This is a genomic window from Rhodococcus sp. 2H158 (assembly GCF_053764755.1).
Genome location: NZ_JBSNCE010000014.1, coordinates 56,481 through 111,303, shown reverse-complemented (window position 1 = coordinate 111,303; position 54,823 = coordinate 56,481). Strand labels below are relative to the sequence as shown.

The window sequence follows — 54,823 nt, the reverse complement described above, 5'->3', positions numbered from 1 at the left end:
GGACGTTCCGACGCGGTGCGGCAGACCCTCGAGCGGGTCGGGAACCGGCTCGACGGTGCGGTCCTCGCCGCGGGCCTCGGTCCGGTGCCCGGCAAGGAACAGGCCATTGCCCAGGTCAACGTCCGGGGCGTGATCGAGCTGCTCGAGGGGTGGCGGCCGGCGCTCGCCGCGACCGGCAACAGCAAGGTCGTCGTGTTCGGGTCGAATTCGACGACCACCACCCCGGCCGTCCCGATGTCGGCGGTGCGGGCGTTTCTCGCGGGTGACCTGGAGAAGGGCGTGCGGCGGGCGGGCCGGATCCGGCCGGCGGCCGCCCCGTTCACCTACGCCGCGTCGAAGATCGCCGTCACCCACTGGGCACGCCGGAACGCGGTGACCCCGGACTGGGCGGGGTCGGGGATCCGGCTGAACGTCCTCGCGCCGGGCGCGGTGGCGACTCCGTTGCTCGAGACTCAGCTCGCGAGCCCGGAAGGTAAGCGGGTCAGGAGTTTTCCGGTTCCGATCGGCGGGTTCGGTGATCCGGACCGGATCGCCGAGTGGGTGGAGTTCATGCTCTCGCCGGCCGCGGACTTCCTCGTGGGCTCCGTCGTGGTGGTCGACGGCGGCAGCGAGGCGTGGTTCCGTGCCGTCGACTGGCCGCGGCCGGTGCCGGTGCGGAAGGTGCTGCGGTACGTGCAGCGGATGCGGAGCTTCCGCCGCTGAGTCAGCGCTGCGCCCGAGGGGGCGGTTGTCGCGGGCGGCTCTCGATGTTCGTCGCGGCAGTGTCCCCCTCGCCGCGGCAGCGTCCTCTTGGCCGCGGTGATCCCCCGCTCGACGCCGTGCGCCTGCCCGATTCGTGCCGCATGTCGGGGCTACCGGCAAGTAACCGGACCATCCGCAGACACGCCGGAGCGGCAGGTCTACCCTGTTTGTTCGTGACCTCACACTATGACGTCGTTGTCCTCGGAGCCGGTCCCGGTGGGTACGTCGCTGCTATCCGCGCGGCACAGCTGGGACTGAGTACCGCCATCATCGAGAAGAAGTACTGGGGTGGTGTCTGCCTGAACGTGGGCTGCATTCCCTCCAAGGCGCTTCTCCGCAATGCCGAACTGGCGCATCTCTTCACGAAAGAGGCCAAGACGTTCGGCATGTCCGGGGACGTGTCCTTCGACTTCGGCGCCGCCGTGGACCGCAGCCGCAAGGTCGCGGACGGCCGCGTCAAGGGCGTGCACTTCCTGATGAAGAAGAACAAGATCACCGAATACGACGGTGCGGGTTCCTTCGTCGATGCCAACACCATCTCGGTCGAGCTCAATAAGGGCGGAACCGAGACGGTGACGTTCGACAACGCGATCATCGCGACCGGTTCGGTCACCAAGCTGCTGCCCGGCACCGAGCTGAGCAAGAACGTCGTCACCTACGAGGAGCAGATCCTCACCCGTGAGCTGCCGGGCTCGATCCTCATCGTCGGTGCCGGCGCCATCGGTATGGAATTCGGCTACGTGCTGGCCAACTACGGCGTGGACGTCACCGTCGTCGAGTTCCTCGACCGTGCGCTGCCCAACGAGGACGCCGACATCTCCAAGGAGATCGCGAAGGCGTACAAGAAGCTCGGCGTGAAGATCATGACCGGTGCCGCGGTGCAGTCGATCGACGACGACGGCAACAAGGTGACCGTCGCGATCAAGGACAACAAGTCCGGCAACGTCGAGTCCGTCGTCGTCGACAAGGTCATGCAGTCGGTCGGGTTCGCCCCGCGCGTGGAGGGCTTCGGCCTCGAGAACACCGGTGTCGCCCTCACCGACCGCGGCGCCATCGCCATCGACGACGTGATGCGCACGAACGTGCCGCACATCTACGCCATCGGTGACGTCACCGCCAAGCTCATGCTGGCGCACGTCGCCGAGGCGATGGGCGTGGTCGCGGCCGAGACCATCGGCGGCGCCGAGACCCTCACCTTCGACGACTACCGGATGATGCCGCGCGCGACGTTCTGCCAGCCGCAGGTCGCCAGCTTCGGCCTGACCGAGCAGCAGGCGCGCGACGAGGGTTACGACGTCAAGGTCGCGACCTTCCCCTTCACCGCGAACGGCAAGGCCCACGGCCTCGGCGACCCCAACGGCTTCGTCAAGCTGATCGCCGACAACAAGCACGGGGAACTGCTCGGCGGCCACCTGATCGGCCCCGACGTCTCCGAACTTCTGCCCGAGCTGACCCTCGCGCAGAAGTGGGACCTGACGGTCAACGAACTGGCCCGCAACGTCCACACCCACCCGACGCTGAGCGAGGCGCTGCAGGAGGCCATCCACGGCCTCGCAGGGCACATGATCAACTTCTGATCTCAGCGCGTCGAAGAGCCTCCGCACGGGCAGATCCCCGTTCGGATGTACCGGCTTCAGCCCGTGGCGACCGAAACGTCGCCGCGGGCTGTCGTCGTCTTCGGAGACGAAACCTGATTCGATACCCGTGACGCGGGGTACCTTCCCCCCATGGCGGAACGTGGCGCGCGACCCGAGGTGCATCCGGTGCGCAGGATGATGTTGCGCGCCGTGCGACACCTGTTCACCCCCCTTCGTCCCGACGACTACCTCGAGATGATCAATCCCCTGTGGACCACCAGGGAGCTGCGGGGCCGGGTGGAGCGGGTGGTGCCCGAAGGTTCCCGTGCGGCGTCCGTGCTGATCCGTCCCGCGTACGAGTGGCGGGGGCACCGTCCCGGCCAGTACGTGCGGCTGGGGGTGATCATCGACGGCGTCTACCACTGGCGCGCCTACTCGCTGACCTCCGATCCCGAGCCCGAGGACGGGCTGATCAGCGTCACCCCGAAGGTCGTCGAGAGCGGCGTGGTCTCGCCGCACCTGGTGCGCCGGATCCGGCCCGGCGACGTGGTGCGGCTCGGCGAGGTCGAGGGTGTGTTCACCCTGCCCGACCCGCTGCCGGGGAAGATGCTGTTCGTCAGTGCCGGTAGCGGTATCACGCCGATCATGAGCATGCTGCGCAGCCTGGACCACCGCGACGCCCTCGACGACGTCGTCCTGGTCCATTCGGCCCGTACCGCCGACGAGGTCATCTTCGCGTCCGTGCTGCGCGACCTCGACGCGCGTCGTCCCGGGTTCCGCCTGGTGCTGCGGCTCACCGCGGAGCAGGGCCGCATGACGCCGGCCGATCTGGACGAGCTGTGCCCCGACTGGCGGGAGCGGGAGGCGTTCTGCTCCGGGCCCGGCGAGATGCTCGATGCGTGCGTCGAGCACTGGAACGACCACGGTGATCCGAAAAAACTCCACATGGAGCGTTTCCAGCCGATCATCGGCGGGAATGCGGGATCGGGTGAGGGCGGCACGGTTCACTTCCTCGACAGCGAGGCCGACGTCGAATGCGACGGCGGCACGCCGATCCTGGTAGCGGGCGAGAAGGCCGGCCTGCAGCTTCCGTACGGATGCCGGATCGGGATCTGCCATACCTGCGTGGGCACGCTGCGGTCCGGCAAGGTGCGGGACCTGCGCACGGACGAGGTCGCCGAACCCGTCGGCGCCGCGGTCCGCACATGCATCCACACCGCCGAAGGCGACATCGAAATCGAGCTGTGAACGAAAGGAACGCGAGATGACGACGGAGATCGAAAGTCCGCTCGCGCATCTGAGCGAGGAAACGCTCGAGGCATTGGCGAAGGAGTTCGACGCCATCCACGACCGGGTCTACGCCGACCTGGGGGAGCGCGACCGCCGCTACATCAAGACGGTGATCGCGACGCAGCGACAGCTCGCCGTCGCCGGCCGTGCCCTGCTGCTCGGCTCGGCGTCCAAGCCGGCGTGGGTCGCGGGCACCGCATGCCTCGGCATGGCCAAGATCCTCGAGAACATGGAGATCGGCCACAACGTGATGCACGGGCAGTGGGACTGGATGAACGATCCGGACATCCACTCGTCGGTGTGGGACTGGGACACCGCGTCGACCGCGGCAGGCTGGAAGCACTCCCACAACTACATTCACCACACCTTCACCAACATCCGCGGCAAGGACAAGGATCTCGGGTACGAGATCATGCGGATAGACCCGCACCAGAAGTGGCATCCGGTCTACCTGGCGCAGCCGTTCTACAACGTGCTGCTCATGGCGTTCTTCGAGTGGGGCGTGGCGCTGCACGACCTCGATCTCGATGCGTTGTGGGCGGGGGAGAAGACCCCGGCGCAGGTGCTCGAGGAACTGAAGGGCATCGCAGGCAAGGCGCGGCGGCAGTTCGTCAAGGACTACGTGGGCTGGCCCCTGGTCTCCGCCGGCGCGTTCGCCGCCGCGGCGCTGCTGTCGGGCGGCCGGATGCCGCAGCCGGCCACCTCCCGGATCGCGCGCCGGCTGCGCGGACTCGGCCGCCTCGGGCGTGGCCGCGCGGCCGGCCGCCGGGCGGACCTCGTCGCAGACGTGCTCGACAAGGTCCTGCCGGGCGTGGAGAAGACGTTCCTCGCCACCCTGGCGGCGGACTTCACCGCCAACATCATCCGCAACGTGTGGTCGCACGCGATCATCTTCTGCGGCCACTTCCCGGACCAGACGTACACCTTCAGCCGGAAGGAGGTCGAGAACGAGAGCCGCGGCGGATGGTACGTCCGCCAGCTGGTCGGTGCGGCCAACATCGAGGGCAGTCCGCTGTTCCACGTGATCAGCGGGAACCTCGGCTACCAGGTCGAACACCACCTCTACCCCGACATGCCGAGCACCCGGTACTCCGAGGTGGCGCCCGAGGTGAAGGACATCTGCGAGCGCTACGGACTGCCGTACAACACCGGGCCCCTGTCCAGGCAGTGGGGCACCGTGCACCGGACGATCCTGCGCCTCGCGCTCCCCGGCGGCAAGCCGCGGCCGAAGCCCGGTCCGTACCGCAGCGCGGACGATCCGTCGTCACGGAAGCCGGCGACGAGCGAGGCCGCCCGGTTCCGCAGCCGACTGCCCGCGGACCACCCCGCAGCGGGCCCGGAGCACGAGCACGGTGGTGTGGAGGTCGAACCGCCGCCGCGCTGACGATCGTTGCTACGGCCGATGGGTCCGGTCGTACTCCGCTTGTGCCGCAAGCACTTCCGTCATACTCGACTCGAGTACCCCGATGAGGGCACGCAGGTGCTCGGCGACCTGCGCGCCGAGTGGCGTGAGGCTGTACTCGACCTTGGGCGGAATGGTCGTTTCCACCCGCCGGTGGACGAGGCCGTCGCGCTCGAGCTGCTGCAGCGTCTGGGACAGCATGCGCTCGCTCACCCCGTCGACGTGTCGGCGCAGTTCACCGAACCGGTGCGGGCCCTCGCTCAGGGCGGCCAGGGCGAGCACGCCCCAGCGGCCGGTCGCGTTCTGCAGGACCTGCCGGGACGTGCACGCCCGGGCGAACACGTTCGCTTCGAGTGCGGGATCCGTCGTCACGCCTCCCAGCGTACATGCACGAACACTACGTGATGTACTTACTGAAGTGGTTGCACTTACGATTAGTAAGTGATTTGATGGCGGTGTTCCCGACTTCCGTTCTCGAGGAGATCTCATGACCATCGCCGTCACCGGTGCCACCGGCCACCTCGGCCACCACGTCGTCACCGCCCTGCTCGACCGCGGTGCCGAGCCGTCCGACGTCGTCGCGATCGTCCGCGACGCCGCGAAGGCTGCCGACCTCATCGCCCGGGGCGTGCAGGTGCGCGTCGCCGACTACGCCGACCGGGACGCACTCGTCGCCGCCCTGGCCGGCGTCGACAAGCTCCTGCTGATCTCCGGTAGCGAGGTCGGTCGGCGGATTGCGCAGCACACCAACGTCATCGAGGCCGCGAAGGCTGCAGGGGTCGGCCTCGTGGCCTACACCAGCGTCCTCGACGCGCAGCGCAGCCCCCTGGCCCTGGCCGCCGAGCACAAGGCCACCGAGGACCTGCTCGCCGCCTCCGGGCTGGACGTCGTGCTGCTGCGCAACGGCTGGTACTGGGAGAACTATGCCGCGGTCGTCGACACGGCGAAGGCGACCGGCGCCCTGTTCGGCGCCGCCGGCACCGGCCGCGTCGCCGGTGCCGCCCGCAAGGATTATGCGGAGGCCGCCGCCGCTGTGCTGCTCGCCGGCGACCACGCCGGCCGGATCTACGAACTCGGCGGCGACGAGCGCCTCACCTACGTGGAACTCGCCGACGTCCTGTCCGGGATCGTCGGCGCGCCCGTCGCCTACAAGGACCTGCCCCGGGACGAGTACACGAAGGTCCTCGAGAGCGCCGGGGTGCCCGCTCCGATGGCCGCTATCCTCGCAGACTCCGACGCGGGCATCGCCGTCGGCGCCCTCGACACCGACAGCAGCGACCTGCAGCGGCTCATCGGACGCCCGAGCACGCCGGTGGCCACGGTGCTGAGCCGGTAATCCACACGGTGAACCGGAATCCGCCCACGACACAGCATGGGCAGATTCCGGCTCCGCGAGCGGATCCAGGTTGTCCACAGGCGGCCGCTTCATCCCCAGATGTGCCGGTGCGTCCCGATCTGCGCCGGCTCGACGCGGCGCATGCGCCACGCTCGGTCCATGACCGATCCCACAGCCCTGACCAGACGGGATCTGCTGGCGCAGGGTGTCACCGACGACCGGCTCCGGGCCGCGCTGCGGACAGGCGACCTCGTCGCGCTGAAACGGGGCGTGTATCTGCGGCGGGCGGACGACGGCCCGCTCGACGACACCGGCCGGCACCGGGTCCTGGCACGGCACGTCGGGTCGGGTCTCCGCCCGGGGGATGCGCTCAGCCACGTGTCCGCCGCCGTCCTGCTGGGCCTGGACGTGTGGAACGCGGATCTGCGCCGCGTACACGTCTCGCGGACGTCCGCGAGTGGGCGCAGGGTCACGTACCTCCACGTCCATGCAACCGACTGGTGCGACGGCGATGTCGTCACGCTCGACGGTGTCCGCGTCACCTCGGTGGCGCGCACCATCGTCGACCTCGGCCGGTCGCTGCCACTCGAGGAGGCGGTCGTCGCCGGGGACTCCGGACTGCGTGCCGATGCGGCCGCCCGCGACCGGTTGCCCGCAGTTCTCGCCGCGGCCCGTCACCGCACCGGGGTGTCCCGGGCCGCCGCCGTCGTGGACCTGCTCGACGGACGGAGCGAGAGTGTCGGGGAGTCGGTGTCGCGCCTGCGCATGGCGCGATTCGGCCTGCCGGTACCTGCCCTTCAACACGAGGTCGCGGCTCGGGACGGGCGCCGGTACCGCGTCGACTTCTTCTGGGAATCGCAGGGCGTCGTCGGCGAATTCGACGGTGCCGGGAAGTACGCCGACCGCCGCGACCTCGTCGCCGAGAAGCACCGCGAGGACGCTCTGCGTGACCTCGGCTTCGAGGTCGTGCGGTGGACATGGGCCGACCTGGAGCGGTTCGAGGTCGTCGCCCGGAGGTTCGCCCGGGCCGTCGCTCGAAGATCCACGCGGGAATTCAGCGAGTCCGGTAGGCCACCCAGCCGCCGAACTCGGTGATGTCGACGGCGTCCGCCGCGGCGTCGTGCGTGCAACCGAATCCGACGACCCACCGCCCGTCCGAGAGTTCGACGCTGGTCAGCGTCATCGGCGCGGGCAGCGCGGCCAGGAACCGGCCCAGGCCGGCCTCCGAGACCCGGAACACCTCGCCGGCGATCGGCGCGCCCCGGCCGGCGCCGTGGCGGACGAGACCGGGCTTCGGGGGAGTGGTGTTCAGCGCCGTCAGGCGGTACGCGTCGGACGTGCGGACCTCCTCGACGAACCGGGCACCGATCTCCTCGAGCTGGAAGTGCAATGGCTGGTCGCGCAGGTGCGCCCCGAACACCGCCAGCTCGACCCCGCCGGAGGCGAATCCCGGCGCGGCGACGCCCGTCAACCGCGCCGCGAGATCCACGGCGACCTGGTCGGCGAAGGCCGGCACCACGAACATCACCCCGAAGGGGTGGCCCTCGGCGGTCGGTGCACCCGGTACCGCGACCGCGGCCATGTCGAGCAGATTGCAGAAGTTCGTGAACGTGCCCATCCGCCGGTTGATCCCGATCGGGTCGGACTGTACCGCCGCGATCGTGGGATGCTCGGTGGTGGTGGGCAGCAGCAGCCCGGCGAATCCGTCGAGGAGGTCCGCCGCGAACGCCTTGGCGTGGGTCAGGGTGTCGAGATCGGCCACCAGTTCGTGCGCCGCGGGGCGCTCCGCGGCCGCGACGATCGCCGCGACCGTCGGATCCGCCCCGGCGGGGCTCGTCGCCAGGAACTCCCCGACGGCCGCGTACCGCTGCGCGACGACGGCACCGTCGTAGAGCAGTGTCGCCGCGTCCAGCAGCGGCGAGACGTCGACCTCGGTCACCTCGAGTCCCGCCGCACGCCCTGCGGCGACGGTGCGCGCGAACGCCTCTCGATACTCGTCGCACAACTCGACGAGGTTCTCCGCGCGCGGCACCGCCACACGCGGCGTGGACGGCGCGGCGAACGGCACATCCGACGGCCACCTCCGGCTGCGCGGGTCGCGCGGTTCCGGCCCGGCCATCACCTTCGCCGCCGTCACGGCCAGGTCGAGCGACGTGGCGAACACGGTGAGGCAGTCGTAGTCCACGCACGCCGGCACCACGCCGTGGGCCGGGATCACGCCGAGCGTGGCCTTGATGCCCACCAGTCCCTGCAGCGCGGCCGGGACCCGGCCGGAACCCGCGGTGTCCGTGCCGATCCCGATGTCCGCGATGCCCAGCGCGACCGCGGTCGCCGAGCCCGAACTCGATCCGCCCGATATGCGTTCGGGATCCCAGGAACAGCGCACCGCCCCGTACGGGCTGCGGGTGCCGACGAGGCCGGTGGCGAACTGGTCGAGGTTGGTCTTGCCCAGGATCACCGCACCGGCATCGACGAGGCGCGCGACGCCCGACGCGGTGTCCGTGGGGGTGTAGGCGAACTCGGGGCAGCCGGCCGTGGTGGGTATGCCGGCGACGTCCACGTTGTCTTTCACCGCCACGATCAGGCCCGCGAGCGGCAGGTCCTCGCCCGCCGCGACGCGCGCGTCCACGGCGTCGGCGTCGGCGAGCACATCCGCGGCCGGCCGCAGCGCGATCCACACCTCGGGCCGGTCCACCTCGCCGAGGCGGCGCAGCGCCGCCTCCGCTCGGGCCCTGCTCGACGACGGCGCAGCCGAAAGTCCATTTTCCACAACGATGCTCATGCTGCTCCGATCACGAGAAGGGGGGTGCCGGGGGCGACTTTCGCGCCCGGCCCGACGAGGACCTTCAGGACGGTCCCTTCGACGGCTGCCGGCACGGGCATTTCCAGCTTCATGGCCTCGAGGATGACGGCGGTGTCGTCGGCGGCGACCCGTTCGCCCTCTGCCACCTCGACCCGCCAGACGTTGCCGACCATGGGGGCCTCGACGACGACCGATCCCGCCGGCATTCCGGCGAGCGGGTCGACGGGCTCGACCACCTCGATCGGCGCCGGCTCGGTCCGGTCGAACTCACCGGCCGCGTGCCACGCCTGCTTCTCGGTTTCGAACGCCGCGGACTGACGCTCGTGGAACGCGTCGATGGACTCGGCGTTCTCCGCCAGGAACCGCAGGTGGTCGGCGAGGGCGAACGTGCCCTCGGAGACCTCGGCGTCGAACCGGCCCGCCAGGGACGCGGCGCGGTACTCGAGCAGCTGCTCCGGGCTCACCGGTTCCCACACGATCCGGTCGAAGAAGCGGAACAGCCACGGCTTGCCGTCCTCGAACGGGCCGGCCTGCCGGTACCCGGACCAGATCGGCACCGTCCGGCCGATCAGCTGGTAGCCGCCGGGGGACTCCATGCCGTAGACGCACAGGTACTTCCCGCCGATGCCCACGGCGTCCGACGGGGTCCACGTACGCGCCGGGTTGTACTTCGTCGTCACGAGCCGGTGCCGGGGATCGAGCGGAACGGCCAGGGGCGCACCGAGATATACGTCGCCGAGGCCGAGGACGAGGTACTCGGCGTCGAACACCGTGTCCCGGACCTGCTCGACCGAGTCGAGTCCGTTGATGCGCCGGATGAACTCGGTGTTCGACGGCAGCCACGGCGCCGAGTCGCGCACACCGCTGTGGTAGCGGGAGATCGCCTCGGAGATCGACGGGTCGTCGAACGAGAGCGGCAGCCGGACGGTGCGGCTGGGCACCACCAGATCGTGGGTGGCCGGCAGTTCCGTCTCGAGGTCCTGCAGCGTCCCGAGCAGGCGGTGCTGGGGCAGCACCTCCGGGTCGAAGTGCACGTGCAGCGACCGCACCCCCGGCGTGACGTCGACGATCCCCGGCAGACGCACGGCCGCGAGCGCCTCGGACAGGGCGTGCACCCGCATCCGCAACCCCAGGTCGAGCACCATGTCGCCGTACTCGACGAGGATGTTGTCGTCGCCGCCGCGCAGGTACACCACCTCGGGACGGTCCAGGAACGCCGGGGTACCGGCCAGCCGGCCGCCGTCGAGCGCGGCGGGCCGCGCCACGGGCGGGACGTCGCGGGCGCGGGCGGCCGCGCCGCGCAGCTCGACCGCCGCCTCGTCGGTCACGGGGACGAACCGCACCGAATCCCCGGGCCGGATCTGCCCCATCTTCCAGCGGTGACCGGAGACGACCGTGAGCGGGCAGGCGAACCCGCCCAGGCTCGGGCCGTCCGGACCGAGCAGGATCGGGGTGTCGCCGGAAACGTTGAGCGCGCCCACCGAGTAGGGGTTGTCGTGCAGGTTCGACGGGTGCAGCCCGGCCTCGCCGCCGTCCGTCCGCGACCAGGTGGGCTTCGGGCCGTCCAGGCGGATGCCGGTGCGGTTCGCGTGGGACTGCACCGTCCACGTGGTGTCGTAGAACTGGGCCAGGTCGTCCTCGGTGAAGTAGGCCGGTGCGGGCTGCGGACCCTCGGTGACGGCGAGATGCCACGTGTGGGTGAACTCCGGGCGACGGTCCACGGGTACGGGTAAGGGTACGGGTGCGGGGCCGGCAGGGGCGGGGGACTCCGCCACGCCGAGCACATCACCCGTGGCCACGGCTCTACCGGTGACGCCGCCGAAGCCGCCGAGGGTGAACGTCGAGGCGCTGCCGTGGTAGAGCGGGGCGTCGAGCCCGCCCCGCACCGCGACGTAGGTGCGCAGGCCCTGCTCGGCCGGGGCGCCGACGTCGAGCACGCCGCCGGCCGGCACCTCCACGGGCTCCCACATCGGCACGGGCACCCCGTCGACGGTGGCGACGACCGGGGCGCCGGTGACGCACACGAGTGTCGGATCGGAGAACTTCAGGCGCGGGCCCTGCAGCGTGCATTCCAGCGCCGGTGCCCCCTCCGGGTTGCCGACGGCGCCGTTGGCCGCGCGCATCGACAGGTCGTCCATCGGGCCCGACGGCGGAATGCCGACCTCCCACAGACCGATCCGGCCGGGGAAGTCCTGCACCGTGGTCATGGTGCCCGCGCGCAGCACGTCGATGCGGTGGCCCGTCGCCCGCACGTCCCGCAGCGTCGCGGTGGTGTGTGCGGCCTCGAGCACCGGCTCGGCGGTGCAGATGCGCCGCAGCTGCGGCAGGTTCGTCTGCACGCCGTACAGGTGGGTGTCGTCGAGCGCCTCGGTGAGCGCCGCGAACGCGGTGCGCCGGGACTCGCCGCGCACGATGATCTTGGCGAGCATCGGATCGTAGAACGAGCTCACCTCGGTGCCGGTGTCCACCCACGTCTCGACGCGGGTGTGGGCCGGGAACTCGACGGCGGTGAGCAGTCCGGCGCTGGGCCGGTAATCGTGCCCCGGGTCCTCCGCGTACACGCGCGCCTCCACGGCGTGACCGGTGATCCGCGGGCCGCCGTCGGGCAGCGCGTCGAGCATCTCGGTCTCGCCCCGGCCGAGCCGCAGCATCCACTCGACCAGGTCCACACCGGTGACCTCCTCGGTGACCGGATGCTCGACCTGCAGGCGGGTGTTCATCTCGAGGAACGATGCCTCGCCGCGTTCGACGTCGTAGACGAATTCGACGGTGCCGGCGGAGCGGTAGCTCACCGACGAGGCGAGCCGGCGCGACGACGCGAGCAGTTCCTCGACGACCGCGTCGGGCAGGTTCGGGGCGGGCGCCTCCTCGACGACCTTCTGGTTGCGTCGCTGCAGCGAGCAGTCGCGCGTGCCGAGGCTGATCGTGCGGCCGCGGCCGTCGCCGAACACCTGCACCTCGATGTGGCGGGCGTGTGCGACGAACCGTTCGAGGAACACGCCCGACGAGGAGAAGTTCGCGGACGCGAGGCGCTGCACCCGCTCGTACGCGTCCCGCAGCTCGTCGGGGGTGTGACAGGCCTGCATGCCGATGCCACCACCGCCGCCGACGGCCTTGAGCATCACGGGGTATCCCACGGATTCGGCCGCGGCGAGGGCGGCGTCGACGGACCCGAGCAGGCCGCTGCCCTCGACGAGCGGGACGCCGACGGCGCGCGCCGCCTCGCGAGCGGTGTGCTTGTCGCCGAAGACCCGCAGCTGCTCGGGCGTGGGCCCGATGAACGCGATGCCCGCCGCCTCGCAGGCAGCCGCGAATTCCGCGTTCTCCGAGAGGAACCCGTACCCGGGGTGGACTGCGCCGGCACCGGTCGAGAGGGCCGCCTCGATCACCAGATCTGCCCGCAGGTACGACTCCGCGGCCGGGGCGGGACCGAGGCGCACGGCCATGTCCGCCATTTCGACGTGCGCGGCGGACGCGTCCGCATCCGAGTACACGGCGACGGTCTTCAGCCCCAGTGTGTGCGCCGAACGCATGATCCGGCAGGCGATCTCGCCGCGGTTGGCGACGAGCAGGGTGTCGAAAGCGAACGTCACGACAGGCTCCTTCGGTGACGGAGAAGAGGAAGGTATGGGGGCGGAACCGGATGTCAGTGAGCGAACGACATCGCGGTGACGGCGCGGGTCACCCGGTCGAGCACCACTGCGAGGGATTCGCCGATGTGCCGGTGCAGCAACCGGTGGGCACGCTCGAGCTCGTCGCCGAGCACGGCGTCGACGATGGTGAGGTGCTCGGCGATCGACGTCTCGATCCGGCTGTTGACCATGAAGTCGTACATCCGCACGTGCCGGATCCGGGAGTTGACCGACTCGAGCGAGCCGGCCAGTTCCGCGTTGCCCGATGCGGCGAGCAGTGCGACGTGGAACTCCTCGTCGAGCACCACGAAGCCCGGTTCCTGCTGGGGCGGGTCGGCGGACAGGCGCACCCACCGTTCGCGTTCGGCGGTGAGGGCGGCGCGGTCGTGCCGCACATCGGGATTGTCGATCGCCCGCGCAATGCCCTGCAGTTCCAGGGTGATCCGCAGCTCGTAGAGGTCGCGGATGCGGGGGATGCTCGGCGGCACCGGAGAGAATCCGTACTCCTCGCGGCGCAGCAGGCCGTCCGCGCACAGCATCGCGAGGGCCTCCCGGACCGGGGTGCGGGAGATGCCGAAGCGCGCGGACAGTTTCGGCTCGGTCAGCCGCTCACCGACCGGGATCGAGCCGTTCATCAGCTCGGTGCGCAGTTCCCGGTACACCCGCGTCCGGAGCGGTTGCGCCGTGGCTGTATCCGTACGTGTCGACATAGCTGTATACGCTATGGACGTCGTGTTTCGCCGAGATTGCCCGCGGTAAAGCGGCGGTTAGGAAGAACTCTCAGAAGTCCCGCTCGATGCGCAGCACGCCGATGGTGGTGGCCAGGCCGTCGTATTGCGCTATCAGCAGGCAGAATTCGATCATCCGCCGGTCGTCGAGGTGAGCGGCCAGCGCCTTCCACGTCTCGTCGCCGAGGTCCTTGGTGGTGACGAGTTCGTCGACGGCCGCGAGCATCGCCCGGTGCCGCGGGCTCCATCCGGGGGCCCCGGGCCCCTCGAGGATGCGCTGCAGGATCTCCGGCGTGATTCCGGCGCGGCGGCCGAGCCGGGTGTGGTGGTCCATCTCGTAGCCGCACTCGCGCAGGTGCGCCACGCGGAGGATGACCAGTTCGGATTCGAACCGGGGCAACCGCCCGAACGGCATGAGCTTCCCGGAGTGGTGCAGCCAGCCGCGGAACAGGCCACCGGTGCGGCCCAGGGTGCTGAACAGGTGCGCGTCCTTCGTGCCGGCCACCGTCGAGAGCACGCGCCAGGTAGCCCAGTTGAGCGGGCCGAGCTCCCTGAACCGTCCGGGCCGGATGCGAGGTGACATGCCGGTCAGTCTCGCACGGCGCGCGCCAATCGGGCCATCGTCCGGGCCTGCTCGGCACGCTGCACCACCACCGCCCGGGACGTGTCGATGTGGGCGAGGAGCTGGGCGTGGGCGTCCTCGAGACGGCCGGCGAGCACCGACTCCGCCACGCAGATGTGCTCGTCGACGGTCGCCGTGATCCGGTCGTGCGTCAGGTAGTCGAACATGCGCACGGGCCGCACCTTCGCGTTCACGGTGGCCAGCGCGTCGCACAGGGCCGGATTGCCGGCGGAGGCCAGCAACGCCAGGTGGAACTGTTCGTCGAGCCCGACGAAGCCCGCATCCGGCTCGGGCAGGTCACGGCGCAGCGCATACCACCGGTCGAGCTCGGCGCCGAGCACGTGGGGATCGTGCCGGATCGACGGATCGGCCAGCGCGCGACGGATCCCGCGCAGCTCCAACGTGGTCCGCAGCTCGTACAGATCGGCGAGGTCGTCGAAGCGCGGCCGGTACGGGAACAGGCCCTGCTCGCGCCGCTCGACCAGCCCGTCGGACACCAGCCGCGCCAGCGCCTCCCGCACCGGCGTGCGGGAGACCCCGTACTGCTCGGCGAGGCGTTCCTCGCCGAGCCGTGCGTCCGGCGGCAGGACGCCCGTCATCAGGTCCGAACGCAGCGCCCGGTAGACCCGGTCGCGCCGCGTGCCACCGGCGCTCATCAGATCGCCATGGCGGCGCGGACGGTGCCGGCGGCGTCCGTGCCGCCGTCGCCGGTGGCGGTGATGCGACCGGATTCGAGGACGTAGTACCGCTGGGCGGCGTGCAGGGCGAAGCCGATGTGCTGCTCGACGAGCAGCACCCCGAGGTCGCCGCGCCGGCTGAGTTCGACGATGGTGTTCTCGATCTCGGCGACGACCGACGGTTGGATGCCTTCGGTGGGTTCGTCGAGGATGAGCATGCGGGGCTCGGTGATCAGGGCGCGGGCGATCGCCAGCTGCTGGCGCTGGCCGCCGGAGAGCAGGCCGGCGCGTCGGTCCAGCAGCGGCACGAGGGCGGGGAACAGGTCGAGCATCTCGGCGACGAGCTGCTTGCCGCGTCTGCGCCCGTCGGCGACGACCTGCAGGTTCTCGGCGCAGGTGAGCTGGCCGAAGGACTGTTGTCCCTGGGGGACGTAGGCCAGACCGCGGGCGACGCGCGCGGACGGCCGCAACGCGGTGACGTCCTCGCCGTCGAACAGGATCCTGCCGAAGGTGGTGGGCAGCAGGCCGACGGCGGCACGCAGCAGGGTGGTCTTGCCGGCCCCGTTGTGGCCCATGACGGCGACGACCCCGTCGGCGGGGACGGTGAGGGTGGCCCCGTGGATGATCTCGGTGCGGCCGTAGCCGGTGCGCACATCGACGAGCTCGAGCATGTCAGGCCTCCTGCGCGGTGGTCGTGGTGCCCAGGTAGACCTCCTGGACCTGGGGGTTGTTCTGCACCTCTTCGACGGTGCCGTCGGCGATGACCCGGCCCCGGGCCAGGACGGTGACCGAGGTGGCGAAGGCGCGCATGAAGTCCATGTCGTGTTCGACGACGACGACGGTGCGCTGGGCCCCGATCCGGCGCAGCAACTGCCCGGTCTCCTCGCGTTCGTCGTGGCTCATCCCGGCGACCGGCTCGTCGAGCAGCAGCACGTCGGAGTTCTGTACGAGCAGCATGCCGATCTCGAGCCACTGCTTCTGCCCGTGCGCGAGGATGCCGGCGGGCACGTCGCGCAGGTCGGTCAGGCCGATCGTCTCGAGGGCTTCCTCGATCTGCGGCAGCACCGTCGTGCGGCGGCGCAGCAGCGACCACGGGGAGCGGCCGGAGCCGGCGGCGATGTCGAGGTTCTGCAGCACGGTGAGTTGTTCGAACACCGACGCGGTCTGGAAGGTGCGGCCCACCCCGAGGCGGGCGATCTTGTGCACCTTCTCGCCGAGCAGTTCGATGCCGGACTTGGTGACCGACCCGGTGGCCGGCACCAGGCCGGTGACGGCGTCGACGAGGGTGGTCTTGCCGGCGCCGTTGGGGCCGATGAGGAAGCGCAGGTCGCCCTGCAACAGGGTCAGGTCCACACCGTCGACGGCGGTGAAGCCGTCGAAGCTGACCCGCAGGTCGCGGATCTCGAGGTACTCGCTGGACATGCCGGCGTTGCCGCCGTAGTGGGGTTCGGTCATCTCACCGGCTCCATCGTCGTGGTCGGTTCGGGAATCGGCTGCGCCGGGCCGGTGCGGGTGCGTCGCCGGCGCAACGTCGCCAGCCCGGCCAGGCCGGCGGGGAAGAACCCGATGACGACGATGAACAGCAGGCCCTGGGCGTAGGTCCACGCCGAGGGGAAGTTCTCCGACAGGGCGGTCTGGGCCCACGCGACGCCGATGGCGCCGAGGACCGGGCCGAGCAGGGTCGTGCGTCCGCCGATGGCGACGCCGATGAGGAACGCGATGGAGGGGACGATGCCGACGTCGGCGGGGGAGATGATGCCGACGATGGGCACGAACAGCGCCCCGGCGATGCCGGCGAAGAAGGCCGCCGCGGCGTAGGCGACGACCTTGACGTTGGCGGGGTCGTAGCCGAGGAAGCGGACCCGCTCCTCCTGGTCGCGCACGGCCACGAGCAGCTCGCCGTAGCGGGAGAACATCAGCTGCCGGGTGAGCGCGACGACGGCGAGCAGGACACCCGCGGCGACGAAGAACAGCATCCGCTTGTTGGCCGGGTCGGCGAGGGACAGGCCGAAGAAGCTGCGGAAGCGGTTGAGCCCGTTCGATCCTCCGATCGACTGCTGGCCGATCAGCAGGATCGCGAATGCGGCGGTCAGGGCCTGGGAGAGGATCGCGAAGTAGGCGCCCTTGACGCGGCGTTTGAACACGCCGAGCCCGAGCAGCACCGCCACCAGGGCGGGCAGCACCAGGATCGCGACGATCGTCACCAGCGGAGAGGCCAACGGCGCCCAGTAGCCGGGCAATTCGCGAATGCCGGCGATCTGCATGAAGTCCGGGACGGTGTCGCCACGCAGGCCGGCGTCGGCGATCTTCAGGTGCATCGCCATGAGGTAGGCGCCGAGGCCGAAGAAGACGCCCTGGCCGAGGGTGAGCATGCCGCCGCGGCCCCACGCGAGACCGATGCCGACGGCGACGATCGCGAAGCACAGGAACTTCGCGAGCAGGTTCAGGCGGAAGTCCGACAGCACGGCGGGGGCGAGGGCGAACAGAACGAGTGCGGCGAGTGCGAACCCGGCCCACGTGCGGGCCGGTCCGGGTCGGGTGAGCGCCGGCAGACGTGTCGGGGCAGGCATCAGACCAGGCTCCTTGTCTTGACCGCGAACAGGCCCTGCGGCCGGACCTGCAGGAAGATCACGATGAGCACGAAGACGATCACCTTCGCGATCGAGGCGGTGGTGGAGTATTCGATGAACGAGTTGAGCAGGCCGAGCGCGACGGCCGCGATGACGGCGCCCTCGATCCGTCCGAGGCCGCCGATGACGACCACCAGGAACGCGTCGATCAGGTAGGACTGGCCGATGGTGGGACTCGTGGAGCCGATCAGGGTCAGCGCCACCCCGGCCAGGCCGGCCAGGCCGGAGCCGAGGAAGAACGTGGTGATGTCGGTGCGCCGCGACGAGATGCCCACGGTCTCGGCGAGGTCGCGGTTCTGCACGACGGCCCGGATGCGCCGGCCCATCGGGGTGAACTTCATCGCCGCGATCAGGATCACCACGCACACCACGGCGAGCGCGAGGATGAACAGCCGGGTCCTGGGCACCACCGCCCCGAGGATCTCCACGCCGCCGGAGAGCCACTGCGGCGCAACCACGTTGACGGCGGGTGCGCCGAAGATGTCGCGGGCGGCCTGTTGCAGCAGCAGGCCCACGCCGAAGGTCACCAGCAGGGTGTCGAGCGGGCGGTGGTACATGCGGCGGATGAGGGTGACCTCGAGCAGCACCCCCATCACGCCGCCGACCAGGAAACCGACGAGCAGCGACACCAGCAGGGACACCCCGGCGGCCGAGACCACCTGCTGCACCACGTACGCGGTGTAGGAGCCGGCCATGATGAACTCGCCGTGGGCCATGTTGATCACGCCCATCTGCCCGAACGTCAGCGACAGGCCCAGCGCTGCCAGCAGCAGGATCGAACCGATGCTCAGGCCCGTGAACAACTGTCCTACAACGACATCCATGTCGCCTCCCTTCTCGTCGGCTTCCCGGTCACGGTGGTCAGCTGCCGGACAGGCCGGCGGCCCAGTCGTAGCTCTCGAGGTACGGGTCCGGCTCGATCGGGCCGTTCGACTCCCACACCGTGTAGATCAGTCCGTCGCCCCGGATCTCGCCGATGCGAGCCGTCTTGGTGATGTGGTGGTTGTCCCCGTCGATCGTGACGGTGCCCTCCGGTGCGTCGAACGAGACGCCGTCGGCCGCGGCCTGCACGTCGGCGACGGCGAACGAGTCCGCCTTCTCGACGGTGTTCTTCCACAGGTACACCGAGGCGTACGCGGCCTCCATCGGGTCGGAGGTCGGCTTGTTCGCACCGTACTTCGCCTTGTACGCGTCGGCGAAGGCCTTGTTCTCGGGGCTGTCCACGGTCTGGTAGTAGTTCCAAGCGGTGAGCTGGCCGGTGATGTTCTGCGCCCCGATTCCGACCACTTCCTCCTCGGCGATCGACACCGAGATCACCGGCATGTCGGCGGCGGTGAGGCCGACGTTGGAGTACTCGCGGAAGAAGGCGACGTTCGAGTCGCCGTTGAGGGTGTTGAACACCGCGTCCGCGTCGGCGGTGCGGACCTTGTTGACGATCGTGGAGAAGTCGGTGGACCCGAGCGGAGTGTAGTCCTCACCCTTGATCTCGATGCCGTTGGCCTCGGCGTACGCGCGGATGATGCGGTTCGCGGTCTGCGGGAAGACGTAGTCGCTGCCGACGAGGTAGAGGGACTTGACGCCCTTCTCCTTCAGGTAGTCCAGCGCCGGCACGATCTGCTGGTTGGTGGTGGCGCCGGTGTAGAAGATGTTCGGCGACGACTCGAGGCCCTCGTACTGCACGGGGTAGTACAGCAGCGCGTTGTTGTCCTCGAACACCGGCAGCATCGCCTTGCGGCTCGACGACGTCCACCCACCGAACACTGCGGCCACACAGTCGGAGCTGATCAGCTTCTCGGCCTTCTCGGCGAACACCGTCGGCTCCGACGCGCCGTCCTCGGCCACGATCCGGATCTGCTTGCCGAGAACGCCGCCGTTCGCGTTGATCTCCTCGACGGCCAGTGCGATCGAGTCGCGCACCGTGACCTCGGAGATCGCCATGGTGCCGGACAGCGAGTTCAGCGAACCGACCTTGATCGTGTCGCCGGCGGTGTCGACGCACGAGGCGGACCCGGCAGCGTCGGTACTGTCGGTGGCCTTGCTGCCGCAGGCGCTGAGCACGAGGCCGACGGCGGCCAGCGCGGCCGGCGCGGCGACGGCGCGCTTGGCGAACTTGGACGTGGCAACTGGCATGGAGGTGCCCTTCTTCGAAGGTGGGAGCCGGACGGGGCCCGGTGTATCCGGGCTGCGTATACAGCGCTGTATCCGTGGACCGAAGAGTAGGCGGCCGGTGTTGCGTGGGAATGTCCTGCGGTGACGAGTTCGTGACCCGTGTTACGGCTCGATTTCCGAACGCGCACACGCCGAGGTCCGGATGTATCCGCGCCTCCGCAGGACAGCGGCGCGCTCTTTTCATCGCGCGGCTGTCCTGCCGCCGTGCGGGTTTCCGGACGACCTACCGCCAGCGACGACGGGCGGCGGCGTCGATTCGCGCACGAACGTCGTCGAAGTGGAAGAGTTCCGACCACGTCCAGCGCACCACTTCGTATCCCTGTGCCCGGATCGCGTCTTCACGAAACTTCTCGCGACGCACCGTCTCGGCGCTTGCGCCGGGGTCCGCGGACCGGTACTTGCCCATGCCGTCGAACTCGCCGACGACGCCGAACTCCTCCCAGAAGAAGTCGGTGCGCGCGACGAATGCGCCACCGGCTGTCCGTATCTCGAATTGCGGGACCGGGTCGGGCAGACCTGCCGCCCGAATGCGGAGGCGGCTGATCGACTCGCCCGGGCTCTCGCTTCGTCCGTCCAGGAATGCGCACATTCGTCGAGCCGCTGCAATTCCGGTTCGCGTGTCGGCTGCTGTCAAGGCGGCCGGGAGTGCGGCGTGGGCCGCAGGCCGCAGCCTCAGTGCAGAGTCGCCCAGCACCACTGCACGGTCGGCATCCAGGCAGCGTGCCGTGTCGACGATCGTGCGCGCCGCTGAGGTCACCCGTATCCCGTCCACGATCTCCACATCGCTTCGTACGAAAGGTGTTGCGTGCACGTGTAGTTGGGAGGTGCGACGGCCGCCGGAGCGTCGATTCCGACTGACGTGGACCAGCGTGAGGTCCGGACGCCATAGAGCGAACCCGTGCACGACGGCGGCGGAGGTGTGGCTCATCACGGCCTCGGGGCCGAGCTTGGCGGCGGCCGCGCGTACGCGCACCAGGTGCCGGCCGGCGTCGTCGAGGTCGGCTGCGATCTCCCTGGGCAGGTAGACGCCTGCGTCGAGACGCTCGAGGGCGCCGGTGCGCAGTGCTTGGCGGATCTCGTCCTCGGTGAGCCCGGAGCGGACAGCGTCGCGCCGCGTGATCGGGGTGTGGTCGGTCATGGCGAACACGGTGCCCCGACGGAGGGACCCTTCGGCGTGAACTCCGCGCTCCGGACCGGATCTGGGGAGCGATCGTCCGGTTGTGGAGAAAATCGATGACGCACTGCCGCGCCGTCTCCGGGCATCCGCGCGGTCGGTTGGGCGCGCGGCTGTCCGGCCGTCGCGCGGGTGTCACTTGATGAGGTAGGGCGACACCGAGCTCTGGTGCTCGTTGATGACGAGCTCCTTCCCGAGGGGCGGGAACGCGCGCTGGGGGCAGTTCAGCCGCTCACACACACGGCAGCCGGAACCGATGGGGGTACCGGGGTTGCTGTCGTCGAGGTCGAGGCCGTCGGCGTAGACGAGGCGGTGCGCGTGGCGCAACTCGCAGCCGAGGCCGATCGCGAACGTCTTCGACGGCTGGCCGTAGCGGGCGGCGCGGCGCTCGACCGTGCGGGCGACCCACAGGTAGCGACGCCCGTCGGGCATCTGCGCGAGCTGGGTCATGATCTTGCCCGGGTACGCGAAGGTCTCGTACACGTTCCACAGGGGACAGGTACCGCCGCTGGTGGAGAAGTGGAAGCCGGTGGCGGACTGGCGCTTGGACATGTTGCCCGCCCGGTCGACGCGGACGAACGAGAACGGCACGCCGCGCAGCTTCGGCCGCTGCAGGGTCGACAGCCGGTGGGCGATGGTCTCGTAGCTGACGGCGTAGAAGGCGGAGAGCCGCTCGACGTCGTATCGGAAGTCCTCGGCCATCTCGTGGAACTGCGCGTACGGCAGCATGATCGCCGCGGCGAAGTAGTTGGCGAGGCCGTGGCGGGCCAGGGCGAGGGAGGCCTCGCTGGTGAACGCGCCCTCGGCGACCAGCTTCTCGATCAGCTCCCCGCACTCGAGGTAGGCGAGCTCGGTGGCGAGCTTGAACACCTGCTGGCCGCCCGACAGTCGCGCGGAGATCTCGAGGACGCGCGTGGCGGGGTCGAACCGGTGCAGGACGTTCTCGCCGAGGTCGACGCGACGGACGAGCTGTACGTCGTGCACCGTCTCCATGCGCTTGATGATGCCGCCGGAGATGTCGCCGCGGTGGAAGCGGATCCGGGTGGCGAGTTCCTCTGCGGCGGTGTCGAGGTCGTGCAGGTAGTTCTGCCGCTGGTAGAAGTAGTCGCGGACCTCCTCGTGCGGCATGGTGATGGTGCCGCTGCCGCTGCCGTCGCTGTAGCGGTCCTCGGTGGCGGCGGCGAGCTGGGCGGTGGTGTTGCGGAACCGCCGGTGCATGTTGACCATGGCCCGCGCCAGCCCGGGGTGCGCCGACACCATCGCGGCGATCTCCTGGGCGTCGGCGTCGATGCCCATCTCCTGGTCGAGGGCCACCTCCCGCATCTCGGCGATGAGCCGGGTGTCGTCCTGGGACGAGAAGAACGTGGTGTCGACACCGAAGACCTCGCTGATGCGCAGCAGGACCGGTACGGTGAGCGGCCGCACGTCGTGCTCGATCTGGTTGAGGTAGCTGGCCGAGATCTCCAGGGTCTTGGCCAGCGCCGCTTGGCTGAGCCCCCGCTCGGTGCGCAGCTGGCGCAGGCGGGCGCCGACGAACGTCTTTGGCATCAGCCCAGCGTACGAGCGTCTACACAGCTTTGCAACGACAGGTTCGCAACGTTAGCGCTCTACTCGAGCCCCAGCCAGGACCCCGGCGCGAAGGCCTCGTAGTGGACGGCGTCGGGCGATACTCCCGCGCCGAGCAACGTCTGCCGGATCGACCGCATGAACGGGACGGGACCGCACACGTACACCTGCGGATCCTTCGGCAACTCGACGCCGTCGAGCGGGGTGTGGCCGTCCTCGCGGAGCTCTTCGAACTCGGAGTAGCGGGTCAGCATGCGGGCCCGCGGTAGACGGTCGACCAGGGCCTGCGTCTCGGCGCGCCGCGCATGGTCGTAGCTGGACCGGTCGACGTGCACGACGAGGACCTCGCGCTCGGAGCGGTGCGCCGCCAGGTGCTGCAGCGCCGCGAGCGTCGGGGTGATGCCGATGCCGGCGGAGATCAGCACCAGGGGAGCGTCGGCGTCCTCGACGACGAGGCTGCCGAACGGATGCGAGACGACGAGCTCGGTGCCGATGCCGACGCCCCCGACGAGGAGCTGGGAGACGATCCCGCCCGGGACCCGCTTGACGGTGACGGCCCACTCACCCGGGACGTGGCTGCGCACGAGGGTGTACTGGCGGATCTGCCGGGTGCCGTCTCCCAGGGTGGTCGCGACGGAGATGTACTGTCCGGGAAGGAAATCCGGAAGCGGGCTGCCGTCGGGTGAGCGCAGGGTCAGGGTCGCGACCTCCGCGCCGTCGAACTGGACGTCGGTGACCACGACGACGCGCCAGATCTGACCGGGCCGGACACCGGCCTTGTCGTAGAGCGCCGCCTCCTGCTCGATGAGCGAGTTGGCCATCAGCGTGTAGACCTCGCGCCAGGCCGCGGCGACCTCGGGGGTGACCGCGTCGCCGAGCACCTCGCCGATCGCGGCGAACAGCTGGTGCCGGACCACGTCGTAGTGGGGGGCCTGGACGCCGAGCGAGGCGTGCTTGGCGGCGATCCGGGCCATGATCGCGTCGATGTCGGCGGCGTCCTCGGTGACGAGCAGCGTCGCGAAGGCGGCGACCGAGCTCGCGAGCGCCTTCTGCTGCTCCCGGTTCTCCTGATTGGTGCGGTTGAACAGGTCGGTCCGCAGCGACGGCGCGGCCGCGAAGAGCTTCTCGTAGAACAGTTCGGAGATCTGGCCAATGTGGGCGCCGACGACCGGGAGGGTGGCCTCGATCACCGGCTTCGACGTGGCGGAAAGGATGGCGCCCTCCTCGACTCGTGTGCGAGTGGGGAGTGGGCACGCCCGAGCGGCGCGACCGGCCCCGACTGGTCAACGCGCACATGGTAGTCGAGCGATTTTGGTCGACCCCCGATTCGACCGGGGCGACTTCCCGATTTGCCGGATCTTCGGATGTGAAACTCGTCACAATCCCTGCGGTGATCCGCGGCTCCGTCGCTGGTGGGCCGCGGGTGCGGGGGTGTCGGCGGCTGCCGGGCGGTGCGCCCGCCGGGGGAACAACGCCGAGGTGATTGCTACCGACGGGTAGCTATCGGGGTCCGGGCCGGGTTCGTTGGACGCGCCAAAGGTTTACAACCTTTGCAAAGCCGGGGGAAAAACTAGCGAAGATTGGCACTAGCAACAGGTAGACGGCACTTTCCGGGTGTGTCATTGTCGAGTGGTACATCCGAAAGGTTCGCGAAGGATGTGAAGTAGTACGCACGTACTGCAGAGCGTTCGGCGCGGATCCGATCTAGAGAGTGGAGCTTAGATGTCGACCACCGGCACCCCGAGGACCGCTGAGGAAATCCAGAAGGATTGGGACACCAACCCGCGCTGGAAGGGGATCACCCGCAACTACACGGCCGAGCAGGTCGTCAAGCTGCAGGGCACCGTCGTCGAGGAAGCCACCCTCGCCCGCCGCGGCTCGGAGATTCTGTGGGACCTCGTGAACAACGAGGACTACATCAACTCGCTGGGCGCCCTCACCGGCAACCAGGCCGTGCAGCAGGTCCGCGCCGGCCTCAAGGCCATCTACCTGTCCGGCTGGCAGGTCGCCGGTGACGCGAACCTGTCCGGCCACACCTACCCGGACCAGTCGCTGTACCCGGCGAACTCGGTGCCGCAGGTCGTCCGCCGCATCAACAACGCGCTGCTGCGCGCCGACGAGATCGCCAAGGTCGAGGGCGACACCTCCGTCGACAACTGGCTCGCTCCGATCGTCGCCGACGGTGAGGCCGGCTTCGGTGGCGCGCTCAACGTCTACGAGCTGCAGAAGGCCATGATCGCGGCCGGTGTCGCCGGTTCGCACTGGGAGGACCAGCTCGCGTCGGAGAAGAAGTGCGGTCACCTCGGTGGCAAGGTGCTCATCCCGACCCAGCAGCACATCCGCACCCTGACCTCGGCTCGCCTCGCGGCCGACGTCGCCGACGTCCCGACGGTCGTCATCGCCCGCACCGACGCCGAGGCTGCGACGCTGCTGACCTCCGACGTCGACGAGCGTGACCGTGAGTTCCTCGACGGCACCCGCACCGCCGAAGGCTTCTACGGCGTCAAGAACGGGATCGAGCCCTGCATCGCGCGCGCCAAGGCCTACGCGCCGTACTCCGATCTGATCTGGATGGAGACCGGCGTGCCGGACCTCGAGGTCGCCAAGAAGTTCGCCGAGGCCGTCCGCAGCGAGTTCCCGGACCAGCTGCTCGCCTACAACTGCTCGCCGTCCTTCAACTGGAAGGCACACCTGGACGACGCGACCATCGCGAAGTTCCAGAAGGAGCTCGGCGCGATGGGCTTCAAGTTCCAGTTCATCACCCTCGCCGGCTTCCACTCGCTCAACTACGGCATGTTCGATCTGGCCCACGGCTACGCCCGCCAGGGGATGACCGCGTTCGTCGACCTGCAGGAGCGCGAGTTCAAGGCCGCCGCGGAGCGTGGCTTCACCGCAGTCAAGCACCAGCGTGAGGTCGGCGCCGGCTACTTCGACGCCATCGCCACCACCGTCGACCCGAACACCTCCACGGCCGCCCTGAAGGGCTCCACCGAGGAGGGCCAGTTCCACTAGGAACCGGCAACCGGATGTAGGCGCGCGGCGGGATCTCGGACGACCAGGTCCCGCCGCCGCCGTATCCACCCCCTGTCAGAACCCCCTTTCACGACCCCCCACATGACGAGTAGGAGCTGACGTGACCAGCGAAAAGATTCAGCGCGTCGGCGTGATCGGCGCCGGGATCATGGGCGCAGGTATCGCCGAGGTGTGCGCACGCGCTCATGTCGACGTACTTGTGTACGAGCAGACCCGCGAGCTCGCGGCTGCCGGGCGTGCCCGCATCCTCCGGTCCCTCGACCGCGGTGTCAGCAGCGGCAAGATCACCGAACGGGAGCGTGAGCAGGCCGCCTGGCGGCTGCGCTTCACCTCCGACCTCGGCGACTTCGCCGATCGCCAGCTCGTCGTGGAGGCGGTCGTCGAGGACGAGAAGGTCAAGGCCGAGATCTTCGCGGAACTCGACAAGATCGTCACGGATCCGAACGCGGTGCTGGCGTCCAACACCTCGTCGATCCCGATCATGAAGCTGGGCATCGCCACCACCCGGCCCGAGCGGGTCATCGGCATGCACTTCTTCAATCCGGTTCCGGTGCTGCCGCTGGTCGAGCTGGTCACCACGCTCAAGACCGGCCCCGCGGTCTCCCAGCGCGCGGAGGCCTTCGCCTCCGAGGTGCTCGGCAAGCAGGTCGTCCGGTCCTCCGACCGGGCCGGCTTCATCGCCAACGCGCTTCTCGTGCCCTACCTGCTGTCGGCGATCCGGATGGTCGAGTCCGGCTTTGCCACCAAGGAGGACATCGACAAGGCGATGGTCCTCGGGTGTGCCCACCCGATGGGTCCGCTCGCGCTCACCGATCTGGTGGGCCTGGACACGGTCAAGTCGATCGCCGACTCGATGTACGGGGAGTTCAAGGAGCCGCTGTACTCGGCTCCGCCGCTCCTGCTGCGTATGGTCGAGGCCGGCCTCGTCGGCAAGAAGTCGGGCGCCGGCTTCTACGAATATGCCGACAACGGTCGTGCCGCCAAGAAAGTCAGCTAGGTAGGTAGCACCACACCGCACCTCGGCGCCCGTGTGCCGACAGCACAGCCGTCGCGCTGACTGTCGGGACACGGGCGCGAGGTGCATCGAGGGAAAGGTCGACCACGAATGGCCAGCACTGCAGACGGATACGGCTCGAGCATCCTCGGGTATCCGCGCATCGGACCCCGTCGTGAACTCAAGCGTGCCCTCGAGGCCTACTGGCACGGCACCGGCACCCGCGACGAGCTCGTCGCGGTGGCCCGCGAGATCCAGGAGTCCACCTGGAGCGAACTCGCCGCCACCGGGCTCACCCAGGTGCCCGGTAACACGTTCTCCTACTACGATCACGTGCTCGACAACGCGCTGCTGTTCGGTGCGATCCCCGAGCGGTTCCGCCCGCTCGTCGGCGAGCTCGACCCGCTCGACTTCTACTTCACGCTGTGCCGGGGCCGCGAGGACTTCCCGCCGCTCGAGCTGGTCCGCTGGTTCGGCAGCAACTACCACTACCGGCAGCCCGAGCTCGACGAGAACACCACCTTCGCGCTGAACTCGGCGGCGGTGCTCGACGAGTTCGAGCGCGCCAAGGCCCGCGGCATCGAGCTGCGCCCGGTCGTACTCGGTCCGGTGTCGCTGCTGCTGCTGTCCAAGGTCTCGCAGACGTCGGAGCAGGACGGGTTCTCCACCCTCGAGCTGCTCGACCGGCTGCTGCCCGAGTACGAGAAGCTGTTCGCGGAGCTCGCGCGCGCCGGCGCCTGGTGCGTGCAGCTCGACGAGCCCTCCTTCACCGAGGACCGCACCCCGGAGGAGCTTGCGGCCTTCGCGCGCGCCTACGACACGCTCTCCCACGCGCCGCTGCGCCCGCGCCTGCTCGTCACCGGCCCCTACGGTCACCTCGGCGAGGCGTTGCCCATCCTGGCCGCCACCAAGGTCGAGGCCATCGGTCTCGACCTGGTCAACGGCCGGATGAGCGCGGAGGAGCTGGCCGCGGTGCCGGGCCTCAAGCGCAAGCGCATCTACGCGGGGGTCGTCGACGGCCGCAACGTGTGGAAGGCCGACCGGCACCGCACGCTCGAGTACCTGAGCAGCCTCGCGGCCGTGACGCCCGACCTGGTGGTCTCCACGTCGTGCTCGCTGCTGCACGTGCCCTACGACGTGCTCGCCGAGTACGACATCCCCGGCGACGTGGCGGACCGGCTGGCCTTCGCCAAGCAGAAGGTGGGCGAGGTGGTCTCGCTCGCCAAGGCGCTGACCACCGGCGCGGAGGAGCGGTGGCGCAAGCCGCCGACGTCGGTGCACTTCAAGCAGAAGCACGCGATCCGCGCCCGCGTCAACGCACTGCGGCCCGAGCACCGGCGCCGCGTCCCGTACGAGGAGCGCCGCGCCGCGCAGCAGGAGCGGCTGAAGCTGCCGCCGGTGCCGGCGACCACGCTGGGGTCGTTCCCGCAGACGGACGAGATCCGCAAGGCCCGCTACGAGCTGGGCGAGGGCCGCATGTCGTGGGACGACTACGTCAAGCGCATCCAGGAGGAGATCGAGTCCACCGTCCGGCTGCAGGAGGACATCGGCCTCGACGTGTTCGTCCACGGTGAGCACGAGCGCAACGACATGATCCAGTACTTCGCCGAGCTGCTCGAGGGCTTCGCCACGACGCACTTCGGCTGGGTGCAGGCGTACGGGTCGCGGTGCACGCGCCCGCCGATCCTCTACGGCGACATCGTGCGGCCGAAGCCGATGACGGTGGAGTGGATCGCGTTCGCGCAGTCGCTGACCGACAAGCCGGTCAAGGGCATGCTCACCGGCCCGGTCACGATGCTGGCGCGGTCGTATGTGCGTCAGGATCAGCCCCTGCACGAGACGGCCGACCAGTTGGCGCTCGCCATCCGCGACGAGATCGCCGATCTCGAGCGGGCGGGCATCGCCATCATCCAGGTCGACGAGCCCGCCATCCGGGAACTGCTGCCGTTGCGGCAGGACGGCCGGGCCGAGTACCTGGACTGGGCGGTCGACGCGTTCCGGCTCGCGACCGGGGGTGCCAAGCCCGAGACGCAGATCCACACGCACCTGACCTACTCCGGTCAGGCGTCGGTGGTCGACGCGATCGAACGGCTCGACGCGGACGTCACGGCGATCGTCGCGACCCGCTCGATCCGCTGGGTGCTCGAGGCCATCAAGGACAAGGCCCTCACGCACGGTGTCGGCCCCGGTGTCTACGAGAGCCGATCGGCGCGCATCCCCGACATCGACGAACTCGACGAACTGCTCAGCACCGCAGCGGAGTCCGTCGAACTCGACCGCTTGTGGGCCAATCCGGACGGCGGGCTCAAGACCCGGCACTACTGGCAGCTCGAGCCGTCGCTGCGCAACCTGGTCGCCGCCGCCCGTCGTCTGCGGCGACGCGCGGCCGGGCAGTAGCCCGGCGGCAGGCCGCGCCCGTCGACGCGCACCCGCGGACAGCCCCCGCGGGTGCGCGTCGTTTCGCCGGCCGGTAGGCATGTCTGCATGACTACCGTTGCCGCGTACGCCGCCACCGCGGCGGACAGCCCCCTCGTCAAGACCACCATCGAGCGGCGTGAGCTCGGTCCGCTCGACGTACTCATCGAGATCAGGTACGCCGGGATCTGCCATTCCGACATCCACACCGCCCGCAACGAGTGGGGCGGCACCCGCTACCCCGTCGTTCCCGGCCACGAGATCGTCGGGGTGGTGAGCGCCGTCGGCGCCGAGGTGACCAGGCATGCCGTCGGCGATCGCGTCGGCGTCGGCTGCTTCGTCGACTCGTGCCTCGCGTGTGAGGCCTGCACCAGCGGCGACGAGCAGTACTGCACCAACCGGGTCACCGGCACCTACAACGCCGTCGGCCGCGACGGCGAGGTGACCCAGGGCGGATACTCCACCCACATCGTCGTCACCGAGCACTTCGTCCTGAGGATCCCCGACGGTCTTGCGCTCGACGCCGCGGCGCCGCTGCTCTGCGCGGGCATCACCCTGTTCTCCCCGCTCCGGCACTGGGGCGCCGGACCGGGCAGGAAGGTCGCCGTCATCGGGATGGGCGGGCTCGGCCACGTCGGCGTGAAGATCGCCGCGGCGATGGGTGCCGAGGTGACCGTGCTGGGGCACTCGCTGGCCAAGCGGGAGGACGGGCTGCGCTTCGGTGCCGTCGACTACCGCGCAACGACCGATCCGCAGACCTTCAAGGATCTGCGGGGCACGTTCGACCTGATCGTCAACACCGTTTCGGTGAACCTCGACGTGGATGCCTACCTGTCGCTGCTCGCCCGCAACGGCACCCTCGTCGAGCTGGGCCTGCCCGAACACCCCCTCACGGTCCGGGCGTTCTCGCTCGCGCAGAACCGGCGCAGCCTCGCCGGTTCCATGGTCGGCGGCATCCCGCAGACGCAGGAGATGCTCGACTTCTGCGCCGAGCACGGCATCGGCGCGGAGATCGAGGTCGTCTCGGCCGACCGGATCAACGAGGCGTACGACCGTGTCGTCGCGAGCGACGTGCGCTATCGATTCGTGATCGACGCCGCCACCATCTGAGCCGGGCGGGCAGGTGTGAGACCGCGGCGGCCGGGTACTCCCGCCACGTATCTCGAGACGTGGAGGAAATGTGAAAAAGGCGTTGTACCGGCCCGTGAGCCTCGTGGTGAGTTCCCTGGCGGGCGTCGCCGCCGGCATGGTGTTCCGGAAGGTGTGGGCGCTCGGCGCCGGCCAGGACGATCCGCCGGAGGCCATGGACAGCCGCTTCGGGTGGCGGGAGGTGCTGGTCTCCGCCGCCGTGCAGGGAGCGATCTTCGGTGCGGTGAGCGCGGCGGCGAACCGCGCGAGCGCGGTGGGCTTCCGCCGCGTCACCGGCACCTGGCCCGGGAAGGAATGACGACGCCCGGGGCCTGCGGGTCCTAGAAGCCCTCGCCCAGTTGTTCGCGCAGCTGGGCGAGGGTTTTCGTCAGCAGCCGGGACACGTGCATCTGGGACACGCCGACACGTTCGGCGATCTGGGTCTGGGTCATGTTCCCGAAGAACCGCAGCAGCACGACCGTGCGCTCACGTTCCGGCAACGCGGCCAGCAGCGGGCGCAGTGCCTCGTGGTTCTCCACGTGCGCGAGCGCGGCGTCGTAGTCGCCGAGAGTGTCCGCCAGGGTGACGCCGTCGTCCCCGGCCGGGGCCGGACGGTCGACCGAGACGGCCTGGTACGCGTTGCCGGCGACGAGGCCCTCCGCCACCTCCTCCGGATCGAGGTCCAGTTCGGCGGCGAGTTCGGCAGCGGTGGGGGCGCGGCCCAGGCGCTGTGACAGTTCCCCGGTCGCCTTGCTCAGCGCCAGATGCATCTCCTTCATCCGGCGCGGCACCCGCACTGCCCAACCGGCATCGCGGAAGTGCCGGCGCACCTCGCCCATGATGGTCGGAACCGCGAAGGACACGAAGTCCGAGCCCCGCTCGGGGTCGAAACGGTCCACGGCGTTGACCAGTCCGAGGCGGGCGACCTGCAGGAGGTCGTCGAATGCCTCGCCGCGGCCGTCGAACCGGCGGGCGATGTGTTCCGCGAGTGGCAGGCATCGTTCGACCAGGCTGTCCCGCAAGACCCCGCGCGCGGGATCGTCCTCGTCGAACGTCACCATTTCCTCGAAGAGCGGGATGACGTCCGCGTATTCGTCGGCGGCTCGGCCGCTGCGCCGTTGGGCGCCGGTCCCCGTCACAGAACAGCGCTGCTGTCGGTCAGGGACACGTCGATCGTGGTGACGGACCCCTCGTCGGATTCGTCCACGTTCACCTCGACCGAGTCGGCGAGCGCGTTGAGCACATGCCAGCCGAAGGTCCGCGAGTCCGCCGTCAGTCCGCCGTCCACCGTCGGGGCGGACGCGCTGATCCGCAGGGCCGGCGGCATGGCCTGGAATCGGCACGACAACGTCGCGCCCTGCGGGGCCCGGGTGATCAGCCGAGTGCCCGCCTCGTCGATCGCGAGCTTGACGTCGGCCACCGCGTCGAGGTCGAAGCCCTGCTGCAGAGCGATGGCGGCAGCGACCGCGCGCAGGACGGGGAGCTGGCCTGGTTCCGCCCGTACCCGCAACTCCACTACGGGGTGGGTGCGTTCGAGGGCCGAATCGATCGATGCCGTGTTCGCCATGTGTGTCGTTTCTCCGTTGCGGCAGGTGGGGCCCCGGGCGAGCGGGTGTTCCTGGCGAGACTACCCGCGGCGCGCGGTTCTCAATCATGCGGAAACGCGCGTCGTCGGGGCCGCACCGCGCCAGGTCGATCCGCCCTTTGCGGTGCCGCAGGGGCTGCCGTAGGGTATGGGTGAGGTTGAGCACACAGCCTGACTCGGAGGCGCCGCACATCCGCGGTGACCGGTGTCGGTGCGGTTGCCGCTCTGTCGACGCTTCCATCCTCTTTCCACGATGGGAAGCTCATGTCTGTCGTTTCTCAGCGCAAAGTCACACCGCTGTGGGTCACCCGATCGGATCGCTCACCGGTTTCCTTCCATACGTCCGCCGGTGCCGATTTCTCCACGGAGAGAATCAGTTCCGGCCTCGTCCGGGTCGCCGTGGCGGGAGAGCTCGACGTGCGCAACGCCCCGGCGTTGCGCACCTACGCCGGCGACCGGCTGCACCCGTCGTCGCGCCTGGTGCTCGATCTTTCCGACGTGGAGTTCTTCGGGTCGGCGGGCCTGACCGTGTTCGACGAGCTCGACACCTTGGCCCGGCGCCGAAGGTCGCGGTGGGCACTCGTGGGCGGACGGCCGGTACACCGGCTGTTGCGGGTGCTCGGCGACCCCGTCCACGCGCACGCCTCGCTCGAGAGTGCGATCCACGCCCTGCGGGTTCCGGCCTGATCCGTCTCTCCCGAGGCGAGCCCTCCCGTCGGGGCGCGGGTCACACCGGCTTCGGCAGCTTCGGGGGGCGGTTGCCGCGGGGATCGACCGCCAGGACGAGCAGCAGCACACCCAGCACCAGGTGTAGCCAGTTGTCGGCCGCGTTGACCGGCACCACGTTGGCGTGGCTGTCGTGGCCGAGGACCATGCCGAAGGCCGACAACGCGAGGTACCCGGCGCCGCCCGCGATCAGGTAGATCCGCGACGCGCGGATCCCTCGGGCGGCGAGGATCCCCGCCGCACCGTAGGCGAGGTGCAGCACGTTGTGGGCGACCGAGACCCGGAACAGGCCCAGCAGATGCGCATTCGACTCCTGCCCCGCGAGGGCCATCGAGCCGTATCCGCTGGTCAGTCCGGGCACGAATCCGAGCGCCCCGATGAGGAGGAACACGATGCCGATCGCGAAGGCGTAACCCTGGATCCGGGTGCGCTGCACCCTCGGATACGGGCTGGATCGGATCATCGTTCCTCCATCGGGGTGCGCGGGGCACCGCGCCCCGGGACGGAGGGATAGCCCGGGCGGGTCGTCCCGAAACCCCGGGCGGGTCGCCCCGAAACCCCGGGCGGGTCGCCCCGAAACCCCGGGCGGGTCGCCCCGAAACCCCGGGCGGGTCGCCCCGAAACCCCGGGCGGGTCGCCCCGAAACCCCGGGCGGCTCGCCCCCCGAAACCACGGGCGGGTCGCCCCGAAAACCACGTCCGGCCGTCGTTGCGCCGGCTCAGCCCCCGACGAGGACGCCGGACGAGATCGACCCGTACACCAGGGTCAGGACCATCAGCCCCCAGCCCGTGCCGTGCCAGATCGGCCAGGTCCCGCCCGAGCGCCACACCCGGTAGGTCTGCACGAACGCACCGACGGCCCCGAGGAGCAGGATCGCCGTGGGGCCGACGGCCAGGACGAGCCGCGCCGGGTCGGTGCACACGAGGAATTCCTCGTCGGCGCATCGGTCACCGCTCGCGGCGGCCCAGATCACGACCGCCGCCATCAGCAGCAGGGCGGCGGCGACGATCACGGCCGCGTACCGCACCGCCGCGCGGGCGGTGCGCGGGTCCCGCCATCGCTTCTCCACATCCTGCGTCACAGCACCTCCCTACGCCCGGTCGGCGCGGTCGGTGAGCGCAGCCTGACCCGATTGCCGGGCGCAGTGCGCGCAGCAATACATGGTGCCGTCGGCCTCGACCCCGTGACCGAGAATGCGGCAACCGCAGTGGGCGCACTGCGGAGCCATCGCCTGTGCCGCGCACTCGAAACTGTCGAACGTGCCCGAGACGTCGCCGCGGGTGACGGTGAAGGTCTTGTCGTAGTCGTTGCCACAGGTGTCGCAGGTGGTCATCACGGTCCTCCTCTCCGATATCCGATCCCCCGGATCGGGTGCCCCACTCTCGGTCACGTCAAACGGCTCACACCGTCGTCGCCGGCCGGATCCGCGGTGCCGCCAGACCGAGGCCGAGCATGGTCACCGCCACGCCGAGGTGCAGCCAGTTGTCCGCGTCGTTGACCGGCAGGACGTTGGCGCTGCCCTCCGGCCGGACGATCAGCCCGTACAGGAACAGTGCGAGGTAGACCAGGCCGCCGACGATCAGGTACCAGCGGGACAGATCTGCGCGACGCGCCGCGACCACGCCCGCCAGACCGAAGACCAGATGCACCACGTTGTGCAGGACGGACACCGCGAACACGCCCAGGAGCAGGGCGCCGGACTCGTGGCCGAAGGCCAGCTCGTCGTAGTTGCCCGTCACCCCGGGAACGAAGCCGGCGATCCCGACGACCAGGAAGAGCGTGCCTGCCGACAGTGCGCCGAGCTGGACGATCGAGCGGGTGCTCTCCGGCTGACCGGCGCGCTGCGCGGGCTCGAGTGGTTCGGTCATGATTCGCGGATACCCGGCACCGTCTGCTTCAACCTGCGCGGTGCGGCGGTTTGGCCGGAGACAGCGCCGGGAACTCGATCGGCGGTGGGCCGCATGCTCCGGCCGCACCCCTCGGCGAGTTCCCCGGGGCTGCAGGCCGCCGAGAGAAAGGAGTGGCGATGAACACCCCCGATCCGCGGAACGTCCCTGACCCACAGGCGCATCCCGGCACCGATCCCGAGCCTGCCCGCACCCCCGATCTCGAGCCCGGCGGAGGTGTGGCACCGGGCTCGACACCACCCGACTCGGGCTCTACCTCCGGTCTGTCGGCCGCCGAGCCGCGGACGCGGAACCGATTCCCGCCCACGGGGATTCTGACGATCGGTGCGATCGTGCTGATCGTCGTCCTCTTCCTCGCCGTGATCGTGGGGATTGTGATGTAGGTGGCGCGGGCCTGTGCGGTTTGCCGGGATGCCGGCGGGGTATCCCTGGTTCGCAAGCGAGGAACGCCGACGAGGGAGAATCGCATGGCAGAGAACACGAGCGGTCCGAGCGAAGGCGTCAAGGGCGTCGTCGAAGACGTCAAGGGAAAGGCCAAGGAGGCGACCGGCGCCGTCGTCGGCAACGACGAACTCACCCGCGAGGGACGGGCCCAGCAGGACAAGGCCGACAGCCAGCGCGAGGCCGCGAAGAAGGAAGCCGAGGCGGAGAAGGCACGCGCCGACGCCGAGGTCGACGAGGCTCGCCAGCGCTCGCATCAGCAGTGAATCGGTGACCGGCCGCGCAGGCGGTCGTGCCCGTCGTTCGTCCACGACCCGGGGGCCGTTCGGTTCCCGGGTCTTCGCCCCGGAGGAGGAGCGATGCGTATCCTGACGTTCGTGGTGCTGGTGTGGCTGGTGATCGGTGCGATCGCAGCCGGGCAGCGGGGGTACTTCACGGAAGCCGAGCAGAACTGCGCCGACTTCGCCACCGTCGCGGTGACGGTGATCGCGGGGCCCCTCAACTACGCCGGAGTCAATCCGAAGGTGGAGTGCGAGCTTCCGCAGCCGAGTCCGTGACCGGACCCGCCGGCTTCCGCGGCGACGGGACCCGCTCGTGCGCGGTCATGAGCAGATGGTCGAATGCGTTGCGAAGCGTCGCCGGTGCGTCGAGTCCGGCGGTGACGTCCCGGACGAGTTGCTCGGCGAGCGCGCGGAGCTTGACGTTCGACTCCTGGGACCGCCACGCGAGGATCTCGAAGGCACGGTCCGCCGGAATCCCGTAGACCGCCATGAGCATGCCCTTGGCCTGTTCGATGACCGCGCGGTGGTGCGCGAGCGCCGAGACCGCCTCGTCGACGCTCTCGCGGACCTCGTCGTCGTACGCGTCGGACAGGTCCAGGTAGAACCCGGCCGTGCCGATCACCCGCCCTCGCTCGTCGAGCAGGCGGTCGCCGATCACGACCACGGGACGGACCGTCCCGTGCGTGTCGATGATGCGGTGCCGGCTGCTGAACGGCTCGCCGTTGCGCTGCATGGCGCCCAGCACGGCCGCGACGTGGGCCTTGTCCTCGGGGTGCTTGTGCTTCAGCAGCAGGTCGGTGGTCGGCCGTACGGTCCCCGGGGTGTACCCGTGCATCCGCGCCACGTCGTCCGACCACTCCCACCTGTCTTCGTCGATCAGGTAGCGAAAACTCCCGACCCGCTGCGGCTTCCCGCTCGCGAAGACCCGTTCGAAGGCGTCGTCCACCGGGGTGTCGCCGGCGTCCACGATCGGTTCCCTCATGCAACGATTATGCCTCCGGTGACGGGCCCTACCGCTGCGGGATCGCGTGATGTGACGTGACCTAGCCGGCGTGTTGCTCCGCGTTCGCGAACACCTCGACGAGGGTGGCGCAGAAGGCGGGCAGATCCCTCGGATTGCGACTCGACACCAGGTTCCCGTCGACGACCACTTCCTCGTCGACCACGTTCCCGCCCGCGTTGCGGATGTCCGTCCGGACGCTGGGGTAGGACGTCAGCGTCCGCCCCCGGACCACGTCGGCCTCGACCAGCGTCCAGGGGCCGTGACAGATCACCCCGACGGGCCGGCCCGACTCGACGAAGTCCCGGACGAATGCCACGGCGGCGGGATCCTGGCGCAGATGATCGGGGTTCGTGGTTCCACCGGGCAGGATCAGCGCGTCGAAGTCCGACACCGACGCCTCCGAAACCACCTGGTCGACCTGGTATCTGCCGGCCGCGTTCACGTCGGACTTCATGGCCTGGATCTCGCCGGGTTCGAGCGACAGCAGGCGTACCGCGCCGCCCGCCTCCTCTACCGCCCGTCGCGGCTCCACCAGCTCGACCTCCTCGACGCCGTTCGTGGCGAGGACGGCCACCGTGCGTCCCGCCAGCCGGCCGTTCCCTGAAGCGCTCATCGCGAAGTCGTCCTTTCGTCGTGGGAAGGTTCCCCGATCGCGTACCCGAGGCCGGCGACCGGGAAACGTCACTCCGGTGCCAGATCCCGCGTGGCAGGGCCTTCGAGCAGGCGCCCGTCCGCGGCGAAGCGGGAGCCGTGCAGCGGGCAGTCCCAGGAGGCTTCCGCGTCGTTCCATCGCAGCACGCCACCCAGGTGGGGGCACACCGCGGACACCCGGTGCGTGGTGCCGTCGACGGTGCACACCCCGACCGGGCGGAGCTTCTCCCGGCGCACCGAGCCGCGGCCCTCCGGCGGGGACGCGCCGTCGCCGGACAACTCGGCCCGCACCCATCCGCGCGTCATCTCCACCGCGACCGCGGCGTTGAGCCGGGTCGCTGCCGGGAGATCGAAAAGCTGTGTGGGACTCCAGGCCTGGAACGCCGACCCCCATTCCGGAGCCGTCTCGCCGAGAATGCGGGCCGACAGCAACCGCGCCGCCGCCACCGCGTTCGTCATGCCCCACTTGCCGTAGCCGGTGCCCACGAGCAGCCGATCGTTGCCGGGCAGCAGCGGGCCCACGTACGGCAGGTGATCGAGCGTCGCATAGTCCTGCGCCGACCAGCGCGCCACGGTCTTCGCGCCCGGGAAGTGGCGACCCGTCCACGCCACGAGATCGTCCGCGGCGCCGCGATGGTCGTGTGCACGCCCGACGGTGTGGCCGTTGCCGCCGACGAGGAAGTACCGCCCCCCGTAGGCTGTGCGCAGCGACCGCGTCGGCGAATCCACCGACAGATACATCCCGCTCGGAATGTCGCCCGGTACTTCGAACGCGGCCGCGTACGACCGCTGGGGCTCGAGCCGGGCGAAGAACCCGCCGCGGTCGAGGATCGGCGTCCCCGTCGCCAGCACGATGTGCTCGGCCCGCACCTCGCCGCGATCGGTGACCGCGACGCATCCGTTCCGGTCCGAGCGGACCTTCCGGGCCCGGCAGCCGGTGAACAGGGCGCCGCCGTGCTCCCGCAGTTCGCGGGCCAGTTCGTGCAGCAACGGCATCGGATCGATCTGCGCCTGGTCCGGCAGCGTCACCGCCGCGGCCACGGGGTACGGCAGTTCCGTCTCCGTCGTCATGCGGGTGTCGAGACCGGCCGCGCGGCAGGCCTCGTGCTCGGCGCGCACCGTGGCCACGCCCTCCTCGCCGGCGCTGTAGGTGAAGGCGGCCGCGGATTCGACCGGCAGGTCCCGCTCCCGGCACAGCTGCACCACCCACCGTTGCGCCTCGAGGTTGCCGGCCACGTAGTTTCGCAGGACGTCGCGGGAATGGCCCCGCGCGATGCTGGAGAGGGTGCTGCCCTGCAGCAGGCTGATCTTGCCGGTGGTGTTGCCGGTGGTGACGGCGCCGACCGTGCGGGCCTCGAGGACGGCCACGCGGTGTCCGGCGCGCGCGAGCAGGAGGGCGGTCGCCATGCCGGTGAGGCCCGCGCCGACCACCACGGTGTCGAAGCGGGCCGGGCCCTCGGGCCACGGCGTGTCGTCGGTGCGGGCGGTGTCGGGGCGGGAGAGCCACAGTGAGGTCACCTGTGAGGGATGCCCCGTGCCGCGCCCGGGAAACCCGCGCTGGTCACCGGTCCTGCGTCGGGCCGGTCGAGGTTTGCGCCCCGCCGTGCGGGGTAGGCGGTGCCGAGCCGGCAGTGCGCCGTGCAGTCCACGACGAGACGTGCCCGGACCACCGGGCGGGAGGATCGGCGATGAAAGCAGTGACATGGCAAGGTAAGCGGAAGGTGAGTGTCGACACGGTCCCCGACCCGAAGATCGAGCAGCCCACCGATGCGATCATCCGCGTCACCACCACCAACATCTGCGGTTCGGATCTGCACCTGTACGAAGTGCTCGGACCGTTCATGTCGCCGGGGGACATCCTCGGCCACGAGCCCATGGGGATCGTGGAGGAGGTCGGTTCCGAGGTCACCTCGATCAAACCCGGCGACCGCGTGGTCATTCCGTTCCAGATCTCGTGCGGCAGTTGCTTCATGTGCGGGGACGGCCTGTTCTCCCAGTGCGAGACCACCCAGGTCACCGAGCAGGGCACCGGCGCGGCGCTGTTCGGGTATTCGAAGCTGTACGGGAGCGTGCCCGGTGGCCAGGCGCAGTATCTGCGTGTGCCGCATGCGGATTCGACCCACATCCCGGTTCCGGAGGGGCCGCCGGACTCGCGGTTCGTCTACCTGTCCGACGTGCTGCCCACCGCGTGGCAGGCCGTGGAGTACGCGCACGTCCCCGACGGGGGTTCGGTGACGGTGCTCGGCCTCGGGCCCATCGGCGAGATGGCCGGGCGGATCGCCGTGCACCGCGGTCACCGGGTGATCGGTGTCGACATGGTGCCCGAGCGGCTCGCGCGCGCCGCCACGCGCGGCATCGAGACCATCGACCTGAAGGAGGCCGGGAACTCGCTGGGCGACATGATCCGCGACCGCACCGGCGGCCGCGGCACCGACTCGGTGATCGACGCGGTCGGCATGGAAGCGCACGGATCACCCGTCGCCACCGCCCTGCAGACCGCGACGGGGCTGCTGCCGTCCGCGCTGTCCGCGCCGCTGATGACCCACGTCGGTATCGACCGGCTGCACGCCCTCTACACCGCGATCGACGTGGTGCGCCGGGGCGGCACCCTCTCGCTCAGCGGCGTGTACGGCGGCATGACCGACCCGATGCCGATGATGACCCTGTTCGACAAGCAGATCCGGCTGCGGATGGGTCAGGCGAACGTCAACAACTGGGTGCCGCAGATCATGCCGCTGCTCACCGACGACGATCCGCTCGGGGTGGACACCTTCGCCACGCACCGGTTGCCGCTGTCGGACGCCCCGCACGCGTACGAGATCTTCCAGCGCAAGCAGGAGGGCGCGATCAAGATCCAGCTCGAGCCCTGACCGGTGCCGCCGGCGTCACACCAGGTCGGCCGCGGTGCGCGGCAGATCCGCGGTGTCGACGTCGGCGGCCTCGAAGGGGGAGCGCAACGCCGTCGCGGTCGCCCAGCCCTGGGCGAGCAGGCCCGCGTCGGTGTCCTCGGCCTCGTCGGCCCGGATGTCGCTGAAGGTCACGGTGACGTACTGGCGCTCCCCGTCGTCCGGGTCCTGGTCGGTTTCGCCGATGTCGGCCTGCACGGCACCGAACGCCGCGAGCGGTGCCGTGCGCAGGCCGCGCAGTTCGCTCAGTGGGATGTCGGGGACGTTGACGTTGAGCACCGTGCCGGGCGTGCCCTGAGTCAGCACCCACTGCAGGGCGTGCCGGGCGACGACTTCGGCACCCTCCCAGTGCTCGTGGACCGAACCGGACAGCGAGACCGCCAGGGCCAGGCTGCCGTGGTTGGCTCCGGTGAGCGCCGCGCCGACCGTGCCGGAGTGCAGGATCGCGTGGCCAGTGTTGGGGCCGTGGTTGATTCCCGACAGGACGATGTCGGGTTTGGGGCCGAACGCCCCGTACATCGAGACGAAGGCGATCAAGGCCGGCGACGCCTCGACGGCGAGCACCGTCGTGTCCGGCAGATCCGGGAACGCCCGCGGCGCGACGACGAGCCGGCCGTCCTCCTCGAGTGCGCTGAGCGACGCGCTGGCGCCGCTGCGCTCGGCATGGGGGGCGGCCACCACCACGTCGAGACCGGCGTCCACCGCCACCCGGGCGAGCACCGAGATGCCGTGGCTGTCCACCCCGTCGTCGTTGACGATCAGCGCTCTCACGGTCCTACCTCCCCCTCTTCCCCTTCGCGAACGGCCGGACCTCGACGCTCTCGGCGACCTTGTCGACGAGTTCTCGCTGCCCCGTGGCCAACCCGTGCCGCGTGACGTTGACGGCGCCCGCCGCGGCACCGAGCTGCAGGGCTTCGACCATCGAGGCTCCGGCGGCCAGCGCGGCGCCCATCCCCGCGGTCATGGAGTCGCCGGCGCCGCGGTGGTCGGCGATGTTCAGCGGCGGCGCGACGACTTCCCACAGCTCGCCGTCGACGAGGGCGAGGGCGGGGTCGCCGGCGCGGGACAGCACCACGTTGCGGGCGCCCTGCGAGACGAGTTCCTTCATGGCCGCGGTGAGGTCGTCGACGTCGTCGGACTTCGCCCTGCCGTCCTCGAGGAGATCCTCGTGACTGACCTTGAGCACGGCGAGACCGCCCTCGAGCGCCGCGGTCATCGTGGGGCCGGACAGGTCGGCAACGACGGGAACACCCAGGGCGGTCAGGTCGGCCGCCAGCCGGGTGTAGACGTCGTGCGGCACCGCCCGGTCGGAGTGCGGGCCACCGAGCAGCGCCACGTCCGCCTCGAGGCCCTCGGCCAGCGCCGCGCCGAACAGGTCGTCGGCCTCGTGCCGGTTGAGCGTCGGCGGCGGAACCTCGACGATCTCCTCCCGCTCGCCCCCGCGGCGGTCGTGCACGTACGAGCCGTTCTGCCCGGCGGTGAACACCGATCGCACCGATACTCCTTCGCGCGCGATGAGATCGCTGACGACGGGGCCGGTCTCGCCGCCGAAGGTGCCGCACAGCCGCACCTTCAGGCCGAGTGTGACCGCCATGCGGGCGATCCAGAAGCCCTGCCCTCCGGCGTGGACGTGCAGTTCCGGGACATCCGACGGCGACGACTCGATGGTGACGGTGAGCAGGGGAGTGGGTGCGAAAACGAAGGCGGAGGGCGCGCTGTCGTCGTTGCCGTCGCGGGGAGCGGGGTTCATGCGGGTCCTTCGAAATGAGGAGGAGACGGCGCCCGCGGTGGCGGACGCGCGGTTCGCGTTGCGGTCCGGCCTCGGTCAGGCCGTACCGTCGGGGGAGTCGGCGAGGACGGGATCGTAGACGGGGGCGTTCGGCACCTCGGGCGGGTGCACGTTGGCGCCGAGCGAGTACGCGAGGTGCCCGCCCAGCATGCCGCCCAGCCCGATCAGTGCCGTGCCGGCGGCGCTCAGCGCCACCGCGCCGGGACCGGGGCTGCGGCGGCGACGAAGGTAGGACAGGGCCATGAGGCTCGCTCCGGCGCCGTTGACGGCCGCGTGGATCAGCCCCACCCGGCGCTGCACGGTGTCGGTGTGCGCCCAGTCGACCCAGCCGGTCAGAAGCGTCGGCGGCGTCGCCAGCAAGCCGAGCCCGATCAGCCGCCGCGCGGTCTCGGGTTGCCGCAGGGCGTCGAAGACGCCGGCCGCGGTCCACGCCCCGATGGGGACGGTCACCAGCGCCGGGTGCAGCGGGTGGCCCACCGGGGCGCCGTGGAGCACGGCGCCGAGCGGGCTGTCCGCCAGCCGCCCGATCCGCTTGCGCAGCGCGTTGGCGGGACCGTCCAGCCGCGTCGCCGACTCCGCCGCGGAATACAGGATCTCCATCTGCGAGTCCGTCATACCCACGGGCATACCCCGCCCCCACCGGGTGAAACCTGCCACGACGGGTGTACGACGCGGATCGCCGGGGTATCTCCTGCGATCATGAGACAGCGCATCGTGATCACCGGCGCCAGCGGCAACCTCGGCACCGCCCTGCTGCGGCGCCTCGCCCGGCGATCGGAGCCGCCGGAGATCGTGGCCGTCGCCCGGCGCGTGCCGCCGCCCACCGACCCCTACGACGGCGTGACCTGGCACAGCGTCGACCTCGCCGCACCCGGCGCCGAGACCGGGCTGCGTCCCCTCGTCGAGGGGGCCGACGCCGTCGTGCACCTGGCCTGGGGCTTCCAGCCCTCGCACCGGCGGGACTATCTGCGCCGGACCGGAGTGGACGGCACCGCCGCCGTGATCGGGGCGACCCTCGCCGCGGGCGTCGGACACCTGGTGCACATGTCCTCGGCCGCGGTGTACGCGGCCGGGGCCTACGGCCGGGCGGTCGACGAGTCGTGGCCCGCGACCGGCATCGATTCGTGCGCGTACAGCGTCGACAAGGTCGCGGCGGAACGGCTGCTCGACGAGCGGATCGCGGGCGCGGCCGCGGCGCCGGTCGTCACCCGTTTCCGGCCGGGCTTCATCGGCCAGTACGCGGGCGGCAGCGCGCTGCGCCGCTACGCGGTGCCGGGATACGTGCCCGACGTCGTGCTCCGTCACCTGCCGTTGCTGCCCGTGGACCCCGGAACTGCGATCCCCGCCGTGCACGCCGACGACGTGGCCGCCGCGCTCGACGTCGCCCTGGAGCGGCGGGCGCCGGGCGTGTTCAACCTCGCGACCCCCGAACCGCTGCGAGCGGGCGACATCGCCGGGGCGTTCGGGGCCCGTGCGATCCCCGTACCGCGGCAGGTGCTGCGGGCCGTCGTCGAGGCGACCTGGCAGGTCCACCTGCAACCGATCGCCGGCGGGTGGATCGATCTGGCCTACAACACCCCGATGCTCGACTGCGACCGGGCCCGCCGAGACCTGGACTGGGCACCGACCGTTCCGGGCCCCCAGGTGTGGCGCGAGGCCATCGCGGGTATGCAGGCCGAGGCCGGCACCGACAGCCCGGTCCTGCGCAGTCGCGGGCCGCTCGAGACGATGAGCGTCCTGCTCGGCCGCGGGACCGTCGGGCGCCGCGTGCCGCCGTGACCACTCGCGGCGGAGCGACGAGAGAGGGTATCGGGATGAGCGAAACAGCGCAGCGCGACACCACGGCGACGCCGCAACAGGTGTGGGATGTCCTCGCCGACGGCTGGTCGTACGCGAGCTGGGTGGTGGGTGCCTCCCGCATCCGGGCGGTGGACGACGCGTGGCCGGCGGTGGGCAGCCGCATCCACCACTCGGTGGGGGTGTGGCCCGCCCTGCTGAACGACCATACCGAGGTGGTGGAATCGATCCCCGGCAGGGAGCTGAAGCTGCGTGCGCGGGCGTGGCCGGCCGGCCAGGCCGAGATCACCATGCGCCTGCACGAGCGGCCCGGGGGGTGCCGGATCGAGATGGCCGAGAAGGCCGCCGCCGGCCCGGCTCAGCTCATACCCGGCGCGATCCAGGCCCGGCTGGTGCTGCCGCGCAACGTCGAGTGCCTGCGCCGGCTCATGCTCATGGCCGAACACGCCACGGAGCCGAAGGGCGTCGGAGAGTGAGCACCGAGACGGTCGATGCCGTCGTCGTCGGCGCCGGCCAGAACGGCCTGACCGCGGCGGCCGTGCTCGCCGACGCCGGCTGGGACGTCCTGGTGCTCGAGGAACAGCACGAGATCGGCGGCGCCGTCCGCACGGCGGAACTACATCCGGGCTTCCGCATGGACCTGTTCAGCGCCTTCTACCCCCTCGCGGCGGCGTCACCGGCGTTCCGCGCGCTCGACCTCGCGTCGCACGGGCTGCGGCTGCGGCGGGCGCCGAGCGTGTACGGGCACGCCGCCGGACCGGACGACGAGGACGCCGCGGTGGTCTACCCGGACGTCACCGAGACCGCGGCGGAACTCGAACGGCGCCACCCCGGCGACGGGTCCACCTGGATCCGCCTGGCCGAGCAGTGGAAGGGCATCCGAGAACCCTTCCTGAGTGCCCTGTTCGAGCCGTTTCCGCCGGTACGCGGACCGGCGGGGCTGATCCGCCGGCTCGGCACCGCGGACGCACTGCGCTTCGTCCGGATGCTGGCGCTGCCCGCCCGCCGGATGGCCCAGGAACTGTTCGGCGGTGAGCACGCGCGGCTGCTGCTGCTCGGCAACGCCATGCACGCCGACACCCCCGTGGACTCGGCGGGCAGCGGAATCATGGGATACGTCCTGACCATGCTCGCCCAGGACGTCGGCTATCCGGTGCCCGAGGGCGGCGCCGGGGAGCTCGCGGCGGCCCTGGCACGGCGCGGCGAACACAGCGGGGCCCGGATCCTGTGCGGCCGGAAGGTCACCGGCATCGAGGTCGTCGGCGGTGTGGCGACCGAGGTCCGCACCGAGCAGGGCGAGCGGTTCCGGGTACGGCGCGCGGTACTGGCCGACGTGTCCGCGCCGGCACTGTTCGGTTCGCTCCTGCCCGCGGACACCGTGCCCGCCGCGGTCCGCGACGACCTCCGCCGCTTCGAGTGGGACACGCCCGTGGTGAAGGTGAACTACGCGTTCGACCGGCCGATTCCGTGGCGCTCGCCGGCACTCGCGACGGCCGGGACCGTCCACCTCGGCGCCGACGCCGACGGTCTCGTGCACTGGTCGGCCGACCTCGCGACCGGCCGCGTCCCGGAGCACCCGTTCATCATCTTCGGTCAGATGACCACCACCGATCCGGCCCGCTCCCCGGAGGGAACGGAAAGCGCCTGGGCGTACACGCATCTGCCGCGCGGTGTCGCCGACGACGTCTCCGCGGAGGAACTCGCCCGGCGCGTCGACGCCGAGCTCGAGGCGCACGCTCCGGGGGTGCTGAGCTCGGTCGTGCACCGCAGCGTGCAACGCCCGCGCGACCTCGAGGCCGCCAACGCGAACCTGGTCGGGGGAGCGGTCAACGGCGGCACCGCCCAGATCCATCAGCAGCTCGTGTTCCGGCCGTTGCCCGGCTTCGGCGGTCCCCGCACCCCGATCGAGGGTGTGTACCTGGCCGGATCGTCCACCCACCCCGGCGGTGGCGTCCACGGGATGTGCGGGTGGAACGCGGCCCGGGCGGCCCTGCGCGACCACGGCGTGGGCGGCAGGGTGCGGCGGCGGCTGAACGGGGCGATCTCGGACGTGCTGACGCGCAGCTGAATTCCCGGTGCCCTTGCCGAACGCGGAGATTCACGCCTTCGGGGTTGAGCGACTCGCCGACGGGGTATCAGAAGGCATGGGAACGCCAGTGGGAACACCGATCCGGCAGGTGCACAACCCTTCCCTCGTGCCGCGGGCGCTGCGCGAGGTGGAAGGCGGAGTCGCCGCAATCGCCGCGGGCATCTGCGTGATCGCCGCCGTCGGAGTGGGTGTGCTCTCCGCTTCCGCCCTCACGGGCATCGGGGCCGGACTCGCCGTGGCGGCGGGACTGTCGTTCATGCTCGGTTCGCTGGCCCCTACCGGGGCGGCGCCGGCCGGCGCGCGGCGGGAGCCCGCCCGTGCCGGGTCCTCATTGTTCCGCAACCATCCGGGCGGCGCCGCGGCTCCCGCGTCGCGGCGCGCCACCGTCACCGTTTTCCACCCGCACCGCGTTTCGGGCGGCCGCTCGGAGGGGTACTCCCACGTATGACAACGACGTCTCGCCCGGAGCCCATCGTGTCCCTCGCCCGGTCCACTCACGGGGGCCGTGCCGTCGCAGCCGGGGTCCGGTAACGTGCCGGCGCCCAGGAGGGTGTGGCGACTGCCCGGTGTGTACCGCCCGCAGGAGGATTCGCATCTGCTCGCCGGCGCACTCGATCGTGCGGCGGCACCCCCCGGCGCCAAGGTGCTCGATTTCTGCACCGGCACAGGGTTCATCGCCGTGTCGGCGGCCATGTCCGGTGCCGGGTCCGTGACGGCACTGGACATCGCACCCCGCGCGGTCCTCGCGGCGCGTATCAACGCGCGGTCGCGGCAGCTTCCCATCCGTGTCCTGCGTGGCGGACTGGACGAAGCCGACCGGCACGGACCGTTCGACGTGGTGCTGTCCAATCCGCCCTACGTACCGCACGCATCCGGTGACGGTGACGCCCGCTGGGATGCCGGCGCCGACGGCCGGGCGGTGCTCGACCCACTGTGCCTGAGCCTGCCGAACCTGTTGTCCCCCGGCGGTTTCGCTCTCGTCGTGCATTCGGAGTTCGCCGGGGTGGACGAGACGCTCGTCCGGTTGCGCGACGGCGGTCTCAAGGCCTCCGTCGTGGCGCGTCGCCGGATCCCGTTCGGGCCTGTGATGCGCCGCCGCGCCGGGTATCTGCGGGCGCGTTACGAACTGCCCGCGGGCGTCGACACCGAGGAAGTGGTGGTGATCCGTGCCGATCGAACACACTGCCCGTGAGGTAGCCACGGACGGCAGCCCCCGGGACACGTCTCCCGGGGGCGTCGCTGTGCCCGAGTTGTGCCCGGGACTGCGGGTGGAGGGTCTCGCGGGGGCGGAGCCCAGGGTCGTCCGCCTGGTCCGCGGCGGTCCCGTCCTGGTCGAGGGCCCGGTGCGCATCGTGGCCGAGGACGGCGACGAGGTGGAATCGGACCGGTTCGTCGTCGCGATCTGCCGGTGCCGTCGCAGTGAGCGGTACCCGCTGTGCGACACCAGCCACCGCCGGCCCCGGCGCGATCCGCGCTGAGACCCGCCCGTTTCCGGCCGGGGCACCGGTTGTGCCGGGTGCGCACGACGCCTGTGGACAACGCGGGGCGGGCGGTTCCTGAGGAACCGCCCGCCCCGCAACGCGTTTACGCGTCGTCACGCGTCACGTGTCAATACCAGTACTTCCGGCCGCCGACAGCCCGGCCCGTTGCTCCGAGGATCGCCAGGATTGCGCCTACCACCAGGAGAATGATCCCGAGCGTCCACAGGATCGAGATGTTGGTGAGGAAACCCACCACGAGCAGAATCAAACCCAGAATGATCATGAGTGTCACCTCGCTGTCGGTGCCCGTTGCCGGTCGGATCCGGGCCGTGCAGAGGGGATACCCGCATCGGATGTGCCGAAACCTCGCGAACCTCTCGTTGTGAGAAGGATGTGCACTTCGCGTCGATCCGTGGCGCGCAGACGGCGCCGGTGGCATTGTCGGGTGCATGCCTACTTCGGAGAACCCCGGGGACAGCGTCCCCGGCGAGTACAGCGTCGACGACGAGGACCAGTTGCAGCCGGAGGATTCCCTGATCGACCGTGGTGTCGACGACGTCCTCGACGAGGGATTCTCGCCGGTGGAACGGCCCGTCGGCCTCGAACGCCACGAGAGCCTGGACGAACGGCTCCGCGAGGAGGAGCCCGAACGCGAGGACGACGAGGGTGAGAGCGAGTTCCGCAGCTCCGTCGCCGAGGCGGGCCGGGCGCGCGCGGGACGCCTCGTCGCGCCGGACGAGGGCACCGCGGAGGACGTGGATTCCGAGCTGTTCGGCACGGACGTAGGGATCGACGGGGGCGCGGCCTCCGCCGAGGAAGCGGCCGTCCACCTGATCGAGGAGGAGGAGTCCGACCGGCAGGACTGAACGGCGGCCGCCCGGCACCCGAGAACTCGGATGCCGGGCGGCGATCGGCCGGAGGGACGCTCAGACGGCTCCGGCGCCGAGCAGGGACGACTCGTCGTCCTTCCACCGCTCGAGCACGTAGGCGGCGAGCCGGCCTTCGAGGTATTCCATCGCCTCTGCGCCGAACGCGATGTCGCCCGCGCAGCGCGGATCCCGTTCCACCAGATCGCCTACCACGTCGTAGCGCAGCACCTGCTCGTGTACCGCGTCCGCCTCGATGTGCTCGGTGTAGAAGTGGATGCAGGCGCTCGGCGCGCCGAGGCGTTCGAGGCCGCGTGCCATGCGGCGCGCCATCGGGGAGGAGGTGATCTCCGCGGAGGCGAACAGCCCCACGAGCTTCGGGGTGTGTGCGCGGTGCAGGCCGCACAGGGACATGAAGTTCACCGTCGCGAGCGTCTCCGCCGGCACCCGGTCCAGATACGCCAGGTATCCCGGGTCGAGTCCGGCCGCGGCGAGCAGGTCGAAGTAGAGGGTCGAGTGCATGCGGTCGGCCCGGCCGCCGCCGTACTCGTCGAACTCCACCGCGACGAGCGCCGCTTTCGCCCGGCCCGTGAGCCGCGGGATGGCGAACGAGTGCGGGTCGGCCTCCTTGAGGTGGTAGACGGACCGGTGTACGAAGAACTCGCGCACCTGCTCCCAGGTGCCGCGTTCGCAGAGGTGGTGGGACATGCCCCGCGCGTCCTCGGGTTCGCGGCACAGGTCGTCGAACACCCGCTGGGGATCGTTGCCCGAGGGCACGTCGGCGTGCAGCCGGTCCAGGAACAGCCCCTCGAGGCCGGCCCGGACGGTGAGCGGGCCCGGCGCCCATTCCCAGCCCGCGTCGACTCCGTCGAACCCGCGGTAGGACAGTTCGTACAGCACCGTCAGGGCCAGCTGGGCGTCCTCGCCGTAGGGGTCGATCCCGGCCACCTCGATCGGCCAGATCACGGTATCGGCCGGACGCGCGAGCCGCTCGATCACCTCTCGGGAGACAGGGCCCCGGGCCCGCGGGAAGGCGGAGGACTGCATCACGACGGTCGGCGAATTCGCAGGCATGTGCGCGGATACCCGGACCCGATTCGTGCGAAACGCCCTGCGGCGCGCGGGTGTGGGGCGAGTTCGCGCGGGTATCCGCTCGGGCATGAACGGTGACAACAGCGACAACGAGAACACGGCGCCCGGGGGCGAGGACGTCGAGCGCCCGCCCCACACGATCGACTATCCCGGTGCGACGGCCGACATGGCCGAGCAGCCCCGCGACGAGATGCGGGACTACCGGGGCCGCGACCTGCTCGCCGGACGCAAGGCCCTGATCACCGGCGGCGACTCCGGCATCGGGCGCGCGGTGGCGGTGGCCTTCGCGAAGGAGGGGGCCGACGTCGCGATCGCCTACCTCGAGGAGCACGACGACGCCGAGCACACCGCGGAACTGGTGCGGCGTGCAGGCCGTGAATGCCAGCTGTTCCCGGGCGATCTCGCCGCGGCGGAGCACTGTCGCGCGGTGGTCGCCGACGCGGCTGCGGCGCTCGGCGGCCTGGATCTGCTGGTGAACAACGTCGCGTACCAGGAGCCGGTGGACGACCTCACCGAGCTCGACGACGCCCAGTGGCGGCGGACGTTCGCGGTGAACATCGACAGCTACTTCCACGTGACGAAGGCGGCGCTCGCTCACCTGCCCCGCGGCTCCGCGGTGATCAACACCGCCTCCATCAACGGTCTGCGGGGCAACAAGTCGCTGATCGACTATTCGGCGACGAAGGGCGCGGTGCTCGCGCTGACGTACTCGCTGGCGCAGTCGTTCCAGGATCGGGGAATCCGCATCAACTGCGTCGCGCCGGGGCCGGTATGGACGCCGCTGATCCCCGCCACCATGGATGCGGAGAAGGTCGCGACGTTCGGGCAGCAGGCCCCGTTCGGCCGGGCCGCGCAGCCCGACGAGATCGCGCCCTCGTACGTCTTCTTCGCCTCCGAGACGATGTCGTCGTACTACAGCGGTGAGGTGCTCGCACCGATCGGTGGCGAGACGCTGCCCGGCTGAGCCCGGTCACCGCCGCCGGTAGCGCCACGGGTAGGCGACCCACAGGGTCAGGAACAGCACGACCGTGACGACGCCCGCGGCGATGCCGGCGGCGGTATTGACCACCAGTCCGACGACGAGCACGACGACGCCGGTCATCGCGACGCCCAGCAGGAGCAGGCCCGCCATGGCGAAGCGGTGCGCAGTGTTCACCAGCTCGGGGAGCCGGCGCTGCCGGAAGAGCAGGCGGTGCATGCCCACGGGGGCGACGAGGAGGATGGTGGCCGCGATCGACGCGAGCACGGTGACGAGGTAGACGCCGCGCTGGAAGTCGGTGAGTTCGTCGAACCGGCTCTGGAACGGCAGGGTGAGCAGGAAGCCTGTGAGGAGCTGGACGCCGGTCTGCACGACGCGCAGCTCCTGCAGCAGGCTCGACCAGTTCCGGTCCAGCCGCTGCACGGGGGTCTCGTGCCGGACCTGTCTGTTCCAGTCCTCGTTCGGCACCGCTGCGGGCTGCACGGTCTCGGCATGCCCCGTACGGTGCCCGTCAAACCTCCTCGGCGACCATGGCGGCCCACTTGTGACCTGTGTCACTGTGGGGGTACTGTCGGCTCCACCAGGGACAACGGCGCTCTGAGGAAGGAGAGCGGTCATGAAGCTCAATCTGTTCGTCGCATGGACCGGGTACATGCTCGCGTTGCTCTCGATCGTAAGTCTTGCGGCCTTCCTCTACGCCGCGGGTTCCGGCAACGGCGGGTGGGCGCTCGTCGCCGGTGTGGTGTGCGTCGTCGCCGTCGCGACGGCGATCGCCATGATCGGTAGCACCGTCCATCACGACCACCGTCTGCATCGCGAGACGCCGCACCTGTTCTGACGGTCCGGTCCCGCCGCCTCACGCCTCGGCCAGGCGCCGCTTCTCGAGTTCCACGTCGAACCCGGCGAGCGGCCAGTCCAGGTCGAGGCGTTCGAACGCGTCGATGAGCAGTTCCATGACGGCGATGCGGCTGTACCACTTGCGGTCGCAGGGCACGACGTACCAGGGGGCGTGAGCCGTCGACGTCTTGTCGAGCATCGCCTGGTACGCCTCCTGGTACGCCGGCCACAGTCTGCGTTCGGAGACGTCGCCCGGGTTGTACTTCCAGTGCTTGTCCCGCCGCTCGAGCCGTTCTGCCAAGCGCCGCTTCTGTTCCTCGAGCGAGACGAACATCGCGACCTTGATCAGCGTGGTCCCGCTGTCGACGAGCTCACGCTCGAACTGGTTGATCTCGTCGTACCGGGCGCTCCACACGCTCTCCGGTACGAGGTTGTGGACCCTTACGATGAGGACGTCCTCGTAGTGCGAGCGGTCGAACACGCCGAGTTGCCCGGCCCGCGGCAGCGCCTTGTGGATGCGCCACAGGTAGTGATGGCGCCTCTCGTCGGGCGTGGGCACGCCGAACGACGTGTGGTCGACGCCCTGCGGATCCACGTGGCCGATCACATTGCGGACCATGCCGCCCTTGCCGGCCGTGTCCATGCCCTGCAGGATCAGCAGGACCGACCGGCGGTCGCCCGAGCGCCCGTTGGCGAACAGCATCTCCTGTAGCCGCGAGAGCATCGCGCCCCGCTCCTCGATGAGCAGTTCGCCGGTGGCCTTGTCGCCGGAGAAGCCCGGGGTGTCGTTGGTGTCGATCTCGGCGACCCTGGTCCCGGGGTGGGCACGCAGCACCTCGACGGCCGGCGTCTGCCACGGATCGGTGCTCTTGACGGTCATGTGCCGAGGGTGCCACATCCGGCGACCGGGTCAGCCTGGTTCGAGTTCGGTGTCGTCGGGGCGGGTGGGGTAGGGCGGGGCCGAGACACCGTCGACCATGTGGCTGCCCCACAGGTCCGTCTCGGTGATCCGGGCGGTCGCCGGGGCGGGGCCGCCGGGCCCGGGCACGGTCAGGCCGACGTCGGTGCCGGGGGAGAGGTCGGCGCCCGGCGGCAGGGCTGCCGCGAGGCCGCGGATCCGGCCACGCCAGCGGTAGCGGCCGCTGATCGGGTCGAACGCTCCGGCCAGCTGCACCTCCGTGGTGGCGTGCTGCTCGCCGACGGTGATCTCGGCGGGGCCGCGGTAGCCGTCGGGTTCGTCGTCGTGTGGGTCGGACATGCCCGCGACTTTACATGTAAACGCCAGTTACAGGAATCGGGTCACGGCGTGCCGGACTCCGGGAGCAGCGGGTGCGGCTGGCTCTTGAACCGGGCCGGCGAGCCGCCGACGGCGGCGATCCCGGAAATTCCGCCCCAGGTCATCATGGTGAGATAGTCGGTCAGATCCTCCGCCGACATCGACTTGTTGGAGATCCACCAGTGGGTGGCGAGCTGGATCGCGCCCACGATCGCGTACGCCCACGGCACGGAACCGCCCGAGTCCATCTCCAGATGCCGCAGCCGCTCGCCGATCACCGTCGCGACGAGTTCGGCGATCATCCGCTCCGAGTTCGCCACGACGTCGCGCCCGGCCGCGGCGCTGTTGGTCATCACGTACAGGTACACCTCGGGATCCGAGGCGACGGTCTCGACGTACGTGGCGATCGCGACCCGGGTCAGGTCGTACTCGTCGAGGTCCTCCGCCACCGCCGCGTAGATGCGCGGAGCCAGGATCGTCTCCACGTACCGGAGCATCGTCGCCGTGGTCAGGTCGTTCTTGTCGGTGAAGTACCGGTAGAGAACCGTCTTGGACACGCCGATCTCGGCCGCGATCTCGTCCATCCCGACGTCGCGCCCGCGGGACCGGATCGCCTTGATCGTGCCGTCGACCAGTTCCTCGCGCCGGGCGATCTTGTGCTCGTGCCAGCGGCGCTTGCGCCCGTCCTGCTTGGTCGGCGCGGCGGCTGTCGGGACCGGCGTGTCGGTCGGGGGCAGGGGCTGGGGAACTCGGTGGTTCGGCACTGGGTGGCACATCCGTTCGCTGTCGATCGTCCGCCCAGTTTATAAGGGGGTGTGCCGCACCCCGTGCGGATGTCCCGTTCGTAGGTGAGACGGTGTGCCGAACCCGCGTCCCGCCCCTGTGGGTCGCGGGTTCGGCACAATGGTGGAGGTGCAGCTGATGAGCATCGACGATGACGCCAAGCGCAAGGATCTGCGCCGGATGAAGGCGGTCGCCACCGGCTTTCTGCTCGCGGCGACCGCGGTCTACCTGTTCTGCCGCTGGCAGGAGTCGCGCGGGGCCGGCGAATGGGTGGGGTACGTGCGTGCGGCTGCCGAGGCCGGGATGGTCGGCGCGCTCGCGGACTGGTTCGCCGTCACCGCGCTGTTCCGGCATCCGCTCGGGATCCCCATTCCGCACACGGCCATCATCAAGCGGAAGAAGGATCAGCTCGGGGCGAGCCTGAGTTCGTTCGTCGGCGCCAACTTCCTCGCTCCCGAGGTGGTGTCGGAGAAGGTCGAGAACGCCCGGATCCCGCTGCGCCTGGGCACCTGGATGGCCGAGCCCGACCACGCCGAGCGGATCGCACAGGAAACGTCGACGGTGCTGCGGGGTCTCGTGACGGTCCTGCGCGAGGAGGACATCCAGCAGATCATCGACAACACCATCGTCAAGCGCATCGCCGAGCCGGAGTGGGGTCCGCCCATCGGCCGGGTGCTGTCCGAGCTCCTCGCGGAGAACCGGCAGATGCCGCTCATCGACATGCTGGCCGAGCGGGCTCATCAGTGGGCCCTCGGCAGCCAGGAGACGATCGACCGCATCATCAGCCGCGACTCGCCGTCGTGGTCGCCGAAGTTCGTGGACCTGCTGCTCGGGGAGCGGATCCATCGCGAACTCGTCGAGTTCACCTGGAAGGTGCGCTCCAACCCCGACCACGAGGTGCGCGTGGCCGCGAACCGGTTCCTCGCCGACTATGCGCGGGACCTGCAGCACGACCCGGTCACCATCGCCAAGGCGGAGAAGGTCAAGGCGGAGATCATGGGCCGCGAGGAGGTCACGCAGCTGGCTTCCGCGACATGGCGGGCGGCCAAGCGGATGATCCTCGAGTCGGTCGACGATCCGCACAGCACGCTGCGGACGAAGGTCACCGAGAACGTCATCCACTTCGGCGTGCGGCTGATGGAGGACCACGAGCTGCGCGCCAAGTTCGACCGCTGGCTGCTGGACGGGGCCCGGTACATCGCCGCCAACTATGCCGACGAGATCACCGCGGTGATCCGGGAGACGGTCGAGCGCTGGGACGCCGAGGAGGCGAGCCGCAAGATCGAGCTGCAGGTGGGACGCGATCTGCAGTTCATCCGCATCAACGGCACGGTGGTCGGATCGCTCGCCGGCCTGGCCATCTACACCCTCTCGAACCTGCTGTTCGCGTGACGTGCCACACCTGCTAGCAGAGTGCTTGCTGCAGCTAGCACCAGCGCGTACGCTGAGGTTGTGTCCACGAAGGAATTGGGTGAACCCGCCGACGGGGGGGACGGTGACAAGGACGATGCGTCCGGCGCCACCGAGATCGCTACGCGGGTGGTCAGCACTGCTGCCCAGGACATCGGCAGTTTCATCCGCTCGCAACGCGAGGCGGCGCAGGTGTCCCTGCGTCAGCTGTCCCAGCTCGCCGGCGTCAGCAATCCCTACCTGAGCCAGATCGAGCGAGGGCTGCGCAAGCCCTCGGCCGAGGTGCTCGGTCAGATTGCCAAGGGTCTCCGGATGTCCGCGGAGGTCCTGTACGTCCGGGCCGGGATCCTGGAGCAACGCCCGCAGAGCGCGGTGCGCGACGCGCTGCTCGCCGACGCCGTCCTCAATGAACGGCAGAAGCAGGTCCTGCTCGACATCTACGAATCGTTCTGCCGTGAGAACGGTTCCCGCCCGTCCGGGTCGGCCTCCGCCCCCGGGGCATCTGCACCCGAGGCATCCGCACCCGAGACGTCCGCACCCGAGGCCGCCGCCCCGAAGGGCGCGACCGACCCCGATCAACAGGAGAACTGACATGACCGATCCGAAGAACTTCGCCACCCCGCTGTATGCCGCCGTCGGCGCCGGCGACGCCGTGGTCCAGGCCGTGGCCGACGTGGTGGCCCGGACCCGCCGTCGCGCCGAGACCACCGGGACCGACGTCACCGACCGGGTCGACAGCGCCCGGGGCCGTCTGGCCGACTTCCAGGAGGACCTGACCGAGAACGTCGAGTCCCTGCGCGAGCGTCTCGCGGGCCTGCCGGCCGAGCTGCCCGAGGATCTCGCCGAGCTGCGCGAGAAGTTCACTGCCGAGGAGCTGCGCAAGGTGGCCGAGGCATACCTGAAGGTGGCCTCCGACATCTACACCGCGCTCGCCGAGCGCGGCGAGGAGACCATCGAGCGGCTGCGCAAGCAGCCGGTCGTGGAGGAGAGCATCGGCCGCGCGGAGG

The 54,823-nt window shown here is 70.3% G+C and carries 60 protein-coding genes (2 of these 60 only partly in view); 28 read left to right on the top strand and 32 right to left on the bottom strand.

Annotated features, from left to right (window positions below; all coding sequences use genetic code 11):
* The 4 genes from ACWPOB_RS15675 to ACWPOB_RS15660 all read left to right on the top strand — a co-directional run.
* Positions 1–702, top strand: partial view of an SDR family oxidoreductase gene (locus ACWPOB_RS15675; protein ID WP_100058217.1) — the 3' portion only. It extends 138 nt beyond the left edge of the window; the window shows 702 of its 840 coding nt (coding positions 139–840); the start codon falls outside the window, past its left edge; the stop codon is at positions 700–702.
* Positions 703–914: 212 nt separating this feature from the next.
* On the top strand, positions 915–2,318 hold the full coding sequence (lpdA, locus tag ACWPOB_RS15670; RefSeq protein WP_100058218.1) for a dihydrolipoyl dehydrogenase: 1,404 nt from the start codon (positions 915–917) through the stop codon (positions 2,316–2,318).
* A gap of 150 nt (positions 2,319–2,468) precedes the next feature.
* Positions 2,469–3,566, top strand: a complete 1,098-nt coding sequence (locus tag ACWPOB_RS15665) for a ferredoxin reductase (protein WP_455401372.1) — start codon at positions 2,469–2,471, stop codon at positions 3,564–3,566.
* A 16-nt stretch (positions 3,567–3,582) separates the two neighbouring features.
* Complete coding sequence (locus ACWPOB_RS15660; protein WP_455401371.1) at positions 3,583–4,992, top strand: fatty acid desaturase family protein; 1,410 nt, start codon at positions 3,583–3,585, stop codon at positions 4,990–4,992.
* 9 nt (positions 4,993–5,001) lie between these two features.
* Here ACWPOB_RS15660 and ACWPOB_RS15655 read toward each other — a convergent pair whose 3' ends face one another.
* Positions 5,002–5,382 (bottom strand): winged helix-turn-helix transcriptional regulator, encoded by a 381-nt coding sequence (locus ACWPOB_RS15655; protein ID WP_455401370.1) that lies wholly within the window; start codon positions 5,380–5,382, stop codon positions 5,002–5,004.
* Positions 5,383–5,497: 115 nt separating this feature from the next.
* Here ACWPOB_RS15655 and ACWPOB_RS15650 point away from each other — a divergent pair, with 115 nt between their 5' ends.
* Together ACWPOB_RS15650 and ACWPOB_RS15645 are read left to right on the top strand one after the other, a co-directional pair.
* Positions 5,498–6,346: an SDR family oxidoreductase gene (locus ACWPOB_RS15650; RefSeq protein WP_455401369.1), complete on the top strand. Its 849-nt coding sequence runs from the start codon at positions 5,498–5,500 to the stop codon at positions 6,344–6,346.
* 159 nt (positions 6,347–6,505) lie between these two features.
* Positions 6,506–7,441 (top strand): hypothetical protein, encoded by a 936-nt coding sequence (locus ACWPOB_RS15645; RefSeq protein ID WP_455401368.1) that lies wholly within the window; start codon positions 6,506–6,508, stop codon positions 7,439–7,441.
* On the opposite strand, the gene atzF is transcribed toward ACWPOB_RS15645, so the two are convergent.
* The 13 genes from atzF to ACWPOB_RS15580 form a co-directional block, all read right to left on the bottom strand.
* Positions 7,401–9,128 carry an allophanate hydrolase gene (gene atzF, locus ACWPOB_RS15640; protein WP_455401367.1) on the bottom strand — a complete coding sequence of 576 codons (1,728 nt, stop codon included), beginning with the start codon at positions 9,126–9,128 and terminating at the stop codon, positions 7,401–7,403. The two genes, ACWPOB_RS15645 and atzF, sit on opposite strands and share 41 nt — an antisense overlap.
* Positions 9,125–12,742, bottom strand: coding sequence for an urea carboxylase (uca, locus tag ACWPOB_RS15635; RefSeq protein WP_455401366.1), 3,618 nt, complete (start codon positions 12,740–12,742; stop codon positions 9,125–9,127). The genes atzF and uca overlap by 4 nt, the downstream gene beginning before the upstream one ends.
* Before the next feature lie 53 nt (positions 12,743–12,795).
* Complete coding sequence (locus ACWPOB_RS15630) at positions 12,796–13,491, bottom strand: GntR family transcriptional regulator (protein ID WP_455401365.1); 696 nt, start codon at positions 13,489–13,491, stop codon at positions 12,796–12,798.
* Between the two features lie 70 nt (positions 13,492–13,561).
* Entirely contained in the window at positions 13,562–14,092 is a 531-nt protein-coding gene (locus ACWPOB_RS15625) for a carboxymuconolactone decarboxylase family protein (protein WP_100056210.1), read from the bottom strand.
* A 5-nt stretch (positions 14,093–14,097) separates the two neighbouring features.
* Entirely contained in the window at positions 14,098–14,787 is a 690-nt protein-coding gene (locus ACWPOB_RS15620; RefSeq protein WP_100056211.1) for a GntR family transcriptional regulator, read from the bottom strand.
* Positions 14,787–15,479, bottom strand: a complete 693-nt coding sequence (gene urtE / locus ACWPOB_RS15615) for an urea ABC transporter ATP-binding subunit UrtE (protein ID WP_100056212.1) — start codon at positions 15,477–15,479, stop codon at positions 14,787–14,789. The genes ACWPOB_RS15620 and urtE overlap by 1 nt, the downstream gene beginning before the upstream one ends.
* A gap of 1 nt (position 15,480) precedes the next feature.
* Positions 15,481–16,263: an urea ABC transporter ATP-binding protein UrtD gene (urtD, locus tag ACWPOB_RS15610; protein ID WP_455401364.1), complete on the bottom strand. Its 783-nt coding sequence runs from the start codon at positions 16,261–16,263 to the stop codon at positions 15,481–15,483.
* Positions 16,260–17,378: an urea ABC transporter permease subunit UrtC gene (gene urtC / locus ACWPOB_RS15605; protein ID WP_455401363.1), complete on the bottom strand. Its 1,119-nt coding sequence runs from the start codon at positions 17,376–17,378 to the stop codon at positions 16,260–16,262. Before urtC ends, urtD begins: the two co-directional genes overlap by 4 nt.
* On the bottom strand, positions 17,378–18,262 hold the full coding sequence (gene urtB / locus ACWPOB_RS15600; protein ID WP_006932965.1) for an urea ABC transporter permease subunit UrtB: 885 nt from the start codon (positions 18,260–18,262) through the stop codon (positions 17,378–17,380). Before urtB ends, urtC begins: the two co-directional genes overlap by 1 nt.
* Positions 18,263–18,299: 37 nt before the next feature.
* Positions 18,300–19,568, bottom strand: coding sequence for an urea ABC transporter substrate-binding protein (gene urtA, locus ACWPOB_RS15595; RefSeq protein WP_455401362.1), 1,269 nt, complete (start codon positions 19,566–19,568; stop codon positions 18,300–18,302).
* Between the two features lie 262 nt (positions 19,569–19,830).
* Positions 19,831–20,745, bottom strand: coding sequence for a hypothetical protein (locus ACWPOB_RS15590; protein WP_455401361.1), 915 nt, complete (start codon positions 20,743–20,745; stop codon positions 19,831–19,833).
* 171 nt (positions 20,746–20,916) lie between these two features.
* The gene (gene ramB / locus ACWPOB_RS15585) at positions 20,917–22,329 is read right to left on the bottom strand and encodes an acetate metabolism transcriptional regulator RamB (protein ID WP_100056215.1); all 1,413 of its coding nucleotides are present in this window, start codon (positions 22,327–22,329) and stop codon (positions 20,917–20,919) included.
* Positions 22,330–22,388: 59 nt separating this feature from the next.
* A complete protein-coding gene (locus ACWPOB_RS15580; protein ID WP_100056216.1) occupies positions 22,389–23,537 on the bottom strand; it encodes a globin domain-containing protein in 1,149 nt (382 codons plus the stop codon).
* 532 nt (positions 23,538–24,069) lie between these two features.
* Here ACWPOB_RS15580 and aceA point away from each other — a divergent pair.
* The 5 genes from aceA to ACWPOB_RS15555 all read left to right on the top strand — a co-directional run bounded on the left by aceA (position 24,070) and on the right by ACWPOB_RS15555 (position 30,236).
* Entirely contained in the window at positions 24,070–25,359 is a 1,290-nt protein-coding gene (gene aceA / locus ACWPOB_RS15575; RefSeq protein ID WP_043803320.1) for an isocitrate lyase, read from the top strand.
* A 121-nt stretch (positions 25,360–25,480) separates the two neighbouring features.
* Complete coding sequence (locus tag ACWPOB_RS15570) at positions 25,481–26,377, top strand: 3-hydroxybutyryl-CoA dehydrogenase (RefSeq protein WP_006932984.1); 897 nt, start codon at positions 25,481–25,483, stop codon at positions 26,375–26,377.
* Positions 26,378–26,485: 108 nt separating this feature from the next.
* Entirely contained in the window at positions 26,486–28,771 is a 2,286-nt protein-coding gene (metE, locus tag ACWPOB_RS15565; RefSeq protein ID WP_455401360.1) for a 5-methyltetrahydropteroyltriglutamate--homocysteine S-methyltransferase, read from the top strand.
* 87 nt (positions 28,772–28,858) lie between these two features.
* Positions 28,859–29,899, top strand: a complete 1,041-nt coding sequence (locus ACWPOB_RS15560; RefSeq protein ID WP_455401359.1) for an NAD(P)-dependent alcohol dehydrogenase — start codon at positions 28,859–28,861, stop codon at positions 29,897–29,899.
* Positions 29,900–29,969: 70 nt separating this feature from the next.
* Complete coding sequence (locus ACWPOB_RS15555; protein ID WP_006946450.1) at positions 29,970–30,236, top strand: DUF4235 domain-containing protein; 267 nt, start codon at positions 29,970–29,972, stop codon at positions 30,234–30,236.
* A gap of 22 nt (positions 30,237–30,258) precedes the next feature.
* Here the strand turns inward: ACWPOB_RS15555 and ACWPOB_RS15550 are convergent, their stop codons facing one another.
* Both ACWPOB_RS15550 and ACWPOB_RS15545 read right to left on the bottom strand, forming a co-directional pair.
* Positions 30,259–31,056 (bottom strand): SigB/SigF/SigG family RNA polymerase sigma factor, encoded by a 798-nt coding sequence (locus ACWPOB_RS15550; protein ID WP_006946451.1) that lies wholly within the window; start codon positions 31,054–31,056, stop codon positions 30,259–30,261.
* The gene (locus ACWPOB_RS15545; RefSeq protein WP_029545248.1) at positions 31,053–31,484 is read right to left on the bottom strand and encodes an ATP-binding protein; all 432 of its coding nucleotides are present in this window, start codon (positions 31,482–31,484) and stop codon (positions 31,053–31,055) included. The genes ACWPOB_RS15550 and ACWPOB_RS15545 overlap by 4 nt, the downstream gene beginning before the upstream one ends.
* A 282-nt stretch (positions 31,485–31,766) precedes the next feature.
* Here ACWPOB_RS15545 and ACWPOB_RS15540 point away from each other — a divergent pair, with 282 nt between their 5' ends.
* Entirely contained in the window at positions 31,767–32,189 is a 423-nt protein-coding gene (locus ACWPOB_RS15540; protein WP_100056069.1) for an STAS domain-containing protein, read from the top strand.
* 40 nt (positions 32,190–32,229) lie between these two features.
* Here the strand turns inward: ACWPOB_RS15540 and ACWPOB_RS15535 are convergent, their stop codons facing one another.
* From ACWPOB_RS15535 to ACWPOB_RS15520, 4 genes are all read right to left on the bottom strand, one after another.
* Positions 32,230–32,691, bottom strand: coding sequence for a DUF4383 domain-containing protein (locus tag ACWPOB_RS15535; RefSeq protein WP_100056070.1), 462 nt, complete (start codon positions 32,689–32,691; stop codon positions 32,230–32,232).
* Between the two features lie 255 nt (positions 32,692–32,946).
* Positions 32,947–33,309 (bottom strand): hypothetical protein, encoded by a 363-nt coding sequence (locus ACWPOB_RS15530; RefSeq protein WP_455401358.1) that lies wholly within the window; start codon positions 33,307–33,309, stop codon positions 32,947–32,949.
* Positions 33,310–33,318: 9 nt separating this feature from the next.
* Positions 33,319–33,561, bottom strand: a complete 243-nt coding sequence (locus ACWPOB_RS15525; protein ID WP_029545239.1) for a hypothetical protein — start codon at positions 33,559–33,561, stop codon at positions 33,319–33,321.
* A gap of 67 nt (positions 33,562–33,628) precedes the next feature.
* Complete coding sequence (locus ACWPOB_RS15520) at positions 33,629–34,096, bottom strand: DUF4383 domain-containing protein (RefSeq protein ID WP_455401357.1); 468 nt, start codon at positions 34,094–34,096, stop codon at positions 33,629–33,631.
* A gap of 158 nt (positions 34,097–34,254) precedes the next feature.
* On the opposite strand from ACWPOB_RS15520, the gene ACWPOB_RS15515 reads away from it, so the two are divergent.
* From ACWPOB_RS15515 to ACWPOB_RS15505, 3 genes are all read left to right on the top strand, one after another.
* Complete coding sequence (locus tag ACWPOB_RS15515; RefSeq protein ID WP_455401356.1) at positions 34,255–34,518, top strand: DUF6480 family protein; 264 nt, start codon at positions 34,255–34,257, stop codon at positions 34,516–34,518.
* A gap of 84 nt (positions 34,519–34,602) precedes the next feature.
* Positions 34,603–34,842, top strand: a complete 240-nt coding sequence (gene mbp1, locus ACWPOB_RS15510) for a microaggregate-binding protein 1 (protein WP_003937475.1) — start codon at positions 34,603–34,605, stop codon at positions 34,840–34,842.
* Positions 34,843–34,935: 93 nt separating this feature from the next.
* Positions 34,936–35,133 carry a hypothetical protein gene (locus ACWPOB_RS15505; RefSeq protein ID WP_165038743.1) on the top strand — a complete coding sequence of 66 codons (198 nt, stop codon included), beginning with the start codon at positions 34,936–34,938 and terminating at the stop codon, positions 35,131–35,133.
* Here ACWPOB_RS15505 and ACWPOB_RS15500 read toward each other — a convergent pair.
* The 3 genes from ACWPOB_RS15500 to ACWPOB_RS15490 form a co-directional block, all read right to left on the bottom strand.
* Complete coding sequence (locus tag ACWPOB_RS15500) at positions 35,090–35,839, bottom strand: PAS and ANTAR domain-containing protein (protein WP_455401355.1); 750 nt, start codon at positions 35,837–35,839, stop codon at positions 35,090–35,092. The two genes, ACWPOB_RS15505 and ACWPOB_RS15500, sit on opposite strands and share 44 nt — an antisense overlap.
* Before the next feature lie 61 nt (positions 35,840–35,900).
* On the bottom strand, positions 35,901–36,473 hold the full coding sequence (locus ACWPOB_RS15495; RefSeq protein WP_100056073.1) for a type 1 glutamine amidotransferase domain-containing protein: 573 nt from the start codon (positions 36,471–36,473) through the stop codon (positions 35,901–35,903).
* Positions 36,474–36,541: 68 nt separating this feature from the next.
* Complete coding sequence (locus tag ACWPOB_RS15490) at positions 36,542–38,029, bottom strand: FAD-dependent oxidoreductase (protein ID WP_455401354.1); 1,488 nt, start codon at positions 38,027–38,029, stop codon at positions 36,542–36,544.
* Positions 38,030–38,199: 170 nt separating this feature from the next.
* Between ACWPOB_RS15490 and ACWPOB_RS15485 the strand changes: the two genes are divergently transcribed.
* A complete protein-coding gene (locus ACWPOB_RS15485; protein ID WP_100056075.1) occupies positions 38,200–39,381 on the top strand; it encodes a zinc-dependent alcohol dehydrogenase in 1,182 nt (393 codons plus the stop codon).
* Positions 39,382–39,396: 15 nt separating this feature from the next.
* Here the strand turns inward: ACWPOB_RS15485 and surE are convergent, their stop codons facing one another.
* The 3 genes from surE to ACWPOB_RS15470 form a co-directional block, all read right to left on the bottom strand.
* Positions 39,397–40,188, bottom strand: a complete 792-nt coding sequence (surE, locus tag ACWPOB_RS15480) for a 5'/3'-nucleotidase SurE (RefSeq protein ID WP_006946475.1) — start codon at positions 40,186–40,188, stop codon at positions 39,397–39,399.
* 4 nt (positions 40,189–40,192) lie between these two features.
* Positions 40,193–41,167 carry a PfkB family carbohydrate kinase gene (locus ACWPOB_RS15475; RefSeq protein WP_100056077.1) on the bottom strand — a complete coding sequence of 325 codons (975 nt, stop codon included), beginning with the start codon at positions 41,165–41,167 and terminating at the stop codon, positions 40,193–40,195.
* A 75-nt stretch (positions 41,168–41,242) separates the two neighbouring features.
* Positions 41,243–41,833, bottom strand: a complete 591-nt coding sequence (locus ACWPOB_RS15470) for a DUF2231 domain-containing protein (protein ID WP_455401353.1) — start codon at positions 41,831–41,833, stop codon at positions 41,243–41,245.
* A 72-nt stretch (positions 41,834–41,905) separates the two neighbouring features.
* Between ACWPOB_RS15470 and ACWPOB_RS15465 the strand changes: the two genes are divergently transcribed.
* From ACWPOB_RS15465 to ACWPOB_RS15440, 6 genes are all read left to right on the top strand, one after another.
* Positions 41,906–42,985 carry an NAD-dependent epimerase/dehydratase family protein gene (locus ACWPOB_RS15465; RefSeq protein WP_455401352.1) on the top strand — a complete coding sequence of 360 codons (1,080 nt, stop codon included), beginning with the start codon at positions 41,906–41,908 and terminating at the stop codon, positions 42,983–42,985.
* A gap of 35 nt (positions 42,986–43,020) precedes the next feature.
* Positions 43,021–43,479 (top strand): SRPBCC family protein, encoded by a 459-nt coding sequence (locus tag ACWPOB_RS15460; RefSeq protein WP_100056078.1) that lies wholly within the window; start codon positions 43,021–43,023, stop codon positions 43,477–43,479.
* Positions 43,476–45,071, top strand: coding sequence for a phytoene desaturase family protein (locus tag ACWPOB_RS15455; protein ID WP_455401351.1), 1,596 nt, complete (start codon positions 43,476–43,478; stop codon positions 45,069–45,071). Before ACWPOB_RS15460 ends, ACWPOB_RS15455 begins: the two co-directional genes overlap by 4 nt.
* A gap of 88 nt (positions 45,072–45,159) precedes the next feature.
* A complete protein-coding gene (locus tag ACWPOB_RS15450) occupies positions 45,160–45,540 on the top strand; it encodes a hypothetical protein (protein WP_100056079.1) in 381 nt (126 codons plus the stop codon).
* Between the two features lie 102 nt (positions 45,541–45,642).
* Positions 45,643–46,284 carry a HemK2/MTQ2 family protein methyltransferase gene (locus ACWPOB_RS15445; RefSeq protein ID WP_100056080.1) on the top strand — a complete coding sequence of 214 codons (642 nt, stop codon included), beginning with the start codon at positions 45,643–45,645 and terminating at the stop codon, positions 46,282–46,284.
* Between the two features lie 76 nt (positions 46,285–46,360).
* The gene (locus tag ACWPOB_RS15440) at positions 46,361–46,570 is read left to right on the top strand and encodes a CDGSH iron-sulfur domain-containing protein (protein ID WP_455401418.1); all 210 of its coding nucleotides are present in this window, start codon (positions 46,361–46,363) and stop codon (positions 46,568–46,570) included.
* Between the two features lie 130 nt (positions 46,571–46,700).
* Here the strand turns inward: ACWPOB_RS15440 and ACWPOB_RS15435 are convergent, their stop codons facing one another.
* Complete coding sequence (locus ACWPOB_RS15435) at positions 46,701–46,856, bottom strand: DUF6131 family protein (RefSeq protein WP_003937495.1); 156 nt, start codon at positions 46,854–46,856, stop codon at positions 46,701–46,703.
* A 166-nt stretch (positions 46,857–47,022) separates the two neighbouring features.
* Here ACWPOB_RS15435 and ACWPOB_RS15430 point away from each other — a divergent pair, with 166 nt between their 5' ends.
* Complete coding sequence (locus ACWPOB_RS15430; RefSeq protein WP_100056082.1) at positions 47,023–47,439, top strand: DUF5709 domain-containing protein; 417 nt, start codon at positions 47,023–47,025, stop codon at positions 47,437–47,439.
* Positions 47,440–47,499: 60 nt separating this feature from the next.
* Here ACWPOB_RS15430 and ACWPOB_RS15425 read toward each other — a convergent pair whose 3' ends face one another.
* The gene (locus tag ACWPOB_RS15425) at positions 47,500–48,513 is read right to left on the bottom strand and encodes an iron-containing redox enzyme family protein (RefSeq protein ID WP_455401350.1); all 1,014 of its coding nucleotides are present in this window, start codon (positions 48,511–48,513) and stop codon (positions 47,500–47,502) included.
* 85 nt (positions 48,514–48,598) lie between these two features.
* Here ACWPOB_RS15425 and ACWPOB_RS15420 point away from each other — a divergent pair, with 85 nt between their 5' ends.
* Positions 48,599–49,495 carry an SDR family oxidoreductase gene (locus tag ACWPOB_RS15420; RefSeq protein WP_100056083.1) on the top strand — a complete coding sequence of 299 codons (897 nt, stop codon included), beginning with the start codon at positions 48,599–48,601 and terminating at the stop codon, positions 49,493–49,495.
* A gap of 6 nt (positions 49,496–49,501) precedes the next feature.
* Here ACWPOB_RS15420 and ACWPOB_RS15415 read toward each other — a convergent pair whose 3' ends face one another.
* A complete protein-coding gene (locus ACWPOB_RS15415) occupies positions 49,502–49,993 on the bottom strand; it encodes a DUF6328 family protein (protein ID WP_455401349.1) in 492 nt (163 codons plus the stop codon).
* A gap of 133 nt (positions 49,994–50,126) precedes the next feature.
* On the opposite strand from ACWPOB_RS15415, the gene ACWPOB_RS15410 reads away from it, so the two are divergent.
* Complete coding sequence (locus ACWPOB_RS15410; protein WP_100056085.1) at positions 50,127–50,348, top strand: hypothetical protein; 222 nt, start codon at positions 50,127–50,129, stop codon at positions 50,346–50,348.
* Between the two features lie 18 nt (positions 50,349–50,366).
* Here ACWPOB_RS15410 and ACWPOB_RS15405 read toward each other — a convergent pair whose 3' ends face one another.
* Genes ACWPOB_RS15405 through ACWPOB_RS15395 form a run of 3 tightly spaced genes read right to left on the bottom strand, consistent with a single transcriptional unit; the run spans position 50,367 to position 52,387 of the window.
* Entirely contained in the window at positions 50,367–51,227 is an 861-nt protein-coding gene (locus ACWPOB_RS15405) for a polyphosphate kinase 2 family protein (protein WP_455401348.1), read from the bottom strand.
* Positions 51,228–51,257: 30 nt separating this feature from the next.
* Entirely contained in the window at positions 51,258–51,605 is a 348-nt protein-coding gene (locus ACWPOB_RS15400; RefSeq protein ID WP_455401347.1) for a DUF4873 domain-containing protein, read from the bottom strand.
* A gap of 41 nt (positions 51,606–51,646) precedes the next feature.
* Positions 51,647–52,387: a TetR/AcrR family transcriptional regulator gene (locus tag ACWPOB_RS15395; RefSeq protein WP_100058607.1), complete on the bottom strand. Its 741-nt coding sequence runs from the start codon at positions 52,385–52,387 to the stop codon at positions 51,647–51,649.
* Between the two features lie 157 nt (positions 52,388–52,544).
* On the opposite strand from ACWPOB_RS15395, the gene ACWPOB_RS15390 reads away from it, so the two are divergent.
* The 3 genes in view from ACWPOB_RS15390 to ACWPOB_RS15380 are tightly spaced (at most 60 nt apart) and all read left to right on the top strand, a layout consistent with a single transcriptional unit that may run on beyond the window.
* Complete coding sequence (locus ACWPOB_RS15390; protein WP_455401346.1) at positions 52,545–53,798, top strand: DUF445 domain-containing protein; 1,254 nt, start codon at positions 52,545–52,547, stop codon at positions 53,796–53,798.
* 60 nt (positions 53,799–53,858) lie between these two features.
* Positions 53,859–54,407, top strand: coding sequence for a helix-turn-helix domain-containing protein (locus ACWPOB_RS15385; protein ID WP_455401345.1), 549 nt, complete (start codon positions 53,859–53,861; stop codon positions 54,405–54,407).
* A gap of 1 nt (position 54,408) precedes the next feature.
* A protein-coding gene (locus ACWPOB_RS15380; RefSeq protein WP_455401344.1) for a heparin-binding hemagglutinin crosses the window boundary here: on the top strand, positions 54,409–54,823 show its start. Its footprint extends 416 nt past the window's final position; only the first 415 of its 831 coding nucleotides appear in the window; the start codon lies at positions 54,409–54,411; the stop codon falls past the right edge of the window.

Excerpts from the sequence above, each read along its gene's own strand:
- ACWPOB_RS15665 (WP_455401372.1), top strand. The coding sequence starts at position 2,469 with ATGGCGGAACGTGGCGCGCGACCCGAGGTGCATCCGGTGCGCAGGATG.
- ACWPOB_RS15660 (WP_455401371.1), top strand. The coding sequence starts at position 3,583 with ATGACGACGGAGATCGAAAGTCCGCTCGCGCATCTGAGCGAGGAAACG.
- ACWPOB_RS15650 (WP_455401369.1), top strand. The coding sequence starts at position 5,498 with ATGACCATCGCCGTCACCGGTGCCACCGGCCACCTCGGCCACCACGTC.
- ACWPOB_RS15645 (WP_455401368.1), top strand. The coding sequence starts at position 6,506 with ATGACCGATCCCACAGCCCTGACCAGACGGGATCTGCTGGCGCAGGGT.
- atzF (WP_455401367.1), bottom strand. The coding sequence starts at position 9,128 with ATGAGCATCGTTGTGGAAAATGGACTTTCGGCTGCGCCGTCGTCGAGC.
- ACWPOB_RS15630 (WP_455401365.1), bottom strand. The coding sequence starts at position 13,491 with ATGTCGACACGTACGGATACAGCCACGGCGCAACCGCTCCGGACGCGG.
- ACWPOB_RS15625 (WP_100056210.1), bottom strand. The coding sequence starts at position 14,092 with ATGTCACCTCGCATCCGGCCCGGACGGTTCAGGGAGCTCGGCCCGCTC.
- ACWPOB_RS15620 (WP_100056211.1), bottom strand. The coding sequence starts at position 14,787 with ATGAGCGCCGGTGGCACGCGGCGCGACCGGGTCTACCGGGCGCTGCGT.
- urtE (WP_100056212.1), bottom strand. The coding sequence starts at position 15,479 with ATGCTCGAGCTCGTCGATGTGCGCACCGGCTACGGCCGCACCGAGATC.
- urtD (WP_455401364.1), bottom strand. The coding sequence starts at position 16,263 with ATGACCGAACCCCACTACGGCGGCAACGCCGGCATGTCCAGCGAGTAC.
- urtC (WP_455401363.1), bottom strand. The coding sequence starts at position 17,378 with ATGCCTGCCCCGACACGTCTGCCGGCGCTCACCCGACCCGGACCGGCC.
- urtB (WP_006932965.1), bottom strand. The coding sequence starts at position 18,262 with ATGGATGTCGTTGTAGGACAGTTGTTCACGGGCCTGAGCATCGGTTCG.
- urtA (WP_455401362.1), bottom strand. The coding sequence starts at position 19,568 with ATGCCAGTTGCCACGTCCAAGTTCGCCAAGCGCGCCGTCGCCGCGCCG.
- ACWPOB_RS15590 (WP_455401361.1), bottom strand. The coding sequence starts at position 20,745 with ATGACCGACCACACCCCGATCACGCGGCGCGACGCTGTCCGCTCCGGG.
- ramB (WP_100056215.1), bottom strand. The coding sequence starts at position 22,329 with ATGCCAAAGACGTTCGTCGGCGCCCGCCTGCGCCAGCTGCGCACCGAG.
- aceA (WP_043803320.1), top strand. The coding sequence starts at position 24,070 with ATGTCGACCACCGGCACCCCGAGGACCGCTGAGGAAATCCAGAAGGAT.
- metE (WP_455401360.1), top strand. The coding sequence starts at position 26,486 with ATGGCCAGCACTGCAGACGGATACGGCTCGAGCATCCTCGGGTATCCG.
- ACWPOB_RS15560 (WP_455401359.1), top strand. The coding sequence starts at position 28,859 with ATGACTACCGTTGCCGCGTACGCCGCCACCGCGGCGGACAGCCCCCTC.
- ACWPOB_RS15545 (WP_029545248.1), bottom strand. The coding sequence starts at position 31,484 with ATGGCGAACACGGCATCGATCGATTCGGCCCTCGAACGCACCCACCCC.
- ACWPOB_RS15540 (WP_100056069.1), top strand. The coding sequence starts at position 31,767 with ATGTCTGTCGTTTCTCAGCGCAAAGTCACACCGCTGTGGGTCACCCGA.
- ACWPOB_RS15535 (WP_100056070.1), bottom strand. The coding sequence starts at position 32,691 with ATGATCCGATCCAGCCCGTATCCGAGGGTGCAGCGCACCCGGATCCAG.
- ACWPOB_RS15525 (WP_029545239.1), bottom strand. The coding sequence starts at position 33,561 with ATGACCACCTGCGACACCTGTGGCAACGACTACGACAAGACCTTCACC.
- ACWPOB_RS15520 (WP_455401357.1), bottom strand. The coding sequence starts at position 34,096 with ATGACCGAACCACTCGAGCCCGCGCAGCGCGCCGGTCAGCCGGAGAGC.
- ACWPOB_RS15515 (WP_455401356.1), top strand. The coding sequence starts at position 34,255 with ATGAACACCCCCGATCCGCGGAACGTCCCTGACCCACAGGCGCATCCC.
- mbp1 (WP_003937475.1), top strand. The coding sequence starts at position 34,603 with ATGGCAGAGAACACGAGCGGTCCGAGCGAAGGCGTCAAGGGCGTCGTC.
- ACWPOB_RS15505 (WP_165038743.1), top strand. The coding sequence starts at position 34,936 with ATGCGTATCCTGACGTTCGTGGTGCTGGTGTGGCTGGTGATCGGTGCG.
- ACWPOB_RS15500 (WP_455401355.1), bottom strand. The coding sequence starts at position 35,839 with ATGAGGGAACCGATCGTGGACGCCGGCGACACCCCGGTGGACGACGCC.
- ACWPOB_RS15495 (WP_100056073.1), bottom strand. The coding sequence starts at position 36,473 with ATGAGCGCTTCAGGGAACGGCCGGCTGGCGGGACGCACGGTGGCCGTC.
- ACWPOB_RS15485 (WP_100056075.1), top strand. The coding sequence starts at position 38,200 with ATGAAAGCAGTGACATGGCAAGGTAAGCGGAAGGTGAGTGTCGACACG.
- ACWPOB_RS15475 (WP_100056077.1), bottom strand. The coding sequence starts at position 41,167 with ATGAACCCCGCTCCCCGCGACGGCAACGACGACAGCGCGCCCTCCGCC.
- ACWPOB_RS15470 (WP_455401353.1), bottom strand. The coding sequence starts at position 41,833 with ATGCCCGTGGGTATGACGGACTCGCAGATGGAGATCCTGTATTCCGCG.
- ACWPOB_RS15465 (WP_455401352.1), top strand. The coding sequence starts at position 41,906 with ATGAGACAGCGCATCGTGATCACCGGCGCCAGCGGCAACCTCGGCACC.
- ACWPOB_RS15460 (WP_100056078.1), top strand. The coding sequence starts at position 43,021 with ATGAGCGAAACAGCGCAGCGCGACACCACGGCGACGCCGCAACAGGTG.
- ACWPOB_RS15435 (WP_003937495.1), bottom strand. The coding sequence starts at position 46,856 with ATGATCATTCTGGGTTTGATTCTGCTCGTGGTGGGTTTCCTCACCAAC.
- ACWPOB_RS15430 (WP_100056082.1), top strand. The coding sequence starts at position 47,023 with ATGCCTACTTCGGAGAACCCCGGGGACAGCGTCCCCGGCGAGTACAGC.
- ACWPOB_RS15425 (WP_455401350.1), bottom strand. The coding sequence starts at position 48,513 with ATGCCTGCGAATTCGCCGACCGTCGTGATGCAGTCCTCCGCCTTCCCG.
- ACWPOB_RS15420 (WP_100056083.1), top strand. The coding sequence starts at position 48,599 with ATGAACGGTGACAACAGCGACAACGAGAACACGGCGCCCGGGGGCGAG.
- ACWPOB_RS15410 (WP_100056085.1), top strand. The coding sequence starts at position 50,127 with ATGAAGCTCAATCTGTTCGTCGCATGGACCGGGTACATGCTCGCGTTG.
- ACWPOB_RS15405 (WP_455401348.1), bottom strand. The coding sequence starts at position 51,227 with ATGACCGTCAAGAGCACCGATCCGTGGCAGACGCCGGCCGTCGAGGTG.
- ACWPOB_RS15400 (WP_455401347.1), bottom strand. The coding sequence starts at position 51,605 with ATGTCCGACCCACACGACGACGAACCCGACGGCTACCGCGGCCCCGCC.
- ACWPOB_RS15390 (WP_455401346.1), top strand. The coding sequence starts at position 52,545 with ATGAGCATCGACGATGACGCCAAGCGCAAGGATCTGCGCCGGATGAAG.